The organism is Aeromonas sanarellii, assembly GCF_000820085.1.
GTDB lineage: Bacteria > Pseudomonadota > Gammaproteobacteria > Enterobacterales > Aeromonadaceae > Aeromonas > Aeromonas sanarellii.
Genome location: NZ_CDBN01000023.1, coordinates 1 through 55,044 on the forward strand (window position 1 = coordinate 1; position 55,044 = coordinate 55,044).

The window sequence follows — 55,044 nt, forward strand, 5'->3', positions numbered from 1 at the left end:
CCTGACGGCACCCCGGGCAGCCGGCACCCTGGTGCCCCTCCCCGCGCAGCTCGTCTCACCCGTCGAGCTGCAGGCCCAGGTGCTGCCCCAGGGCCCCCTCTACCCGGGCCAGCCCTTCATCTATCAGTTGAGCCTGTGGCTGCCGGCCAACCTGGAGGCCCCCCATCTCGGCGAGCCCGCCGCCCCCGCCTTCACCATCCGCCGCCTCGGCGACGATCGCTGGGAGTCCCCCGCGAGCCCCGGCATGCCCGGGCGCCTGACCCGCAAGTGGCTGCTGCAGGCCAGGGAGCCTGGACTGCACGCCATCGAATCCCCCCGCCTGGAGGGGCGGCTGCCGGATGCCGCCGCGCCGACGGGGACGGAGGAGCGGCTGTCCGCCAGGGCGACCACCCTCTTCGTCAAGGTGGACAAGGCGCCGCTGGAGCCGGTGGCAAGCAGTCTGGTACTGCGCCAGCAGCTCAGTCCGCCCCGGGCCCGGGTCGGCGAGCCCGTGATCCGCACCCTCACCCTGGTGATGGAGGGAGGGGACGGCAGCCGCCTGTCCCCGCTCCCGGCACCGCCTCTGCCCGCCGGCCTCTCCATGCAGCCGGACGGCGAGCAGCAGCAGGAGCGCTTCGTGGCCGAAGGGGTGCTGCGCTTCGAGCGCCAGTGGCGCCAGGCCCTGACCGCAGGGGCGGCGGGTTCCTATGCGTTGCCGGCGCAGACCCTGCGCTGGTTCAACACCCGGAGCGGGCGCATCGAGGAGGCCCAACTGCCCGCACAGATCCTGGTGTTCGAGGCCGGCGCAGGCGAGGCCGCCGCTCCGCCGCCGGGTACTCAGAGCCTCTACTGGGTGGTGATGGCGATCTTGCTGCGCGCCTGGTGGCGGCGCTGGCCACGCTGGCTCGCCTTCTATCGCCTGCAGCGCGCCCTCGCCGCCCGCGCGCCGGACGCGGCCAGACGGGCCCTGCTGGCCTGGGCGGCGCTGCGCTGGGGTACCCCCTGCCGGCACCTGGCCAGCCTGCCCTGTCACCGGGACCCCGTCATGGACCCCCTGCTTGACGGGCTGGATCGGGCCTGTTTCGGCCCGCCTCAGGCCGTCGGCGACACGCTGCACTGGCAGGCGCTGGCCCGGGAGCTGTGCACCCGGGAGACCTTTGCGATAGCCTATGCTCTTGGCAAGCTGGCCTGGCGACGTTCCTGACGCCTGCCGGGAGCCACTCATGCAAAAGGACATCCCTTCATGGCGTTAGGTTTTTTTAGAAAAAAGAAGGCGGGAACGGGAAAGGATCCCTCGGCCAACCCGGTCTATCAGGAGATGGCAGACAGACAAACCAAATACGAGGCCCTGGTGCACGCCCTGCACGGGGACATCTACCGCTACGCCTACTGGCTGTGCCGGGATCCGCAAATCGCCGAGGATCTGGTGCAGGAGACCTTCCTGCGCGCCTGGAAGGGGATCGACACCCTGCAGGATGACAAGGCCGCCAAGGCGTGGCTCATCACCATCTTGCGGCGGGAGAATGCCCGTCGTTTCGAGCGCAAGCAGTTCGATCTCGTCGATCTCGACGAGCATCCCCAGCGCGATCAGGCCGCCCTGCACAACGAGCAGGAGATGGAGCACGAGTGGCTGAGGCGCCACATCGCCCGCCTGCCCGCCGAGTATCGGGAGCCCCTGCTGCTGCAGATGCTGGGAGGATTCAGTGGCGAGGAGATCGCCGAGCAACTCGGCCTGAACAAGAACACCGTCATGACGCGGCTGTTTCGGGCCCGCAACCAGATCAAAGAGGCCATGGAGTCTGCGCAGCAACAGAGAGGACATACCAATGGATGAGCTTGAATTTCGCCGCCGGGCCATCACCCATCCCTCGGACAGGGATCCCGCCTTTCTGGAGGCCGCAGAGACCTCCCCTGCCAATCGCAAGCACCTGGAGGAGATGAAGCAGCTCGACCGGCAACTGCGCCGCACCCTGGAGGTGGAAGTCCCGGCCGGGCTCGCCGACCGGATCCTGCTCAGGCAGGCGGTGGAGGCCAGCGACGAGGTCGTGATCCCCCTCACCCCTGCGGCCCCGCGCCGCACCTGGCGCCCCGTCGCCATCGCGGCCTCGGTCGCCTTCCTGCTCGGTATGAGCACCCGCTGGATCAGCTGGCCCCCGGCCTCCGAACCCTTCTCGCTGGCCCAGGTCGCCATGGCTCACGTCTACGGCGAGGAGCCCTTCATCCACGATGTGGACGAGAAGGTGAGCCTGCAGACCATCAACGCCAAGATGGAAAAGTATGGCGCCACCCTGACGGACATGCAGGGCATGACGGTGACCTATATCAATCACTGTGCCTTTTATCAGGGGCCGGCCCTGCACATGGTGATCCAGGGCAAGATGGGGCCTGTCACCCTGTTCCTGGTGCCCAAGCACCTGCCACTGGCGATCCAGCCCGATTTTGCCGATGGTCGGCTCAAGGGGGAGATACTGCCGCTCAAGGGGGCCAACATGGTGCTGATCGGCGACATGCAGGAGCCGCTCGCCCCCGTCGCCCGGCAGATCGAGTCCCGCCTGCAGTGGTCCATTTAACAGATCTTAACCCTGGCTGACCGGAACCGGTGCCACGCAAAAACACAGGCAGACGCCCTCAATGTCTGCCTGTTCATCTCAGAATCCCCGCACGTTCCCGCTTCTTGCCTCTCTGACATCACATTTTTGCCATTTATTTTGAATGACACGAACGAAACCCTTTGTTTCTTATTTATCCAATAATGGATAAAACAGACCAATAAAACGGCAAATTCAAACAAATGATTAACACAATGGAAACTTTTATGTATTCTGCTGTCACTGGTCTGATTTCTTACCTCCTACCAGATCCATAGAATCACGCCAGAAATGTATGGGAAGAAGCTGACATAACAACAGATCTTGTCGCCTACAGCGGCCAAAGAGCCGCGATTTCGACAGAAAATCTGCTACAAAGAGAGAACACTATGACGACTGCCTTTTTCAAGAAAAGCCTGATCGCTACGGCCATGACCCTGGCCAGCACCCAGACCTTCGCCGCCGCGTTCCAGCTGAACGAGCACTCGGCCTCCGGTCTGGGCCGTGCCTATGCCGGTGAAGCCGCCATCGCCGACAATGCAGCCGTGCTGTCCCGCAACCCGGCAGCCATGACCACCTTTGACAAGATGGCTCTGTCTGTCTCCGGCACCTATATCAAGCCCGACGTGGACGTGGCAGGCGACATCTATGCCGGTCCGACCAAGCTGGCACCGTCCAGCGAGAGCGACATCGCCCCCGATGCCTTCGTGCCGGCCAGCTACTTCATCCAGCCCCTGAATGATCAGTGGGCCTGGGGCATCGGCCTGTTCTCCAACTACGGCCTCTCCACCGAGTACTCCAAGACCTTCGCGGCCGGTGCCGGTGCCGGTGACACCGAGCTGGTCACCCTGAACATCAACCCCAACATCGCCTATCGCATCAACTCCAACTTCAGCGTCGGCGCCGGTATCAACGCCGTCTATGCCCAGGCCGAGCTGAACCGCTATGCCGGTGCGCTGGCTGCCGCCATCCCGGGTGCCAACTCCGATACCCGCCTGGCGCACCTGAAGGGCGACACCTGGGGCTTTGGCTGGAACGTCGGCACCCTGTACGAGATCAACGAAAACCACCGCCTCGCCCTGACCTACCGCTCCCAGGTGGACTTGAGCTTTGACGGCGACTTCCAGGGCGCCACCTCCGGCAACCGCGTCGTCGACGGCAACCTGAAGCTGGATCTGCCGGCCCAGGCCGAGTTCGCCGGTTACCACCGTCTGAACCAGCAGTTCGCGGTGCACTACTCAGTGAACTGGACCGACTGGAGCGCCTTCCAGGAGCTCAAGGCCACCAGCAGCAACTGTGCCGGCGGTGTCTGCCTGCAAAAGGACGAGAAGTTCAAGGATTCCGCCCGCTACGCCTTGGGCGGCACCTGGTACGTCAACCCGTCCTGGGAAGCCCGCATCGGCTTCGCCTATGACAACAGCCCCATCGAGCCGGAATACCGCAGCCTGAGCATCCCCGACTCCGACCGCGTCTGGTACAGCGCCGGTGCCACCTACCACATCGATCAGGACATGAGCGTCGATCTCGGCATGGCCTACCTGGACGGCAAGGAAGTGGACGTGAACGAAGGCCTGCGCAGCCACGGCGACGCCCTGCGCTGGAAAGGCACCTCCCACGGCAACGCCTTCCTGGCCTCCGCCCAGTTCAACATGAAGTTCTGATTTCATCGCCATCAAAAAGAGCGCCCCAGGGCGCTCTTTTTTTATACCAGGGCCCTGTTTCGGCGCACACATGTAGCAAACAGCTGTTCTCTTTTCGTTTTTTATCAATCTGTTATAGCCATGCCTGCCAGCATTTAATCCCGTTTTGCTCCCCTGGCCCCGCCGCCCGTTGCCTTACTGGTCGTACCATATAAAATCCCGGACCCAACCGAATAACAGAATGAACGTCCAGTTCACTCCGAGGACAAACCATGCATCCGACCATCAAACCCTCTCTCATCGCCCTGCTGCTGTTGTCTGGCCATGCCCAGGGCGCCGGCTTCCAGTTGGCGGAGCAGTCCGCTACCGGCCTGGGGCGTGCCTTCGCAGGCGAAGCCGCCATCGCCGACAATGCCAGCGTGCTCGCCCGCAACGCCGCCGCCATGACCCGCTTCGATCGCACCGCCTTCTCCGGTGGCGTCATCCATATTCAGCCCGACGTCAACATCGAGGGAGTGACCCGGGTCCCCACCGCCACGGGGCCGGTGGCCCTCGACGCCAGCGCCCACGACATCGCGGACAATGCCTGGGTCCCCAACGCCTACCTCATCCTTCCCCTGAATGAACAGTGGTGGCTGGGTCTGGCGGCAACCTCCTACTACGGCCTCGGCATCCAGATGCCGGATAACTACAACGCCGGCCACTTCGGCAATGTTTCCGACATCAAGACGGTGGATCTGGGGGCCTCCCTGGCCTACCGCATCAACGACAGCTGGAGCCTCGGGGCCGGCCTCTCCGCCATCCATGGGGAGGGGGAAGTGGGCGGCACCTTCCCCTCCAACAACAAGATAGCCAAGCACCTCAAGGGGGACGGCTGGGCCCTCGGCTGGCACCTGGGCACCCTGCTTGAGCTGTCACAGGCCACCCGCATCGGTCTCTCCTATCGCCACGACGTGAACCTGACCCTCTCAGGCGACGCCGTCGGCACGGATCTGCAGGGTCGCACCTTCACCGACACCGGCAGCCTGGATCTGCCCCTGCCCGCCACCGCCGAGCTGGCCCTGTTCCATCAGCTGACCCCGTCCCTGGCGCTGCACTCGAGCATCAACTGGACCAACTGGAGCAAGTTCGTGCAGCTCGAATCCGAGCTCGATCACTATGGCACCATGCATATCAAGGACGAGCACTGGGAAGACAGCTGGCGCTACGCCCTTGGCCTGACCTACCAGCTGGCGCCCCAGTGGCAGCTGCGCTCCGGCCTTGCCTATGATCGCAGCCCGGTGCCCGCCGATCGCCGCACCATCTCCATCCCCGACTCGGACCGGATCTGGTACAGCGCCGGGGTGGGTTACCAGATAGATCGCAATCTGTCGCTGGACGTCGGCCTGACCCTGATCGACGGCAAGAAGGTGGACGTGAGCGAGACCCTGCAGCTCAAGCCCGGCATAGCGCAAACCACCTCCACCTTCCAGGGCACTTCGGAAGGGGACGCCTGGCTGGCCGGCCTGCAGCTCAACTACCTCTTCTGACCCCAAATCCTCCGTGCAACACTCTGCCAGTTGTTGACCGTCTCGACCCGCTCGACACTGGCATAGTGATCCGCTTCACCATAGAATCAAGCCTGCACCCATGGTGGAGAGATGCATGTATTCCTATGTAGCAAGGCAGCCCATTCTGGATCGGGAGTTGAGAACCCAAGCCTATGAGCTGCTGTTTCGCGACAGCCTGGACAACGTGTTTCCCCCCGTCTCGGCACAGCAGGCCACCTCCCGACTGGTGGCCGAACAGTTTCTGCAGCAGAACATCGATCACCTGCTGGGGGGCCACCCCTGCTTCATCAACTTTCCCCACTCCCTGCTGCTGGACGGCCTGGCCGAATGCCTTCCCCATGACAAGGTCGTCATCGAGATACTGGAAGACGCCGAGCCCGATGACGCCCTGCTGGCCAAGGTGATCCAGCTCTACGAGATGGGCTATCGGCTGGCGCTGGACGACTTCACCCTGGTCGCGGAGTGGGACAGGTTCCTTCCCTATATCCACATCATCAAGTTCGATCTGCGCAGCACGCCGCTCCCCAGCATTGAGCGGTTCATGGCGAGCCATCGCCACCTGCCCCTCACCTATCTCGCCGAGAAGGTGGAGGATCAGGCCGAGTTTGAGCAGATGAAGCGGCTCGGCGTCACCCTGTTCCAGGGCTTCTTCTTCAGCCTTCCCCAGATAGTGCAGCAGCCTGCCATGCCGCCGGCCCAGCTGGTGGTGATGCAGTTGCTGGAGGTAGTCAACCAGCCCGAGCCGGATCTGGACAGGATAGAGCGGCTGCTCAATCAGGATCTCTCCCTCTCCCTCAAGCTGCTGCGCTACGTCAACCACCTCAAGCGCTTTCCCCAGCCCATCGCCTCCTTTCGCCAGGCCGCCAGCTCCCTGGGCCACGCCCAGCTGAAGCGATTCGTGGCCCTCATCGCAGCCACCAGCGCCGGTCACGACAAGAGTGCCGAGCTCTACCAGATGTCCCTCATCCGGGCCCGGTTCTGCGAGCTGCTGGCACAGACCCATGGCCCCGCCCAGCAGGCACAGCAGGCCTTCATCACCGGGCTCTTCTCCCTCTTGGACGTGCTGATGGGTCAACCGCTGGAGCAACTGCTCGGCACCATCCCCCTGACCGACGACATTCGCGCCGCCCTGCTGGCGCGCACGGGCACTCTGGGCTTCTACCTCGCATTCTGTGAAGAGTACGAGAAGGCCAACTGGCAGCGGATCGCCGCCAGCACTGCCCGCCTCGGCCTCAACGAGGAGAAGGTCAGCCACCTCTATCTGACCGCCACCGCCTGGGTCGATCAGCAGCTCCAGGCCATGGGGGTGGAATAGACCCCTCTCCCTCACCTCTAAATGACAACGTCCCTCATGGAGGGACGTTGTCATTTCATCGTGCAGGACCATAGTGCCCGAGTCCGTTGTCTGGCGTCAGCCCAGCTCGATGGCCATGGCGGTCGCCTCCCCGCCCCCGATGCACAGACTCGCCACCCCCCGCTTGAGCCCGCGCGTGCGCAGGGCGTGAACCAGGGTCACCAGGATGCGGGCGCCGCTGGCCCCGAGGGGATGCCCCAGCGCGCAGGCCCCGCCATTCACATTCAGCTTGTGATGGGGGATACCGCAGCCCGCCATGGCCAGCATGCTTACCATGGCGAAGGCCTCGTTCACCTCGAACAGATCCACTTCCTCCACCGACCAGCCCACCCGGGCCAGCAGCTTTTCGATGGCGCCGACGGGGGCGCTGGTAAACTCAGCCGGCAGGGCGGCATGGCTCTGGTAGCCCACCACCCTGGCAAGCACGGACAACCCCAGGCGCTCGGCGGTCTCGGCCCGCATCAGCACCAGCGCCGCCGCCCCGTCCGAGATGGAGCTGGCGTTGGCCGCCGTGATGGTGCCGGTCTTGCTGAAGGCCGGTTTCAGGGTCGGTATCTTGTCGGGCCTGGCCTTGCCCGGTTGCTCGTCATCGGCCAGCAGCAGAGCATCAGCGGCCATCACGGGCGCCAGCTCTGCCTGGAAGGCGCCACTCTGCTGCGCCGCCAGGGCCCGCTCCAGGGAGGCGATGGCGAAGGCATCCATGTCGGCCCGGGTCAACCCGGCCCGGTCCGCGCAGAGCTGGGCATAGTGCCCCATCAGCTGCCCCTCGTAGGCATCCTGCAAGCCGTCGAGGAACATGTGATCCAGCACGGTCGAATGGCCCATGCGATAACCGCTGCGCGCCTTGTCCAGCAGATAGGGGGCCCGGCTCATGCTCTCCATGCCCCCCGCCACCACCACCTCGGCTTCCCCCAGGCGCAGGCTGCCCGCCGCCAGCATCACCGCCTTCATGCCGGAGCCGCACACCTTGTTCAGGGTGGTGCAGGGAACGCTGTCCGGCAGCCCGGCCTTGAGCGCCGCCTGGCGGGCCGGGGCCTGCCCGACCCCGGCACTCAGCACGTTGCCGAAGTAGACCTCATCGACCCGCTCCCCATCAATGCCCGCCGCCGTCAGCGCAGCGCGGATGGCGCAGTCGCCGAGCTCGGGAGCCGTCAGACCGCTCAGGGCCCCCTGAAAAGCCCCCATAGGGGTACGTTTGGCCGCAACAATCACGATATCCATCGATAGCACTCTCCTTGTTACATTGGGATAACATATGCCGCCGCCGTCACCGGAACAAGACTTGCGGGGAAGTTGACGTTTGGGTAAGGTGCCAGCCTGCATTGACAATCAGATGACAGCCAAAACAACCCTATGACCAAATCCAAGGATGAGAGCCGTACCTTCAGCATCAGCGAACTGGCCCGCGAGTTCGATGTGACCACCCGCAGCATCCGCTTCTACGAGGATCAGGGGTTGCTGAACCCGACCCGCCAGGGGCAGACCCGGATCTACAGCCGTCAGGACAGGGTACGCCTCAAGCTGACCCTGCGCGGCAAGCGGCTGGGCTTCAGCCTGGCGGACATTCGCGAGCTGTTCGATCTCTACGACGCGGACAAGAGCAGCCGCTCCCAGTTGCAGACCATGCTGGGACTGGTGGCCGACAAGCGGGAGACGCTGCAGCAGCAGCTCGAAGACATTCAGATGGTGCTGCTGGAGCTGGAGGCGGCCGAGCAGCGCTGCCGACAGGCCCTGGCCCAGCTGGGCGCCTGAACTCGGGGCGTTCGCCCGGGCTGACGGAGAACACGGGGAAAAGAAGAGGGAGGCACTTGGCCTCCCTCTTCTGTTTATCACGCCTGGCCCGGTATCAGGCCTCCTTGCTCCAGCGATCCGGATCGTAATCCGGGCTGTAGCGATCGACGATGATGGCGCAGGCCGCATCGCCGGTGATGTTCAGCGCGGTCCGGATCATGTCGAACAGGCGATCCAGCGCGAACAGCAGCGGCAGACCCTCGATGGGGATCCCGGCCGCCAGCAGCACGGCGACCACCAGGAAGCTCGGGCCCGGCACGCCGGCCTGACCGATGGCACCCAGGGTGGAGGTGACGATGATCGCCGCCCAGGCTCCCATGGAGAGATCGATGTTGTAGACCTGGGCGAAGAAGATGGCGACCAGGCCGTAATAGATGGCATTGCCGCTCATGTTGATGGTGGCGCCGAGCGGCAGCACGAAGGACGCGGTGGCGTTGGTCACCTTCAGATCGCGCTCGCAGGTCTCCATGTTGACCGGCAGGGTCGCCATGGACGAGGCGGTGGAGAAGGCCACGATCTGCGGCTTCTTCATCGCCGAGAAGTACTTGCGTACCGGCGTGTTGGAGAAGAACGCGATGAGCAGCGGATAGACCACGAAGCCGAAGATCAGGATGGCGGCGACATAGACCACGAACAGCTTGAGCACCAGGGTCAGCACGTCGAAGCCATAGGTGCCGATGGCGTCGGCCATCAGGCCGAATACCCCGATGGGGGCAATCAGCATCACCTTGTTGATCATCCAGACGAAGGCGTCCACCAGGGTGTTGAGCCCGTCCACCAGCGGCTTGGCGCGCTCGCGGGGCTGCTTGGCCAGGGCGATGCCGAGGAACATGCAGAACACCAGGATCTGCAGGATGTTCGCCTCGTTCAGGGCGCTGAACACGTTGGTCGGGATCATGCCGAGCAGGGTGGCGATCGCATCGGGCAGTTCGCCCTTGTCGGCGTAGTCACCGGAGAACATGGCCGCGGTGGAGCCGAAGTCCACGCCGACGCCGGGCTTGAAGATCTGCCCCATCACCAGGGCCAGGAACACCGCCAGGGCTGAGGTAATGAGGAAGAAGGCGAGCGTGGTCACCCCTATCTTGCCCGCGGCGGGGCTCGCGCCCAGGTTGGCGGCACCGGACAGGATGGCGACCGCCACCAGCGGGATCACCAGCATCTTGATCAACTGGATAAACAGGGTGCCGAGCGGCGCAAACACCGTGGCCTGCTCTCCCATGAGCGCCCCCGCCAGCGCACCCAGCACCATGGCAACCACGACCTGGAAGCCGATATTTTTGATTAATCCTTTCGTTAACACAGAATGTTCCTTTATTTAGCAATTACTCACACTTTTGCAGCGTAAATGACCACCCAGAGCGTCAAATCCTCTCCATTGCTCTGGCGGTGCGCTTTATCTCATATTTGCATGCCGTTTAACATCCCGATTCCTGAACGGATCGAATTTTTCATATCTCCGAAAAAACGGGGCCTCATAGGAACCTCATCGGTTTTCACCTATTTCACCATGACAAAGACCAAAACAGTGTGCTACGTTGACCTTGCAAACGTGCATACAGGGAAGAAAAGATGCTGAAAGTTAACGAGTATTTTGACGGAAATGTTAAATCTATCGGTTTCGAGCAAAAAGGCGAGAAGGCCACGGTCGGTGTGATGGAAGCGGGTGAGTACCTGTTCAACACCGCCGCCCCGGAACGCATGACGGTGATCAAGGGCGCCCTCACCATCCAGCTGGCCGACGAGGATGAGTGGCACACCTACCATCAGGGCGAGTCCTTCGACGTGGCCGGTCACTCCTCGTTCAAGCTGGAAGTGAAGATCGCCACCGCCTATCTGTGCGAGTTCCTCGACTGATGGCGTCACGGGCGCCGTGGGATGCCGGATCGGCTCTCATGGCGCTCTTCACCCTGACCCCATTTTCGCACCGCCATCACACCCCGCCCTTTCCCCCCTTTTCAACGACTACAAAAAATTTACAATGTTTAGACGAAATCCATAATTGGAGTACGTCATGATCAGTGTCTTCGACCTGTTTTCCATCGGGATAGGCCCCTCCTCCTCCCATACCGTGGGGCCGATGCGGGCCGCCTTCGCCTTCGTCCACGCCCTCAAGCAGAACGCACTCCTCTCCCGTACCGGGCGCGTCGTCACCGAGTGTTACGGCTCACTGGGTCAGACCGGCAAGGGGCACGGCACCGGCAAGGCCATCATCCTGGGGCTGGCGGGTTTTGAACCCGAGTCCGTGGATATCGAAGCCATTCCCGCCTTCCTCGACCAGGTGGAGCACAGCCAGAGCCTGCACCTCGGGGGGGAACAGCCGAGCCAGTTTCCCCGGGTCGGCGCCATCCTCTTCAACCGGCGCAAGACCCTGCCCGCCCACTCCAACGGCATGACGTTGCGTGCCTTCGACGGCGAGACCCTGATCTTCGAGCAGACCTACTACTCCATCGGCGGCGGCTTCATCATCGAGGAGAGCCACTTCGCCAATGCCCGGGAAGAGGCCGCCCGCTTCGATGCCGCCCACCCCATCCCCTACCCGTTCGAGAGCGGTGCCGAGCTGCTGGCCCAGTGTCAGGAGAGCGGCCTCTCCATCTCGGGGTTGATGCTGGCCAACGAGAAGGTGTTTCGCAGCGAGGCGGAGATAAAGGCGGGCCTGCGCAAGATCTGGCAGGCGATGCAGAGCTGTGTCGAGCGCGGTTGCAGGAGCGAGGGGGTGCTGCCCGGCGGCCTCAAGGTGAAGCGCCGGGCCCCCGCCCTCTATCGCCAGCTCTGTGGCGAGACCAGCTTCAACAAGGATCCCCTGATGGTGATGGAGTGGGTGGACCTGTTTGCCCTGGCCGTCAACGAGGAGAACGCCGCCGGCGGCCGGGTGGTGACGGCCCCCACCAACGGCGCCGCCGGCATCATCCCCGCCGTGCTGCACTACTATGATCGCTTCGTGCGCAAGGTGGATGACGATCTGCTGATGCAGTACTTCCTCACCGCCGCCGCCATCGGCATCCTCTACAAGAAGAACGCCTCCCTGTCGGGGGCGGAGGTGGGCTGCCAGGGCGAGGTGGGCGTCGCCTGCTCCATGGCCGCCGGCGCCCTGGCCGAGCTGCTGGGGGCCAGCCCCGCCATCGTCGAAAATGCCGCCGAGATCGGCATGGAGCACAACTTAGGTTTGACGTGCGATCCCATCGGCGGCCTGGTGCAGGTGCCCTGCATCGAGCGCAACGCCATGGGGGCGGTCAAGGCGATCAATGCCGCCCGGCTCGCCCTGCGCGGCACAGGCGAACACAAGGTGTCCCTGGACAAGGTGATCAGAACCATGTGGGAGACCGGCAACGACATGAAGACCAAATACAAGGAAACCGCCCGTGGCGGCCTCGCCGTCAACATCACCGAATGTTAATGCGCCGTAAACCAGCCACATACGACACTCAACTACCCGGCCTTGCCGGGTATTTTTTTGCAAAACGTTTGCATGGCGCTTAACAAAATGGATAACCATCAAAATAAATTTTATACTCGCGCCGCGAATTCAACAAAAATAGATCTGTTTCAACTTTTTTTAGGCATAGAGCCGTTACACTGTGGTTATCCGGTTCCCTGGCCTTTGTGACGACAGACCCGTCCCATGGATCCCCTTTCTGCGAGCGGGCATGGCGCCCCCTTCTACCCTGAGGTAATTGTTACATGATCAGCGTTTTTGATATTTTCAAAATCGGTGTTGGCCCCTCCTCTTCCCACACTGTCGGCCCCATGAAGGCTGCCAAACAGTTCGTGGATGAACTGCGTGCTGGCGGCAAGATCCGTGACATCACCCGGATCCAGGTCGATGTCTACGGCTCCCTCTCCTGGACCGGCAAGGGCCACCACACGGATACCGCCATCATCATGGGCCTGGCGGGCAACCTGCCGGAAAACGTCGATATCGACGCCATTCCCGAGTTCATCTCCCGGGTCGAGCAGACCGGGCGTCTGCCCATCGGCCTGCACTGCCACACCGTCAGCTTCCCGAAGGGGGCCATGGTGTTCCATGACGAGGCCCTGCCCCTGCACGAGAACGGCATGAAGCTGACCGCCTTCATCGAAGACGAGGCCATCTACAGCAAGACCTACTACTCCATCGGTGGCGGCTTCATCGTCGACGAAGAGAACTTCGGCAAGGGTGACAGCGGCGACATGGCCGTCAGCTACCCGTTCAAGAGCGCGGCCGAACTGCTCGCCCATTGCGGCCAGAGCGGCCTCTCCATCTCCGCCCTGATGATGGAGAACGAGAAGTGCTTCAACACCCCGGAAGAGATCTACAAGAAGCTCGGCAAGATCTGGACCACCATGCGTGAAGGGATCGAGCGCGGCTGCCGTACCGAGGGCGTGCTCTCCGGCCCGCTGCGGGTACCGCGCCGTGCCGCACCGCTCTATCGCCAGCTGACCACCAACGAGAACCTCTCCAACGATCCCATGAACATCGTGGACTGGGTCAACATGTTCGCCCTGGCGGTGAGCGAGGAGAACGCCGCCGGTGGCCGCGTCGTCACCGCGCCGACCAACGGCGCCGCCGGCATCATCCCGGCCGTGCTGGCCTACTATGACAAGTTCATCCAGCCGGTGGGCCGTGACGAGTACACCCGCTTCTATCTGGCCGCCGCCGCCGTCGGCATGCTCTACAAGATGAACGCCTCCATCTCCGGCGCCGAAGTGGGCTGCCAGGGCGAGGTCGGCGTCTCCTGCTCCATGGCCGCCGCCGGTCTGACCGAACTGATGGGCGGCAGCCCGGAGCACGTCTGCGAAGCGGCCGAGATCGGCATGGAGCACAACCTGGGGCTGACCTGCGACCCGGTCGCCGGCCAGGTACAGGTACCCTGCATCGAACGCAACGCCATCGCCGCCATGAAGGCCGTCAACGCCTCCCGCATGGCCCTGCGCCGCACCTCCAAGCCGCGGGTGTCCCTCGACAAGGTGATCGAGACCATGTACATCACCGGCAAGGACATGGACTCCAAGTACCGCGAGACTTCCCGCGGTGGCCTGGCCATCAAGGTGATGCAGGTTGCCTGTGACTAAATCCGGATTGCGATGACATGAAGAGAGCGGGATATATTCCCGCTTTTTTTTGGTCGTTATTTCCCGGGCTTGCTGAGCAAAGCCCTTGATTAAGGCGAGTTTGATAGAGAAGCAAAGAGAAAAAACAGGCGACAAGCGGCCCGATGCGGGTGGCCATGAGGGGTGGGTCAGTGAGGGAGCAAGAGGCGACTATTCCCCGATGCGATCGGCCAGGGTGCCGACGGCCACCACGAAATAGGGGGAGCGGTTCCAGTGACGCAGCACCCGGTAATTGTCGTAGGCGAGGTAGCTGCGCCCGTGAATATCGTCGGGGCGGATGAGGGAGGCCTGCATGTCGGCCTTCGGCAGCGGCGAGCCATCCAGCCGACGCACCCCGAGGGCCTGCCAGGCCGAGAGCGGCTTGCGGGTCTCAAGCCCCAGCAGGGCAGGATCGAGATCGCCGGGCACCCTCACCCGCCGACCCCAGGTCTCGTCCTCGCGCCAGCCGTTCCGGTGCAGATAATTGGCAGCGGATCCAAAGACATCCGCGAGATTTCCCCACAGATCCTTCCTGCCATCCCCGTCCTGATCCACCGCGTATGCGAGGAAGGAGGAGGGCATGAACTGCACCTGCCCCATGGCCCCCGCCCAGGATCCCTTGAAGGCCGCCGGGCTCACATGCCCCTGCTCCAGGATGCGAAGGGCATCGAACAGTTGATCCTTGAAGAAGGCTTCCCGTCGCCCGTCCCAGGCCAGGGTCGCCAGGGAGGAGATCAGCGGGAAATTACCGGTCAATTTGCCGAAATTGGTTTCAATTCCCCACAGGGCGACAATAAAACGGGGTTGCACCCCATATTCACGGCCTATTTTTGTGAGCAGCGGCAAATGCTGGCGATATAAGGCGTTGGCTTGCTTGACTTTCCATTCCGGCACCGCGCGGGGAATATATGTGTCCAGCGTCAATTTGAATTCCGGCTGGTTTTTATCGTGCCGGATCGCTGCCTCGATGAGGCGGACATCGGCAAAGGCGGCCTGCACGGTGGCGGCCGGGATCCCGACTGCCACCGCCTCCTGTTTGAGGCCCTCGACATAGCGTGCGAAGTCGGGGCTGGCCTGCAGTGGCGCGCTCAACAAACCGCCGAGCAATAGCAGCGCCAGCAGACCCCGCATCAGGATGAGGCCTTCAATTGCGCCTTGTGCTGCTCCAGCAGGTTTTCCGGCGGGGGCGGTACCTGCAGGTAGAAGCCCTGACTCTTCAGGGCGGCCATCACCCGCTCGGTCGAGGCCAGCCCCAGGGGCTTGGCCGGGTCCAGTTTGGTCATCAGGACCAGCTCGGGACGCCCGAAGGTACTCATCAGTGCCTCTGGCACCCGGGAAAAGTCCTCTCTTCTTTCAATAAAGAGATAGGTCTCGGCTTTTTTGCGACTTTTATAGACTGCACACAACATGGAACTTGATATAATCCGACGGGTTTATTGCCTCTGGTGGTGGCAAACTATAACATCAGGAATTGAATAACAATAACGTATTGCCGTCTCGGTTCGGGGAAGATTCATGGTTGAACGCGATAACGAATTGAAAGGGACCACCTTCACTATTTCTGTGTTGCATCTCAGCGATGGCAATCCGGCCCGGATCCGACAACTGCTGGAGGCCAAGGTCGCGCAGGCCCCCCAGTTTTTTAATTGTGCCCCCCTCGTCCTCAATGTGGAACGCCTCACCGAGATCCCGGATTTCGAACAGCTCAAGGAGCTGGTCGAGTCGGAGGATTTCGTGCTGGTCGGCATCACAGGGACCCGGGACGAGGCGATGAAGACGGCGGCCAAGGCGGCCGGTCTCGCGGTGCTGGTCTCGGGCAAGAGCCGCAAGGCCGAGCCCGTGGCACCCGCGCCGGCCCCCGAACCTGAGGCAACACCAGTCGCCCCCGTTCAGGCCCCCCTGGAGGCGAGCAAGGTCCACGTCGGACCGGTGCGCTCCGGCCAGCAGATCTATGCCGCCGGCACCTCCCTGGTGGTGCTGGGCTCGGTCAGCCCGGGCGCCGAGGTCATCGCCGACGACAGCATCCATGTTTATGGCGCCCTGCGTGGCCGTGCCATCGCGGGGGCCAAGGGCAATCCCCAGGCCCGCATTTATTGTCAGCAATTGCAGGCCGAGCTGCTCTCCATCGCGGGCACTTTCCAGCTCAGCGATGCATTGCCGGCAGGCCTGATCCAAGAGCCAGTCCATATCCGGCTGGACAACGAACAACTTCGTATAGACCGAATCAAATAGAGTTACAAGGAAGCGAGAATGGCGCGAATCATAGTCGTTACATCGGGCAAAGGTGGCGTTGGCAAGACCACAACCAGCGCGGCCCTGAGTACCGGTTTAGCCCAGCGTGGCCACAAGACAGTGGTCATCGATTTTGACATTGGCCTGAGAAACCTGGATCTCATCATGGGCTGCGAGCGCCGCGTGGTGTATGACTTCGTCAACGTCATCAACGGGGAAGCCAACCTCAACCAGGCCCTCATCAAGGACAAGCGTTGCGAGAACCTCTTCATCCTGCCCGCCTCCCAGACCCGGGACAAGGACGCCCTGACCCGTGACGGGGTCGAGAAGATCCTAGATCAGCTGGCGGAGATGAAGTTCGACTACATCGTCTGCGACTCCCCCGCCGGCATCGAGTCTGGCGCCCTGATGGCGCTCTACTTCGCCGACGAGGCCATCGTCACCACCAACCCGGAAGTCTCTTCCGTGCGCGATTCCGATCGCATCCTCGGCATCCTGGCCTCCAAGTCCCGCCGTGCCGAGCGTGGCGAGGATCCCATCAAGGAGCACCTGCTGCTGACCCGCTACTGCCCGACCCGCGTCAACCGTGGCGACATGCTGAGCGTGCAGGACGTGCAGGAGATCCTGGCCATCAAACTGCTCGGGGTGATCCCGGAGTCCCAGGCAGTGCTGCGCGCCTCCAACTCCGGCGAGCCGGTGATCCTGGACAAGGAGTCCGATGCCGGTCAGGCCTATGAGGACGCCGTCGCGCGCCTGCTGGGTGACACCAAGGATTTTCGTTTTCTGGAAGAAGAGAAGAAGGGCTTCTTTAGCCGACTGTTCGGGAGTTAAACATGTCATTATTGGATTATTTTCGTTCCAACAAGAAACAGAACACCGCACAACTGGCCAAAGAGCGGTTGCAGATCATCGTCGCCCACGAGCGCTCATCCAGAGGGGGGCCGGATTACCTGCCCCAGCTCAAGCAGGACATCCTCGACGTGATCCGCAAATACGTGGAGATAGACCCTGACAAGATCACGGTCCAGCTCGACAAGAAGAGCGACGAGCTGTCGGTGCTGGAGCTCAACATCACCTTCGCCGACGACAAGAAGGGATGAGCTGACGCCCCATGCGCGACCCTTTCCCCCAATGAAGACCGGATCCTTTGCCAGGATCCGGTTTTTATTGGTGCCGGCACATCTCGCCAAGGGTGACGGGGGCGGCTAGAATACCGCGCACCACGAGGGCCTGCCGACGGCGCCCCTCCCCATCATCTGGAACACCGAACTTATGTCTTTGCACGACGAAATGCACAGCGTCGAGGAACTGCTCGACACCGCCCTCGCGCTCTTCATGGAGCTGGCCTCCGACAACCTGCCCGAGCAGGAGATCGCCCGTTTCAACCAGGAGTTCAACGACCGCGGCCTGCTGGCGGAAACCGATCCCGCCGATGACTGGGCGGCGGACGTGGGCTTCGAGGTCAGCGATGCCGACTATATCGAGGTCTGGATCGGCCTTGGCAACGAACAGGAAGAGTACGAACACCTGTTCGCCCGCATGCTGCTCTCCCGCCGCGTCGACGAGAAGTTCTGCCACATCGAATGGCTGCCCCAATAATTCCGGATCCCGATGATCCCGGTCACTATGACTGGGACGCAGAGCCCGAGCCCGTGAGAACGACGGGGTGGCGACGCCTGCTGGGCTGGCTCGGCAAGCTGTTGCTGGCCGCCTTCCTCAGCACCATAGTTTCGGTGGCATTGCTGCGCTTCATCGATCCCCCCATGTGGACCTGGCGCCTCGAACGGGCGCTGTTCCCGCCGGCCAAGGTGGCCGAGGTGAAGCACGACTGGGTGCCGCTTGAGCAGATTTCCCGCGAGCTGCAGCTGGCGGTCATCGCCGCCGAGGATCAGCGCTTTGCCGAGCACAACGGCTTCGACATGGATGCCATCAGCTCCGCCCTCAGGCACAACCAGCAGAGCCGGCGGGTGCGTGGCGCCAGCACCCTCAGCCAGCAGACGGCGAAGAACCTCTTCATGTGGAGCGATCGCAGCTTCCTGCGCAAGGGGATCGAGGCCTGGTTCACCCTGCTGATGGAGCTGGGCTGGGACAAGTCCCGCATCCTCGAGGTTTATCTGAACATCGTGGAGTTCGGACCCGGCATCTATGGCGCCGAGGCCGCCGCCAGGCACTACTTCGGCAAGCCGGCGGCGCGGCTGACCCGCTACGAGGCCTCCCTGCTGGCCGCCGCCCTGCCCAACCCCTGGCGCTACCGGGTCAAGCCCCCCTCGCCCTATGTGCAAAAGCGCTCGGCCTGGATCCGCCGCCAGATGGGCCAGCTCGGCCAGATCACCCTGAACCGGGTCCACGAGGCGGGCTAGGCGGGTCGGCGGCATCGGGCGCAGGGCCAAGATGACCGCCGACGGTTTCCCGGTGCAACGGCAGATAGTGCCACCACCAGGTCTCCCGTCGCCGCGTGATCCGTCGCCTGTAGTGTCGTCGCTTCATGCTGCCTGCACGCCTCGTCATGCCGCCCGCGCGGCGGCTCTGTTAACCTTATCCCCTGATCCCGCCATTTGACAGCGCGGTGTCGCCGACCCAGGCTGGCTGCCACCCCCAATAATTGCTAAAGTGGCGAACCTGGACGTATCTGGAGTGATTTCATGGAACAACGTAGCCCGGATCAGCTGGTCGAGTGGGCCTATGATCAGTTTCTGGAGCAGGCCGCCGACATGCTGGCCCCCGAACAAATCGTCGACATTACCCTCGAGTTCGAGCAGCGTGGCGCCGTCGAGGCGACCCTGCCCAATGCGGACTGGTCGACCGAACTCGGCGAGCCGGTCGACATGGCGCGTTGGGCCGAGGTCTGGGTCGGCTTGCTGGATCACCAGGAGGAGTTCGAGGTGATCTACGCCATCTTCCTGCTGCCCCGGGATCAGAGTGAACACGAGGTGCACGTTCGCTGGCACCGCCAGCAACAGGCATAAGAAAGGCGCCCCTGGCGCCTTTTTCGTTTTTGCGATTCACCGGTTCAAGGCCGTGCCGCGACGGCCTTGGCCAGGCAGCGCCGGCACCAGCAGGCTCCGGCATCGCTCATGGGCAGAGCCGGCAACTGGCTGCACCAGCAGCGTTCGATGGGCTCACCGGCAGAGACGGCGCAAAACGCCGGCTCGCCGCATCCCGGGCAGACATGGGTGCTGATGGTCCCGTCCAGCTCCGCCATGCGCGCCAGCTGGGCCTCGCTGTCCATGGCGGACCACTGGCCTATCTCGGTCAGGGTGCGACCGCAGCCGAGGCAGAGCCCATCCCTGGCCTGGCACTGGCCTATGCAGGGGCTCGGCACCTTATTCGCCGTCCCCGGCCGCATTCGCCCCGGTGAGGCTGATACTGTTGTCTTCGATGACGATCCTGCCCTGCTTGTAGAGCCCGCCGATCGCCTTCTTGAAGGTGCCCTTGCTCATGTTGAACATCTTGTAGATGAGCTCGGGGTCGCTCTTGTCCCCCACCGCCAGACTCCCCCCCTGCTTTTGCAGCCGGGTCAGGATGCGCTCCCCGGCGTCGTCCATGCGGGCCAGCCCGGGTTTTTGCAGGGCCAGATCCAGCTTGCCATCCTCACGCACCTGCTTGACCCAGGCGGTCAGCGGCCGACCCGTCATCACCCGGCCGAACACCTCGTTCCTGAACAGCATGCCGGCGTACTGGCCGTTGACCACGGCCTTGATGCCGAGGGGGGTGTGTTCCCCCGGCAGGGCCGTCACCTCGTCGCCGGCCTTGAAGGGGGGATCGCTGCGCAGGAACCGCTCCAGGCGGCTGGTGCCCACCATGCGCCCCTCGTTGTCCAGCATCAGGTGCACCAGATAGACGTGACCCACCTGCATCGGCTTGTTCTGCTCGCGGCTCGGCACGAACAGATCCTTCTTCATGCCCCAGTCGAGGAAGGCGCCTATCTTGTTGGCGTTGACCACCTTGAGGCCGACGATGTCCCCCACCATGGCGAAGGGCTTGTCAGTGGTGATCACCGGCTCGCAATCGGCGTCCAGATAGAGGAAGACGGACACCTCACCCCCTTCGGCGACGCCTTCCGGCAGCTGGCGCCTGGGCAGCAGCAGCTCGCCATATTCCCCCGCAGCCAGCCAGGCGCCGCGATCCTCGAGCTCAACGACGGTGAGGGTGTTCATCTTGCCAATCTGTAACATGGTGATCTCTTCTTTCAATATCCGGATGGGCCCGTTTTGCCGGCCCGTAAATGGAGGCGCATCGCCGCCGTCGTCCGACGTAAAGAGGACGGGGGCTTATTTCTCATGCAGGCGCGCATGTTACCCCAGAGCGGGGGCTGGACCTAGTCCCCTGCCCTCTGGACGCGGACTATTTTCCCGTCCCCTGGCGCCCAGATTGGCGATATTAGCAGCATTCGGTCGCCCCTTTACTGCAAATAACCCCACTTTTAGGTAGACTTCGCGGCCGTCAAATCCGGAGGAAGCGTCGATGAACCCAGCCACTCGTACCCGTCATCTCAATCAGTGGATCCAGGCCCACAGCCGGCAGGACATGAGTTATCCGGCCCTGCACGGCTTTCTCTGCGCCCGCCTGACGGGGCCGACCGTCCCCGACTGGCGGGATCCGCTGGCCGGTCTGCTGCCCCATGAGGCCGAGCTGGACGAGAAGAGTGCCGAGGCGCTGCACCAGCTGATCGCCGAGCTGGAGGCCCAGGCCGACGCGGCACAGCTCGCCCTGCCCAGCCAGTGTCGCCTCGCCACCGACAACCCGGAGCAGGTGTTTGACAAGAGCCATCCTCTGGGCCAGTGGAGCTACGGCTTCAGCCAGGGGGTCGCCTGCTGGCCCACCCCGACGGACCTGAACGATCCGGCCACCCGCCAGCGCTTCAGCCTGGTCGCCGAGCTCTGCCTGTTTCGCGACAAGCCCATGGCCATGATGCTGCACCAGGCTGCGGCCAGCGAGCTGCCCTTCCTCGATTTTTGCAAGCGCCAGCGCCAGCAGATGAAGACGGCCCTGAACCTCCTGCTCGGCCTTGAACACTACGAGGCCAGGCCCGAGGAGCCAGAGCTCCCCGAGAACGACCAGACCCGCCAGTGGCAGCAGTGGTTCGAGCAGGCGGCCCAGAGCCGCGACCCCCTCGCCCGCCTGGCCTGGTTTGATCGCATCGTGGCCGATGCCACCCCCCTGTTCGGCGAGACGTTCTGGCAAGCCCACGCAGGCCATGGCTGGCAGGCCCCCGAGGCCCGGCCCCTGATCGCGGCCAGGGCGGGGCGGGCCGACTGCCTGCTGCGCCTGGGACAGCTGGCGCAGGCCAGGGACGAATACCTTGCCCTGCTCGCGCTCTGCCTCGCCGACGAGCCGGGTTGCCGCCATCCTCTCTCCAGCCTCTATGCCCGGCAAGGGGAGTGGGACGCCCTCAAGGCACTGCTGGTGCGCTTCGACGAGGCCTCCTGCTGGCTGCTCTACAACAGGGCGCTGATGAGCTTTGTCTGCGAGGGGCCAGAGGCGGCCCGTCCGCATCTGGCCGCCGCCCTTGGCGCAAACCCCCATGTGCCCGCCTGCCTGCTGGGCCAGCGCAAGCTCCCCAGGCAGGATCCCCCGCACTGGCAGCCGGGCAGCCGGGACGAGGCCGCACTCTATGCCTTGCAGAGCCGTGAGGCCTGGCTTGCTCATAATGCCTTGATCTGGCTGCGTAAAGGGGTCAGCAAACAGGTCAGTTGAGACCCTATTTGTCCCCTTGATGATGCAACACGTGCGCAAACGCACATTTTTCTGGTGCCTGGTCGGACAAATGCCCCTGTGTTACGTATCATCAAGGTCAAAGTATCAAGAGAAACTGCACTCGATGCAGCCGCCACAGCAGGATGTCATATGTCGAAGATCATAGAGCTGCTCGCGCATTACCCTCCCTATCAGCTGGTGCACGCCGCTGAGATGGTGCGCGATACCTTTGAACAGTTTTATCAGCAGCGTTACCAGCTGACGGTACCCCAGTGGCGCCTGATGATGGTGCTCGGTCCCCACTACCCCATCAGCCAGAAGGAGCTGGTGGAGGCGAGCGGCATGGACAAGGTGCGGATCTCCCGCGAGATCCACCGCCTGGTGGAGAAGGGCATACTGTTCACCGAGAACAGCGTGCAGGACAAGCGCATCAGCCTGGTCTCCTTCACCCCGGCGGGGCTCACCCTGTTCCAGCAGCTCAAGACCGAGGCGGGCAGCTGGCAGCATACCCTCACCGACTATCTGCCGGAGGAGGCGCGCCAGAGCATCCGCTTCCACCTGCAGAGCGTCAGCGACGCCATCGAGCAGCTCCACCTGCTGGACAAGGAGCAACAGTCATGAAGCTGACCCAGTTTGCCACCATGGACGTCAACATGCTGCTGAGCCTGGTCAACATGCAGCTGCGTGATCACTACGATGATCTGGACGATCTCTGCCAGTCCCAGGATCTCGACAAGGCGGCCCTGGTGGCCCGCCTCGCCACCGGTGATTTCCACTATCTGCCCGCACAGAGGCAGTTCAGATAGGGATCCGGATCACAACCCGGCCCATGCCGCTGGCGACGGCGACAAAAACTGCTATGGTGATGGCTACCCGGTCAGTGGCCAGTGGCAAGGCGTACGGATACATCTTGCTGTCACAGACCGAGGTTAGCCTCTCGTTCAGCCCAGCAGCCAAGGATGACCCATGATGCGCCTGACCCGTTCCACCAGCCTGATCACCCTCAGCGCCCTGCTGATGATCAGCCTCTTCTCCCCCCAGTTGCCTGACAGTGCCGAACAGTGGCTCACCACCCTGCTGCTGGGGTCCCTGGTGGCGGTCTGCCTGATGGTCGGCAGCGGCTGCCGCCACTTCCTGCGGGAGTGACTCGCCTGCGATACCTCGCAAAAAAACAACGCAGCCCAAGGGCTGCGTTGTTTTTTTCACATCCTTGGGGTGACCCCGAGGGACATCAGTAGGCCAGGGTCTCCAGCTGCTCCTTGGCCTGCTCGATCCCCTTGGCTTGCGCCTCCGGCCCCATGCCCATGCCCTCGGCATAGATGAAGTCCACGTCCTTGATGCCGATGAAGCCCAGCACGGTGCGCATGTAGGGGGTCACCAGGTCGGTGGCGTTGCCCACGTGCATGCCGCCACGGGGGCTGACCACCAGGGCGCGGGTGTTCTCCACCAGGCCCACCGGGCCGGTCTCGGTGTAGCGGAAGGTCACGCCGGCACGGGCCACCAGATCGATCCAGTTCTTCAGCTGGGTCGGGATGTTGAAGTTGTACATGGGGGCCGCAATGATCACCAGGTCGCTCGCCTTGAGCTCGGCGACCAGCTCGTCGGACTGGGCCAGCACCGCTTGCTGACGCTCGTTCAGGTTTTCGCCGCCACGCAGGCCCATGGCCAGCTCGCCGTCCAGCACCGGCAGGTTCAGGGTCGCCAGATCGCGCACCTTGATGGTGTCACCCTGGCGATCGGCCAGGTAGCCGTCGATCAGCGCGTTGGATTGGGAATATTGGCCCAGGATGCTGGACTTGAGTACGAGGATATTGGCCATGGTGAAACTCCATTTGATTGTCAATTGAACAGCCAGGCTGTCGATGGAGGTCACTATAAAGATTGAGATTCAAGCCTGATAGCGAAAATAGATGCTCAAGTTATTCAAAAAATTTGATGTTTCGACTCCCTCAGGCCAACAGAGGTACTCAGCGAACTCCCTGCCCTTGGCAGAACAAACGATTGCCGTTATGATCCGCCGCACTTTTTTTAAGTGACCCGGATCCCATGACCTCCTCCCGCAGGCACTCCCCCTTTGCCGGCGCCGTCTGGATGATGGTGGCAGGCCTCTGCTTCGCCGCCGTCAACAGCCTGAGCCAGTATGTCAGCTTCCAGCTCGGCCTCCCCTCGACCCAGGTCGCCTTCCATCAGTACCTGATCGCCCTGGTCTGCCTGCTGCCCTGGCTCATTCGTCACGGCCTGCGTCAGTCCCTGATGACGAACCAGCTGCGGTTGCACCTGCTGCGGGTCGCCTTGGCCGTGGTCGGCATCCAGTTCTGGCTCTGGGCGCTGGCGGTGCCCGTCCCCATCTGGCAGGGAATCGCGCTGCTGATGACCTCGCCCCTGTTTGCCACGCTCGGCTCCGCCCTGCTGCTCAAGGAGCAGGTGAGCCGGGCCCGGATCCTGGCGACCCTGGCAGGCTTCGCCGGCGCCATGCTGATCCTGGCCCCCTGGACCGACGACTTCAGCTGGGCCTCCTTGCTGCCGGTGGCGGCCGCCCTCTTCTGGGCCGGTTACTCCCTGCTGGTGCGTTATCAGGCGGCGAGCGAGTCGTCCCACACCATAGTCGTCTACCTGCTTATCTTCAGTACCCCGTTCAACGCCATGCTGGCGCTCCCCGACTGGCAGTGGCCAAGCGAGATCCAGTGGCTGCTGGTGGCCGCCTCCGGCGTGCTGTCGGCCCTGGCCCAGATGTCCATCGCCCGCGCCTACAGCGTGGCCGAGGCCTCCTTCGTGCAACCCTTCGACTTTGCCAAGCTGCCCATGAACGTGCTGGCCGGCTGGCTGGTGTTTGGTTGGGCGCCCCCCGGCCGATTGTGGCTGGGGGCCGCCATCATCATCGGGGCCATCACGCTGCTGACCCATCTGGAGCAGCGCGCCCACAGATCCGTTTCCTGAGGCACGCCATGCGTGCCTCTTTTTTTGCTCACCCGGGTCAGCCCCTCTGACCCTCGACCTCAGGAGAGATCACATGTTTGGAACCGCCACCCGCCCCGGCGCCACCCGTGCCCTGCTGCTCGGCTCAGGCGAACTCGGCAAGGAAGTCGCCATCGAGCTGCAGCGCCTCGGCATCGAGGTGATCGCCGCCGACCGCTATCCCAACGCCCCCGCCATGCAGGTGGCGCACCAAGCCCACGTGCTGGACATGCTCGATGGCGCGGCCCTGCGCGCCCTGGTGACCGAGGTCAAGCCCGACCTCATCATCCCCGAAATTGAAGCCATCGCCACCGACACCCTGGCCGCCCTGGAGCAGGAAGGGGTCAAGGTAGTGCCCAATGCCCGCGCCACCCAACTCACCATGAACCGGGAGGGGATCCGCCGCCTCGCCGCCGAGACCCTGGGGCTGCCCACCTCCAGCTACCGCTTCGCCCAGAGCCAGGAGGAGTTCGTCGCGGCCGTCGAGGCGATCGGCCTGCCCTGCGTGGTGAAGCCGGTGATGAGCTCCTCCGGCAAGGGCCAGAGCCTGCTGCGCGATCTCGCCAAACTGGAGGCGGCCTGGACCTATGCCCAGGAGGGGGGCCGCGCCGGTCGCGGCAAGGTGATCGTCGAAGGCTTCGTCCCCTTCGAGTACGAGATCACCCTGCTCACGGTGCGCGCCGTGGACGGCATCCACTTCTGCGACCCCATAGGCCACCGTCAGGAAGACGGGGACTACCGCGAATCCTGGCAACCCCAGGCGATGAGCGAGCTGGCGCTGGCTCGCGCCAAGGAGGTGGCGGCCAAGGTGGTCGAGGCCCTCGGCGGCTACGGTCTGTTCGGAGTGGAGTTGTTCGTCAAGGGGGACGAGGTGTGGTTCAGCGAGGTTTCCCCCCGCCCCCACGACACCGGCATGGTGACCCTGATCTCCCAGGATCTCTCCGAGTTCGCCCTGCACGTGCGCGCCATTCTGGGGCTGCCCATCGGCACCATCACCACGTTCGGGCCAAGCGCCTCCGCCGTGGTGCTGCGGGAGGGCCACAGCCAGGACATCCGCTATCAGGGGATTGGCGAGGCGCTGGCCCTGGTGCCGGGTGCCCAGTTGCGCCTCTTCGGCAAGCCCGAGATCGCCGGTCGTCGCCGACTCGGGGTGGCGCTGGCCCGTGGCCAGGATTGCACTGAGGCGGTCGAACAGGCCAAGACGGTCGCCGTCCGGGTCGAGGTGCTCTTCTGACCTCATTTTTTACCACGCAAAAACAAACGTTTGCCGGCATGACCCGGCGCAAGGGGCAGGCGACTGCCCCTTTTCCATCGGGGCATCTCGCTTATAATCCCCCCTTCACCTATGTCAGGAGTACAAGATGTTAGCTGCCGTGATCTTCGATATGGACGGTGTTCTGATCGACTCGGAACCCTTTTGGCAACGAGCCCAGATGGCCGTGTTTTCCGAGCTGGGCCATCCCCACACGGAAGAGGACTGCAACTCCACCATAGGGGTGCGCATCGATCAGCTGGTGGCCCACTGGTATCGTCTGCGCCCCTGGAGCGGGCCGAGCCAGGAAGAAGTCGTGCAACGCATCCTCGATCAGGTGATCACCCTCATCCTGCAGGAGGGTCAGGCCAAGGCTGGTGTGCTGGAAGCCCTCGACCTCATCGATGCGCAAGGGCTGAAAGTGGGTCTGGCTACTTCCTCCCCCTTCGCCATGGTGGAGGCGGTGCTCGGCAAGCTCGGCATCCGGGATCGCTTCCTGGCGGTGCACTCCGCCGAGGTGGAGCGCTTTGGCAAGCCTCACCCGGATGTCTACATCCACGCCGCCGAGAAGCTGGGGGTGGAGCCCGTGCACTGTCTCGCCATCGAGGACAGCTTCACCGGCCTGCTCGCCGCCAAGGCCGCCTCCATGACGGCGCTGATCGTGCCGGACCCTGCGCTGGTCGGCGACCCCCGTCTGGCCATCGCCAACCATCGGCTCGCCTGCCTGAGCGAACTGGATGCCGACATGCTGGCTCGCTGGGTCAAGTAAACAACAGGCAGACGCGGATCGTTCCAATGAATCCGCCCTGGTCGGCGACCCCCGGCTGGCCATCGCTAACCATCAGCTCGCCTGCCTGAGCGAACTGGATGCCGACATGCTGGCTCGCTGGGTCAAGTAAACAACAGGCAGGCGCGGATCGTTCCAATGAATCCACCCTGGTCGGCGACCCCCGGCTGGCCATCGCCAACCATCAGCTCGCCTGCCTGAGCGAGCTGGATGCCGAGATGCTGGCTCGCTGGATCAAGTGATCCCGCAGGGGCGTTTGCAGTGCCCTCCACGGGCGCCCCTTGATCCCGGTCATAAACGTGCGCTTGCTCGCGGTTGCGCCGCCTCTTGGCGACTAGAATCAGGGGAACAGAGGCGGCCAGTTGGCCCCGGGAGGTCATCATGATCGAGTACACCAGCAAGCGCATCGTCTGCCCCCACTGTGGTCATCACACCCGAGTCGAGCTGGATGCCAGCCAGGGGGATCAGGAGTTCTACGAGGATTGCATGGCCTGCTGCAATCCCATCCACCTGCGGCTGCACCGGGACGAGGCCCGCGACTGCCTGCAACTGTTCGTGGATGCGGACGACGAGCAGGTCTTCTAGGCTTTCGAGAGCTTGGCCCGGGATGGCCGACAGAGCGGTGGCATCTGGGCCGTGACGGCTCCCCCCATGCGAACGTCAAGGCGCCGCGCTGAGCGGCGCTGTCGACGGGTCGCCTTTCAGGGCTACACCAGCCAGCAATACAGCAGCACGCCACCGCCTATCCAGAGCGCGACAAACACCGCCGCGGCCACCCGGCTCACGGGCCGCTGGGCGGCCCTGGCGGCGGTGGCCCTGTGCTCCTTCATCACCTTTGGCGGGATCAGCCGCACGGCCAGCATGATCCCGAGCGGCACCAGGACGAGGTCATCCAGGTAGCCGAGCACGGGGATGAAGTCCGGGATGAGGTCGATGGGCGAGAGGGCATAGGCGGCGACAAACAACGCAAGCGCCTTCGCATACCAGGGGGTCCTGGGATCCCGGGCCGCGAGCCACACCGCATGAACATCGCACTCGATGGCTTTAGCCCACTGCCTGGCTTTCGAGATGAGCCTTGTCGTCATGATCTCCGTCCCTCTGCCCCCCGTGTAACGGGAGCTCCCCTTCGAGACAGGGCGCCTCCCCTGCCCCATGTCACGCGATACCCGGTACCGCCTTTGACCCATCGCCCCGAGAGACGACAGGGGCCTGCCTGTCGCAGGCCCCTGTGGCCGCGGCGTCCGCATGGGGGCATCAGTCAGGGCGGCGCGCCGCCAGCACCCGCTCCACCGTGTCGACGATGGCCTGGGTCTGGGGATCGATCTCGATATTGGTCTGCCAGCCTGCCTTGACCCAGCCGAGGTTGGTGCGGGCCAGGGTCTCGGGGATAAGGTTGACGCAGAACTCGCTGCCTCGCACCTCCCCTACGGTGAGGCTGATGCCGTCGATGCCGATGTAGCCCTTGGTCAGCACGTATTTCATCAGTTCGGGGGCGAGGCGATACCACACCTGGCGGTTGTTCGGGGTGTCGATGACCGAGGTCACCTGCGCCGTGCCCATGATGTGGCCGGACATGGCATGACCGCCGATCTCGTCCCCAAAGCGGGCGGCCCGCTCCACGTTGATCTTGTCCCCCACCGCCAGTTGCCCGAGGTTGGTGAGGCGCAGGGTCTCCTGCATCAGATCGAAGCTGACCAGATCCCCCTCCACCCGGGTGACCGTCAGGCAGCAGCCGTTGTGGGCCACGGAGGCGCCGAGCGCCAGCCCCTCGCCCCAGGCCGGGCTCGGCATGCGGATCACGTGGGTGCGAAAGTTGGGCAGCGCCTCGATGGCCACCAGTTCGGCGGTCCCCTGTACTATGCCGGTAAACATGTGTCTCTCCACGCTGTGACAAAATTGTCGGCAGGTTACCCCCGCCCCCCCTGCAAGACAAGCATGCCGGCTGACAAGGAGAAGCGCGATCGCTATAGTGACCCCATTCAATCCAGGCTTAACGAGGAAACAAAAATGCAGGTATATCAGTGCTGTGAAGCCATTCGAATCGCCTACAACCAGATTGGCTCCGGTGAGCAGGGTTATGTGCCCCAGGCCATCGCCGCCAGCATACGGGCGCTCAACGCCGTGGCGTCCGACGAGCGGGTGCCGGCAGATCTGCGCGAGCAGGCAGCCTATGCCGCGGCCAACCTGCTGATCAGCGATCACGAGGACGCCTGATCCCGGGCACAAGTCGACCGCCGACCTTCCCCGTTGGCGGATTTTCAGGCTAGAATGACACCCCCGCATTTTGTCTCCTCAGGACGAGGAGGCAAAAGCCCATCTCTCTTACCCGCTCTTTCTCTATTATCTGATCCACTCGGAGGTGTCAGTGCAACGTTATTGGTCCGAGGCGAAGCAGCTCCTTCGTCTAGCCAGCCCCATACTGGTGGCCCAGGTGGCCCAGATCGCCATGAACTTCGTCGATACCGTGATGGCGGGACAGGTGAGCGCCGTGGATCTCGCCGCCGTGTCGGTGGCCTCCAGCTTCTGGCTGCCGGTCATCCTGCTGGTGCAGGGCATCATCATGGCGCTCACCCCCATCGTCTCCCAGCTCAACGGCGCCCGCAAACAAGACGAGGTGCGCCCCGCCGTGCACCAGGGCTTCTGGCTGGCGCTGATGGTGACCCCCATCGCCATGGTGGCGCTCTACTTCAGCCCCCTGGCGCTGCAGTTTATGGACGTGGATCCCGTCATGGCGGAGAAGACCGCCGGCTACCTGCACGCCATCCTGTGGGGGCTACCCGCCTTCGTGCTGTTCCAGGTGCTGCGCAACTTCAGCGAGGGGCTCTCCCACACCATGCCGACCATGGTGATCGGCTTCGTGGGGCTCGCGGTCAATATCCCGGCGAACTACATCTTCATCCACGGCCACTTCGGCATGCCCAAGCTCGGCGGGGTCGGCTGCGGCGTGGCCACCGCCATCGTGCTCTGGGCCATGCTGCTGGCGATGATCCTCTATGTGAAGTTCTCCTCCCACTTCCAGAAGATCAACCTCTTCGCCCAGCTGGCACACCCCAACGGCAGCCGGATCTGGCGCCTGTTTCGCCTGGGGTTCCCCATCGCCATGGCCATCTTCTGCGAGGTGACCCTGTTTACCGTGGTGGCCCTGATGCTGGCCCCGTTCGGTGCCGAAACGGTGGCGAGCCACCAGATAGCGCTGAACTTCTCCAGCCTGGTGTTTATGCTCCCGCTGTCCATCGGTGTCGGCGTGACCATCCGGGTCGGTCACAACATAGGGGAAGGGCAACCGGATCAGGCCAGGGTCGCCGCCCGCACCGGCCTGATGCTGGGCATGGGGGTCGCCGCCGCGACCGCCGCCCTCACCGTGCTGCTGCGCGAGCCCATCGCCGGGATCTACACCGATGATCTCCAGGTGATAGGCCTGGCCGCCACCCTGCTGTTCTTCGCCGCCATCTACCAGATCTCCGACTCGGTGCAGGTGGTAGCGGCGGCGGCCCTTCGCGGCTACAAGGACACTCAGGCCATCTTCTACGTCACCATCGTCGCCTACTGGGGCATGGGGCTGCCCACCGGCATGATCCTGGGACTGACCGACTGGGTGGTGCCGCGCATGGGGCCCCAGGGCTTCTGGGTCGGCTTCATCGTCGGCCTCACCTCTGCCGCCCTGATGCTGGGAGCGCGGCTGCGCGTCATCTATGGCCGCTTCGCCAGCCCCGCGGCCTGCACCGCCCTCTCCCGGGCGCAGTAGGGCGCAGCCAGGAGCACAGGGAGCCGCGCGTTTTTTGGCGGCTCGCCTGTAAAATCAACAGGCTGCGCAAGAACTGGGCAAACAGTCTCCTTTGTGCATGTCCCTTGTTGACAGCCTTGGGGGCCATGGGTAGTATGCCGACCACGCCAGCAGTGCTGGCGGGAATAAAGCGGGCTTTCGGTCCGGTTTATGAAGTGGGTTTATAGCTCAGTTGGTTAGAGCACTACCTTGACATGGTAGGGGTCGTTGGTTCGAATCCAATTAAACCCACCACTTTTCGTGATGCGTCCTTAGCTCAGCTGGTTAGAGCACCACCTTGACATGGTGGGGGTCGGTGGTTCGAATCCACTAGGACGCACCATCACGAAACCCTGTTATGCGTCCTTAGCTCAGCTGGTTAGAGCATCACCTTGACATGGTGGGGGTCGGTGGTTCGAATCCACTAGGACGCACCATAACAGTTTGAATAAATTGCAGATATGAATTTGATGTGGGTTTATAGCTCAGTTGGTTAGAGCACTACCTTGACATGGTAGGGGTCGTTGGTTCGAATCCAATTAAACCCACCACTCCCCTGCAATCACACAAAGTCGCCTTGCGCACCCTGCGTCCTTAGCTCAGCTGGTTAGAGCATCACCTTGACATGGTGGGGGTCGGTGGTTCGAATCCACTAGGACGCACCAGATTGAAAAAGCCCGCTCCTAGAGCGGGCTTTTTGCATTTCTCCCCTTTCCTGCCCGTATCTGAACGACTGAATCCGCCGTGCGTTCAATCATGCCCGGCAGGCAGGCCCCCCGTCCGAAGGCGATCTCGTCAGAAGAGATCGAGCTGCTGGCCGCAGATCCGCTCGAACGATTCGCCGATAAAGGGCAGGATGGCGTCGGCGATGGGCCTCAGTTGCTTGTCGATATAGTGCTCGTAGTCGATGGCGCTGCGCCTGTATTCCAGCGGCTCTGGCCCGTTCAAGGTCACCAGGTAGGCGATGGTGCCCCTGTGCTGGTAGCGCTGGGGCTGACCGCGGCGCAGGTTCTCCTCGTCGGCCAGACGCGCCGCCCGCACATGGGGCGGCACGTTCTTCTGGTACTCCTCGAGCTTCTGGCGCAGCCGCTTGCGATAGACCAGCAGATCGTCGTGCAAGCCGGCCCGGGTCTCGTCCACCATGGTGCGCACATAGCCGCTGGGATCCTGGTCGTGGAAGACCAGCTCATAGAGCCGGGTCTGGAAGGCCTTGGCAAGGGGCGTCCAGTCGGTGCGCACCGTCTCCAGCCCCTTGAACACCAGGTGCTCAGCTTCCCCTTCACCCACCAGCCCCGCATAGCGCTTCTTGCTCCCCTTCTCCAGCCCGCGGATGGTGGGCATCAGGAAGCGGCGGTAGTGGGTCTCGTACTGGATCTCCAGATGGCTCGGCAAGTCGAACTCCCCCCTGATCCGCGCCGCCCAGTTGTCGTTGATCAGCTTCGCCAGCCGCTGGCCAATCTCGTCCGCCTGCTCGGGGCTGGCATCCCGCCCCAGGTGCACGAAGGTGGAGTCGGTGTCGCCATAGATCACCTCGAACCCCTCCCCCTCTATCCACTCCCGGGTCTGCTGCATGATGCCGTGACCCCGCAGGGTGATGGAGGAGGCAAGCCTCGGGTCGTAGAAGCGGCAGCCCCCCGAGCCCAGCACCCCGTAGAAGGAGTTCATGATGATCTTGATGGCCTGGGAGAGCGCCTTGTTGCCGGCCGCCTTGGCCCTGTCCCGCGCCGCCCACAGGGTGGCGATGAGATCCGGCAGGAAGTGCCGCTCGCGGGAGAACAGGGCGCCGCGAAAGCCAGGAATGGCGTGCGCGGGGTGTTGCAACCCCTCCACCAGCCCCATGGGATCGATGCAGAAGGTGCGGATGATGCTGGGATAGAGGCTCTTGAAGTCGAGCACCAGCACGTGGCGATAGAGGCCGGGTTTGGAGTCCATCACATAGCCGCCGGGGCTTGCCAGCCCGCCGTCGGCCGGCAAATTGGGGGCCACGTAGCCGCCGCGGTGAAGCCGTGGCAGATAGAGGTTGGTAAAGGCCGCCACCGAGCCCCCCACCCTGTCGAGCTCCAACCCGGTGAGGGAGGCCCGCTCGATGGCGAAGGGGATGAGGTGGCAGAAGTCAAAGATCTCCCACACCAGCTTGCAGTCTTCCAGGTTGTAGCGGGCCAGCGCCTCCTTGTCGGAGTGAAACAGCTCGGTGATCTTCTCCCCCCGGTTCGCCACGTCCTCGATGTCCTTGCCGCGGCCGAGCAGCTCGCTTGCCACCGCATCCAGGCTGTAGCTCGGGAACTGCCAGGTGGCGCTTTTGAGGGTATCGATGCCGTCCAGCACCATGCGCCCGGGGATGATGACGCTGCCGCTCTGGGGGTCGTTTCGGGACGAGCGCCAGAAGCAGAGCTCCCTCCCGCGCCCGAGCCGCAGCCGCCGCTTGCCGAGCTCGGCGCGGCGCAGCAGCAGGCGAAAGTCGAAGTTGACCACGTTCCAGCCGATGACGAGATCGGGATCGTGCAGCTGGAACCAGCGCTCCAGGGCGCCGAACAGGGCGCTCTCGTCCGCCACCCACTCGACCCGGGTGCCCCAGCTATCGGCATCCGCCTCCGGGGTGCCAATCATGATGACCCGCGCATCCTCACGGCTATAGAGCCCCACCGAGAAGAGGGCCCCGTCCATGGCGCACTCCACGTCGAGGGACACCCAGGAGAGGGTCGGCGTCACGGCCTGGGGCGCGCAGCGCGCCTCGTTCACCTCCCAGTAGCCCTGACTGCCCCCCCTGCGCCTCGCCTTGCCATCGAAGCGTACCCCTGCGGTGATGAAGCGCTCCATCAAAAAGCGCTCCGGCAGCCGGATATCCGCCTCGAAGTGCTCCAGGCCGCGGATGAGCAGCAGCTCGATGGCGCGGTGGAAGGCGCTCAGGGTCGCGAAGTAGCAGCCCACCACCCGACTGCCCTCGAAGGTGTGCATGGGCAGGCGGCGAAACCGCCCCCGCACCCCGGCGCCCTTGAAGAGCTCGGCCGCCTCCTCCAGGTGGCGCTCCGGCAGGAAGAAGACCGGCTCCTGTCCCGGCACCACCAGCCGCACCGGCCCCTGGGCGCTCCAGAGCCACATCACTATCTCGGTACGCCCCTGCACATCCCGGCCGTGACGGGTCAGGATGAAACCGTCGAGCGGCGGGGTGGCGGGCGGAGCGGGCTGGATCTCGGTCATGCAGGCTATGGGGTTCAAGGCTGGGATGAGACTATTGTACGTTCATACAGTAGCGACCCGCAATCCTGACTGCCCGGGACTATGATATGCCGTATAATCCGCTCAAGATCAGCCTCTCTCCCAGGAGTCTCCATGCGCGTCATTCTGCTTGCCCCCCTGTTTGCCCTGAGCCTCGCCGGCTGCAGCTCCTCGTCGGACGGCGGAGCAGGGGCCGGCCCTGGTGGCCCTTACGGCGGTGTCTATGGCGCCTCTTACTGGTGGTATGACGACTATTACGGCTATTGGAACGACTACTATCCCTGGTGCTGTGACAACCAGGGGGAGTTCGACGAGCTGATCAAGAAGTGGTGGAATGGGCTCGATCCGGCGCGCCAGCAGGAGATCAAGGAGAAGTATCAGGATTGGCAGGAGGACCATGGCCAGCCAGACCTGGCCACCCTGCGGGGGGATCTGGCGACCCGCTGGCATGCCATGACGCCGGAACAGCAACAGGCGCTGCGCGACAACCGGCAGAACAGACCCAGCATCAGCAACCCGGACAAGTCCCCGCGCTCGCCGCTGGACGACAGAGGCGGCACTCTTCCCAGGGCCGAGAATGGCCTGCTAGCCCCCTCGACTCTGCCCAAGGCCGACAACGGCTTGCTGACGCCTTCCGCTCAGCCCAAGGGGGATGCCAGACCGCACCTCCCCCGCACCCTGGCCACGCCGGTACGCCCCGCCGTCAGACCGGCGATAAGACCCGGCTTCACCCCCATGCGCAGCGTCGGGGGAGGTCGCCGCCGCTAGGCGGCCGCTAGCCTAACCCCATTCCCTCTTCCCGCACAAGGAGCACGACATGACACATGAGTGGCAACGCATCGCCTCCCGCCTCACCGACGTAGGCGGCATCCCCGTGGCCCGGGCCCTCCCGGTCAAGGAGCGGCGCACCATAGGACCCTGGTGCTTCCTCGATCACATAGGGCCGACCCGCTTCGCCCCCGGCGCTCCCGGGCTGGACGTGGGGCCCCACCCTCACATCGCCCTGCAGACCTTCACCTGGATGCTGGAGGGGGAGATACTGCACCGGGACAGCCTGGGCAGCGAGCAGGTGATCCGCCCGGGCCAGGTCAATCTGATGACCGCCGGGCACGGCATCGCCCACACCGAGGAGTCCCTCCCGCACCAGCCCGATCTGCACGCGGCCCAGCTCTGGATAGCCCTGCCCGAGGTGGATCAGCACACCCCGCCCCGCTTCGATCACTACCCCAGGCTCCCCCGCTGGCAACAGGGGGAGATCACACTCACCCTGCTCATCGGCGAGCACGACGGGCAGCGCGCCCCCACCCTGCACTTCTCCCCCATCCTGGGGCTGGATCTGCACGCCCCCGCAGGGGGGCAGATCACCCTCTCCCTGGATCCCGCCTTCGAGCACGGCCTCTTCCCCCTGCAGGGGGAGACAGTCGTCGCCAACGATCCCCTCGCCCCCGAGCAGCTGCTCTATCTGCCGCCGGGAAACCGCACCCTGGAGCTGACCCTGAGGCCCGGCGCCCGTCTGCTGCTCATCGGTGGAGAGCCCCTGGCCCAGCCGCTGCAGATCTGGTGGAACTTCGTGAGCTTCGACAGGCAGACCATTCGCACCGCCGCCGCCGACTGGGAGCGGGGCGATCCCCGCTTTGGCGAGGTGCGGGGCTATGCCGGCCCCCGCCTCAAGGCGCCGCCCCTGGCCGGGCTCTGACAGGCCGCACGAGCGACACAGCAAAAAGAGCGCCTGATGGCGCTCTTTTTGACGACGTGACGACAGGGGCTCAGAACCCCTCCTCCTGCTCCGCCTGCAGTCTGGCGCGGCGGGCCATGGCCTCCGCCTGGGCGCTCTCGATCTCGTGCAGCACCCCGTCCAGATCGATGGCCTCCCGGCTCTCCTCGAACAGGCCGGTGAGCTCGGTCTCGGGGCCCAGCTTGCCATCTTCGAACAGGGCCCACATCTCTCTGGCGTAGCGGGTCTTCAGCAGCTCGGGGGCATACATGCCGTAGTAGTTGCGCATGTTGTTGACGTCCCGCTCCAGCATGGCCTTCGCCTGGTTGTTGGCGGCGGCGTCCACCACCTGGGGCAGATCGATGATGACGGGGCCCTGCTCGTCCACCAGTACGTTGAACTCCGAGAGATCCCCGTGGATGAGGCCGGCGCAGAGCATGCGCACCACGTAGCGGATCACCTTGCCATGGTCGATGAGCGCCTGTTCCCGGGAGAGCGCCACGTCGTTGAGGCGGGGTGCCACGTTGCCGTCGGCATCGGTGACCAGCTCCATCAGGAGCACACCGTCCAGGCACACATAGGGTCTGGGCACCCGCACGCCGGCGGCAGCCAGCTTGAACAGGGCGTCCACCTCGGTGTTCTGCCACACCTCCTCGTGCTGCTGGCGGCCGTACTTGGAGCCCTTCTCCATGGCGCGGACGTTGCGGCTGTTGCGTACCCGGCGCCCCTCCTGGTAGACCACCGCCTGCTTGAAGCTGCGCTTGGAGGCCTCCTTGTAGACTTTGGCGCAGCGCACCTCGTCGCCGCAGCGTACCACGTAGACGTCGGCCTCTTTGCCGCTCATCAGCCGGCTGATGACCTCGTCCACCAGGCCGTCATCAACCAGGGGCTGGATTCGATTTGGAATTTTCATGACCGCCCTTTCACCCTATTCATGCCTTAGTTGCCTCTGTGTGTCCCCTGACCGCCATGGTCATCACCGAAACCGGAGCATGCGGTGCCTGCGTCATCAGGTCAATAAAAACGGCCCTCAGGCGGGCCGTGTCGCTCAAGGTTCCGGGGGCAGACCCTGGCGGATGCGCCGGATCCCCTCCTCGTAGAGGCCCTCCTCTCCCTGGTTCTCTTCCTGGGTCTCGAAGATCTTGAGAAACCACATGTACTGCTCGGGGAAGCGGGCGAGCTGCTGCTCCACGGTGCGGTTCATGGCGTTGACATCCGCCAGCAGATCCGCGGTGGGATAAGGGTCGAACGGCGGCTCTATCTCCAGCCGGTAGCAGCCCTCGTCCTCGTCATAACAGGCCAGGATGGGCACCGCCCTGGCGCCGGTGAGTTTCACCAGCTTGGGCAGGGCCGGCAGGGTCGCCTTGGGATGCCCGAAGAAGGGCACGAACACGCTCGCCTCGCGGCCATGATCCTGATCCGGCAGGTAGAAGAAGCTGTCGCCAGCGCGCAGGGCCTTGATGGCGGGCTTGATGCCGACGCTGCGCTCATAGACCCGGCCTCCCTTGCTGCGCTCACGGTTGATGTACCAGTCGAACACCAGATCCTTGGGGCTCTTCATCATGGTGCACAGGGGCACCCCCTCGTTGGTGATGAAGCGGCCTATGGTGTCCACCGCCCAGGTGTGGGGCACCACGAAGATCATGGGGCGACCGGCGGCCCGCTCCGCGGCCACGTGCTCCCAGCCCCGCACCTTGATGCGCCCCTTGAGGAAGGCCTGGCTTCGCCAGGTCAGCTCCCCAAAGCCCATGAAGGTCTTGAGACCGACCCGGATGGATTTCAGCAGCAGGGCCTCACGGCCCGCCTCATCGAGCGCAGGGAAGCAGATCCTGAGGTTGGTATCGGCGATGTAGGCCTGCTTCCTGGAGAGCCGCAGCAGCGTGGGCGCCAGGACGTCGGCCAGTTTGTCCCGGGCTCTGGCCGGGATCCAGGCCAGCAGGGAGAGCAGGGCAATCGCCAGCCAGCTGCCCCACAGGCGGGGGTGCAGCAGGCGAAGATGAAAGGAGGTGTCAAACACCGGATCTTGTGCGGACATGGTCGCCATCGAATCATCAAAACAGACCGTCATTTTAGTGATCCTGACAGTTTTTTCTACCCTGCCCTGCGCCGGGGTCTGACGCCAAGTCACTGATCAGACTAGTTAGAAACTAAAAGTGGTCCGCTTGGGACCACCTTTGACCTGCACTCAGGGATGGGGCGACAACCCCCGGCGAATGCGCCGGATCCCCTCTTCGTAGAGGCCATCCGGACCCACCTGATCCTCACGGGTGTCGAAGATCTTGAGGAACCACATGTACTGGCCCGGGTGGCGGCGAAGCTGGCGTTCCACGCTGTCGTTCATGCGGCAGGTGTCCGCCAGCAGATCCTCCCCGGGATAGTCGGCGTAGGGGGCCTCGATCTCCAGCCGGTAGCCGTGCGCCTGCTCGTCATAGCAAGCCAGCACCGGCAGCGCCCTGGCACCGGTCAGCTTCACCAGCCGTGGCAGGGCCGGCAGGGTCGCCTTGGGGTGGCTGAAGAAGGGGGCAAACAGGCTCGCCTCGCGGCCGTGATCCTGATCCGGCAGGTAGAAGAAGCTCAGGCCGGATTTCACCGCCTTGATCACCGGCTTGATGCCGGCGCTGCGCTCATAGACGCGGCAGCCGTGCCGGGTCCGCGCCCGGTTGATGTGCCAGTCGAACACGGGGTTGCGGGCGCTCTTCATCATGGTGCACATGGGTAGGCCCCGCTGGGCGAAGTAGTAGCCCGCCGCGTCGATGGGCCAGCTGTGGGGCACCACCAGGATCACCGGCCGGCCGGCGGCCTGCTCGGCCTCGATATGTTCCCAGCCGCTGACCCGGATCCGCCCCATCACGTGGGCAGGGCTGCGCCAGGTGAACTCGCCAAACCCCAGCAGGCTCTTGAGGCCCACCCGGATGGAAGTCATCAGAATGGCGTCGCGCTCGGCCTCGCTCTTGCCCTTGAAGCAGATGGCGAGGTTGGTACGGGCGATGTAGACCTGCTTCTTCGAGATCCTGAGCACCAACGGCGTCAGGGCCTCGGCTAGCCGGTCGCGCCAGCGCGGCGGCACGAAGGCGAGCACGCCGATGGCGCCGAGGGCGAGCCAGCTCAACCAGTAGCGGGGATGGAGCAGGCGGGTCTGGAATCTGGCGTCAAAAACGGGGTCGTGAGAAGACATGGAAATAGGGCAAAGGGTGGCGGTGGGATAATGGCACGCATCCTGACAGGTATTACCAGTTAACGCCAACTGAATGTCGCCTGTATGAGCAACTATTTAAGCCGGATCACGGATTGACAAGGAGATCATTTGCCTCATCTGGCGACGCTCATGCAAACGGACCCCGCAGGGCGGGGTCCGTTGCTCGCTACACCCTCTCAGCGATGCAGGGGGGCTCCCAGCGCGCCGCCCTGGCCCAGGGGCAGGAAGTACATCAGGTAGCGCAGCGCCACGTACCCCACCACCAGGGTCGCCACCCCCAGCTCCAGATAGGCCAGCTGATGGAGCTGCTCGGCATAGCGGGCCGCTTGCGGCCACTGCGACAGCAGGTGACTCACCTTGAACAGGGCGGTGGCGCCGATCACCAGGGGGAAGGTGAAAGCGGCATAACCGGGCGAGAATGGCAGGCGCAGCAGCTTGATGAAGGCCAGGTAGATGATGCCGGTCATCAGCACGGCGATCCCAAGCAGCACGGCCACCAGCAGCAGCGACGGATCCGGGCTCACGGTCAGGTAACCGGCCAGCGACAGGCTGGCGGGAGCCGCCAGGATGGCGATGGTCGGCTTGGCGGCGTCCGGCACCTCGTGACTGAAGATGAGACGATAGATCATCAGCGGCAGCATCAGGGCGTAGCAGCCCATGCCGAACCAGAGCAGGCCGTTGGCCAGGGTGGCGAAGGGGCCGCCCGGGTAGGCGACGTCGGCGACGATGATCCCCACCGGCGGCACGAACCAGCTCGGCACCATGTGGTGGATTTCAAACTCCCTGGCCCTGTGCCAGACGAAGGTGGCGAGAAACACCAGGTGGATGACCACCGCAAACAGCCAGAGTCCCTGTCCCAGGGTCGGGGCCAGCAGGCCGACCGCCTTGGAGACCACCATGGTGCCCATGGCGTAGGTGGGCACCACGCTGCCCACCACGGGGTGGGCGAGATCCTGCCACAGCAGGCGCGGGTGGAGCAGGAACTTGAAGGTGAGGACGAGCAGCAGCACGGCGGCGATGGCGGCCCCCAGCAATTGCAGGCGGCCATCAAACCGACCGGCATTTTCCCAGGCCCAGCCGAGGCTGGCGATCCCGAGCGCCAGCCCGGCCATGGGGGTCGGGGCCTGGCCCAGGGAACGGCGGGTGCGTGCGATCATGGCGTATACCCTCTTCATTGGTGACGATGGGCATAGGATAAAGGGGGGCTATCGTTTACGATATCTAAATGATTTGAACCAAGCGTTTAGGAAAATCAAACGACATGAAGCTCACCCTGCAACAACTCAAGGTGTTCGCCACCATAGCCCGCCACGGCAACCTGGGGCAGGCGGCCGGCGAGCTCTGCCTCAGCAAGGGGGCCGTCTCCCAGGCGCTGCAGGAGCTGGAGCGCCAGCTCGGCACGCCGCTGTTCGACCGGGTGCACCCCAGGCTCCAGCTCAACAGCGAGGGGCGCCTGCTGCAACCGGCCGCCGATGAGATGCTGACCAGGATGCAGGAGATAGAGCAACTGTTCAGCCCGGATGCCGAGCCCAGCGGCCAGCTGCGCCTTGGAGCCAGCCAGACCATAGGCAACTACCTGCTGCCCGATCTGCTGGCGGGAGGAGCCAGGGATCAGGGCGCCGCCCCCAGGGTCACCATCGCCAACACCCATCTGCTGTGCCACGCCCTGGCCCACTTCGAGCTGGATCTGGCCCTCATCGAGGGGGAGAACCACCACCCTGAGCTGGTGAGCGAGCCCTGGCTGGAAGACGAGATGCTGATCATCGCCCCGCCCCACCATCCCCTGGCGGGCCAGCCGGAGCTGCCCCTTCGCCGGTTCGCCGGCGAGACCTGGGTGCTGCGCGAACCCCAGTCAGGGAGCCGCGAGCAGTTCGAGCAGCAGATCCAGCCCCAGCTGCCGCACTGGCGTGCGGGGATCGAGCTCAACACCTTGGAGGCGGTGATGCTGGCGGTGGAGAAGGGGCTCGGCATCTCCTTCATCTCCCGCCTCGCCGTCGCCGATCGGCTGGCACAGGGGCGCCTGGTGGCCCTCACCCCGAGCAGCCGCTTCCCCCGCCGGCTCTCCCTCGCCTGGCACAAACAGAAGTTCCACTCCGCGGCCCTGCGCCGTTTCCTGACCTTCTGCCGCGCCCAGACCCTGCCCTGAGCCCGGGCCGAGAAGGCAAGAGAGGGCGCCTGGGCGCCTTGGGATGACGGCCGCTTAACGGCCTCACCCTGCCCCCTTGAGCCCCCCTTCGACCCAGCCCAGCACGCGGCGCGTCAGGGCGTGGGGCAGCCAGGGGGAGTCCAGCAGGCGGTGACGCAGGCAGTCGGCGAAGTGATCCGCCTCGTGCTGCATGCCGCCCCCCTCCACCGGCAGGTAGATGTCCGCCGGCCAGGCGACCGGCGCCCCGCCCCCCTGCCAGCGAATATGCTGGGGGTTCCACCACTTGCCCTCGATGACGAGGGACCAGTCCTCCCCCTCCAACCAGGCATCCCGGTCGAGATCATCGGTGATGGAGGCGCCGAGCTCGGCCGAGAAGGGGTAGTGGAAGGTGAAGCTGGCGGCCAGATCCACCTCCCCGCTGGCCCGCGCCAGGGTCACCTCGGGCACGCCGCAGGCCAGCCCAAGCCGATCGCAGAGGGCGGCATAGAGCCAGAGCGGATAGACCCCCACGTCCCAGGCGGCGCCACCATCTAGGGCGGGATCGAACAGCTTGCCGACCGGGGGCTGGGCCGAGCCGAACGCCGCCCTCAGACTGCGGGGCGCCGGCAGCAGCGGCAGGCGTTGCAGCAGGGCGCGCATGGCGGGGAAGCACATCACCTTCATGGCCTCGAGCAGCAGCAGGCCGCGCTCATGGGCGAGCGCCACCAGGGCGTCCCAATCCGCCACCCGGGTCACCGCCGGTTTTTCCACCAGCACGTGCTTGCCCGCCAGCAGCATCTGCCTGATCAGGGCGGCGTGCTCCGGGTGGATCACCGCCACATAGACGGCCTCCACCTCGGGGCTCTCGGCCAGGGCCTGATAGCTGCCATAGGCCAGTGGCAGCCCCAGCTCGCGGGCGAACGCGTCGGCCCGCCCCTGATCCCGGGCGGCGATCGCCACCACCCGCCCGCCCCTGGCGTGCTGGTTGACATCGCGGCAGAAACGCCGGGCGATGGCGCCCGCCCCGGCAATCCCCCAGCGCAGGGGCCCCTTTCCCTCTTCTTGCATCTCGTCTCCTCACTGCCCTGTGGCAACGCGCATCCTGCCCCGAACCTCAGGCTGCTGCCGGACTGGTCTGCAGGCTGCGCAACCAGCGGATCTCTTCACCCCAGATCGACTCGTCTATGGTCTCGAGGATCAGCGGGATGCCGTCGAAACGCGCGTCATTCATGATGTGGTGGAACACCGCCTCCCCCAGGTTCCCCTCCCGCAGGCTGTGGTGGCGATCGACCCGACTACCGAAGGTACACTTGGCGCCGTTGATATGCATCCCCTTCAGGTACTCAAAGCCCACGATGCGCTCAAACTCGGCGAACACGGCGGCGCAGGACTCCGGGGTGCGCAGATCGTAGCCGGCGGCGAAGGCGTGGCAGGTATCGAAGCAGACGCCGACCCGGCTCTTATCCTCCACCCCCTCGATCAGGGTGGCCAGGTGCTCGAACGACCAGCCGAGGTTGGTGCCCTGGCCTGCGGTATTCTCGATCACCGCCGTCACTCCCTGGCTGCGCTCCAGCGCCCAGTTGATGGACTCGCTCACCAGTTTCAGGCTGGCGGCCTCCGGGATCTGCTTCAAATGGCTGCCGGGGTGGAAGTTGAGGTAGCAGAGCCCGAGCTGCTCGCAGCGCTTCATCTCGTCCAGGAAGGCATCCCGGGACTTGGCGAGGCCGTCGGGATCCGGGTGACCCAGGTTGATGAGGTAGCTGTCGTGGGGCAGGATCTGCTCCGGGAGAAAGCCTGCCTTGTCGCAGGCCGCCTTGAAGGCGCGGATGCTGGCATCCGACAGGGGCGCCGCCTGCCACTGGCGCTGGTTCTTGGTGAACAGGGCGAAGGCGTTGGCCCCGATAGCCTGGGCGCGGGCTATGGTGTTCTCCACCCCGCCGGCCGCACTGACGTGGGCTCCGATAAATTTCATCTCATCTCCTCTGCGCGTTGCCATGGACCTCCCCGGGCGCTTCTGGCTCGGGACAAGGCACATGGTGATGGGGCGCCATTATGCCCAAGCCGCGCCACTGCGCCAAACCGGGATTGTCGATGGGGGCCATGGAAAAGGCGCCCGAAGGCGCCTTGGTGATGACAGATGTCGGGGCTCGCTCTCAATAGGCCAGGCCGGCACCATAGGGGTAGAGCGGGTTCGCGGAGTCCTTCGCCACGTCCGGGTACTGGTTTTGCACCGCCTGCCAGCTGGAGGGCAGCTCGAAGGGCAGCTTGCCGCGGGCCTTCTGCTTGCCGCTGATGACGTCGAACAGGGACTGATCCAGAGCACCGAAGTTGGCCAGCAGCACCCGGGCCGCCGGCGCCACCTCGGTCAGGATGGCGGGCCTGTCCAGATAGACGGAGAGCACCAGGGGCACACCGGCCTGCTCGATGGCCTGGATGGCGGCAAAGTCGTCGGCCCCGTGGTAGATCCCCTCGTGGGCCGTCTCCTGCACCACCTGGTCATTGCTGGCAAAGCCGAGCTGGCCATAGTGGATGCTGCCAAACGGGAAGCGGGGATCCTGCTCGCCCGGGGCGTTGACCCGCACGATGGCGAGCTCCGCCTGGGCCAGGTCCGTCACCACGGTATAACCGTTGGCCGCGGCCACCTCGGCATTGACGTTGTGCAGGTAGACCCGCTTGCCGTCCGCCTTGAGTGGCAGCAGGGCCCCCTCGTTCTTCAGCAGCACGTGGGACGCCGCCTGGGCAGCCTGGGCGGCCTGCTGGAACTCGGCCTTGCCCACCAGGGTCACCGCCGCCTCGGCATCCACATAGGGATTTTCGAACAGCCCCAGGGCGAACTTCTGCTCCAGGATGCGCTCGGCCGAGGTGGTGAGCGCCGCCTCGGTCACCAGACCGCTCTGCACCGCCGCCAGCAGGGGGGCGGGATCCTCCACCCCGCCAAACTGATCCACCCCGGCGGCGATGGCCTTGGCGTAACGCTCGGCCTTGGTGAGCTTCTCCACGCCCCAGGACATGCCAAAGGGCACTGTCCAGGGGCTGACGCCCGCCGTCACCTCATCCTGGGTCAGCCCCTGCTCGCAGCGGCTGTCGCAGTCGTTGACTATGCCCCAGTCGCTCAGCACCACGCCGTCGAACTTGAAGTGGCCCCGCAGCAAGTCGGTGAGGATCTGGCGGTTGAAGCCAAAACCCACCTCCTCGATGGCCTGGCCCTCATGGGTCAGCCCCTCGGGCAGGGCGTAATAGGGCATCACGGCCCCGACTTTGGCCTCGAAGGCCCCCTCGAACGGCACCAGGTGATAGGCAAACTGGCCACCGGGGTAGACCTGCTCCTTGCCCCAGGGGTTGTGGGCGTCCAGCCCGTCCTTCTGGGGACCGGCCCCGGCGAAGTGCTTGACCACGGTGACCACGCTCTCCTTGCCAATGCCGTCACTCCCCTGCTGGAAGCCCTGGATATAGGCCTTGACCAGGGACTTGGCGAGCTGGTTGTCTTCGCCGAAGGTGCCGTTGATGCGCCCCCAGCGCGGCTCGGTCGCGAGATCCGCCTGGGGCGAGAGCGCCTCGTGAATGCCGACGGCGCGGTACTCCTGGCGGGCGATGTCGCCGAAGCGCTGCACCAGGGCGGCATCGCCGATGGCGGCCAGCCCCAGGGTCTCCGGCCACTGGGAGAAGGCCCCGGCGCCGACGCTGGTGGCGTTGGGATCATGGGTGAAGTGGTTGCGCGGATCCGTGCTCACCGTCATGGGGATGCCGAGCCCCACCCCCTCCAGCAGGGCCTGCAGCCGGTTGTTGTCTTCGGCGATGGCCGCCGGATCCCCCGCCATCCGGGTGATGAAGGTATTCACCCCATCGGTACGCAGCATCTTGTCCATGGCGGCGAGGTCGACCCGGCCGTCGGCATCCAGCACCAGGGTGCCGTGCATCATCAGGCCCGCCTTCTGGGCCAGGGTGAGCCGACCCGTCAGGTCCCGCGCCCGCTCGGCGGCGCCGAGGCGCCAGTCCTCGTAGGGGGTCAGGGTGCCATTGCCGTCCAGATCCTTGAACTGCAGGCCGTCCTGCTCGATCAGGGCGACGGTGCGATGGCCCAGGACGGGCTGTTCCGGTTTGGGGGTGGAGTCGTTGTCGTTGCACCCTGCCAGCAGCAGGGCCCCTATGGCGAGGGCGACACGGGTTCGGGAGAGCGAGTGGTGTTTCATTATTGTTATCTTCCTTGTGTGTGTAGGAGTGACCACTCTATGCAAATGCGGCCCCCCTCACTTGCCCGTCGGGTGCAGGAAGTTGCCGGTTGGGAGCAGGGGTGAAAAGTGTGAAAAGGGTTGCAGGGTTACCCTTGGTTACAAATCCGAAACATAAAAGCGGCGCTGGCTCACGGCAATCCAGCGCCGCTGACGGATGATGGAAGGCCACCGCCGACAAGGATTTTTGCCGTGAAAACCGTCTCCAACCGGATTGCCCTGCACTGCCTCACCCACTGGCAGAGACAGGGACGAGATCCGGCCCAGCTCCTGCAAGGTGCCGGGATTGCCAGAGAAGAGCTGCTGCTCCCCCAGGGGCGGATCGACGCCCAGCGCCACTTCCGGCTGCTGGCCCGGGCCGCCCCCCATATGAACTGCGACCACTGGGGGGCGCCCCCCACGCTCACCGGCCTGTTCGCCGACTTTCTGCCGCTCGCAAGCCTGTGCTGCAACGCCGCCACCCTGCGCCAGGCGCTGCACTTCTTCCTCTCCTTTCGCCCCCTCATCGGCGAGAGCGACCGGATAGTGCTGCGGGAGGAAGATGGTCAGGCGAGGCTGAGTTACCACTCGGAATCCGATCACCCGGACGTCATCGCCATGAGCAGCCTGGCGAATCTGGGCAATCTCTATGCCCTGCTCCAGTTCTATCACCCGGGGCAGGGCCAACTGGTGCTGCCCACCCTCGTCAGGCCTGCACTCTGGCGCGACCTGACGACCTGGCTGGGCGCCCGCCTGCTGCGGGGCCAGGGGTTCGAGCTGCGCTTCCCCTCGGCCCTGCTCGATCTCGCCCACGGGGGCTGCAACCTCCCCCTGCAGCCCCTGCTGCTGGGGGAGATAAACCGGCAGATGGCCCTGCTGCGCCCGCGCACCCGCTACCGGGATCGCGTGCTCGATCTCATCCGTCAAACGCTCTGGCAGGAAGGCCTGGAGGAGCGAGCGCCTCTCGCTGTGGTCTGCGACAGCCTCGGGCTGACCCGCTGGACCCTCAACCGCCACCTGCGGGAGGAGGGCTGCCACTTCTCCGGGCTGCTGGATCAGGTGCGGCGGGAGGAGGCGTGCCGCCTGCTGCAGGATCCCGCCCTGCCGCTGCAGGCGGTGGGAGACAGGCTCGGCTTTGCCAGCCAGAGCAGTTTCACCCGCTTCTTTCGTGCGGCCTTCGCCCTCTCCCCCCGGGAGTTTCGCTCAAGGCGCGGCCGCCTCTGACTCCCCGGCCAGGGAGCGGGCGAGCAGCTCGCCCAGCCAGTGGATGAAGAGCTGGACCCTGGGCGCCAGCTGGCGGCGGTGGGCATAGAGGGCGTGGATGGGGAGCGGCGGCGCCTGCCAGGAGGGCAGTATGCTCACCAGCTCGCCGCGCGCGAGCAGCTCCTCCACCCCCACCCTCGGCATCTGGATGATGCCGAGCCCCGCCAGCGCCGCCGCCAGATAGGTCTCGCTGTCGTTGACCGTCAGGGCTCCCGCCATGGGCAGCAGGGCCCGGCTGCCGTCCTCCCGCAGGTATTCGAAGCCGGGCTCGGGGCGCCCCTGCCCGCCGCCGCTCCCCGTGCCAACCCCGGGGCCATAGTGCACCAGCCGGTGATGGGCCAGATCGGCGAGGTGCTGCGGTACCCCGTGGCGGGCCAGGTAGGCGGCGCTGGCGCAGTTGATCTGGCGGTAGTGGCCAAGGGGCCTTGCCACCAGGCTGGAGGGTTCCAGGCTGCCGACCCGCACCACGCAGTCAAACCCCTCGCGCACCAGGTCCACCCGCCTGTCCGTGCTGCTCAGCATCAGCTGCAAGGCGGGGTGCCTGGCCAGAAAGTCCGGCAGCGCGGGGATCACCAGGTGGCGCGCCATCCGGCTCGGCATGTCGAACCGCAACTGGCCCGAGATCTGGCCCTCCTGGCGAAACAGGCCGTCAAACTCCTCCATGTCCGCCAGCAGCTCCCGGCAGCGGGCATAGCAGATCTGGCCGTCCGTGGTGAGTTGCACCCGCCTCGTGGTGCGCTGCAACAGCCGGGTACCCATGCGCTCCTCCAGCCGGCGGATGGCGGCGGAGAGGGTCGCCTTGGGGATGCCGGACAGCTCGGCGCAGCGGCTGAAGCTCTCCAGTTCGGCGACCCGCACGAAGGCCCTCATCGCATCTAGGTGATCCATGGCCTGATTGTCTCTCTAAACGGAACAGTGATTTCATTATCACGCTATTTATCGGGTTTGAAACGAACAATACAGTGATCCGGTCGGCTCGCACCGAGCCCTCGTCATTCACCCGGACAGGAGTCACACCATGACCAGACCCATCGCCCTCATCACGGGAGCCAGCCGCGGCCTCGGCAAGCACGGCGCCCTGGCCCTCGCGGCCAAAGGCGTCGATCTCATCCTCACCTACCGCAGCCAGGCCGGGGAGGCCGCCGCCGTGGTGGCCAGGGCCCGCGCCCTCGGGGTACAGGCCCATGCCCTGGCGCTGGACGTGGGGGAGAGCACCACCTTCGCCACCTTCGCAGACGAGGTAAAGCAGCTGCTCGCCCGGGAGTGGCAGCGCACCCATTTCAACTTCCTGGTCAACAACGCCGGGATCGGCATCCGCGCCAGCTTCGAGCAGACCACGGAGCAGCAGTTCGACACCCTGCTCAACATCCACCTCAAGGGCACCTTCTTCCTGACCCAGGCGCTGCTGCCGCTGATCGCGGATGGCGGCCGCATCCTCAACCTCTCCACCGGCCTCACCCGCTTCGCCATGCCGGGCTATGCCGCCTACGCCGCCATGAAGGGGGGTGTGGAGGTGCTGACCCACTACCTGGCCAAGGAGCTGGGTCCCCGCGGCATCGCCGTCAACGTGCTGGCCCCCGGCGCCATCGAGACCGACTTTGGCGGCGGCGTGGTGCGCGACGACAAGGGGGTCAACGCCTTCCTCGCGAGCCAGACGGCCCTCGGCCGGGTGGGCCAGCCCGACGACATCGGCGGCGTCATGGCCGCCCTGCTCTCCGATGACAGCCGCTGGATCACCGCCCAGCGCATCGAGGCCTCGGGGGGCATGTTTATCTAGGCCGCGCTTCGCGCCAGCCCCCTCAAAACAGCAGGCCCCCTCGGATGAGGGGGCCTGCTGGCATTCAGGGCGGGCATTCTCTGCGCACTGCCGCGCTCACTCGCGCCTTACAGGGTCTTGCCGCCGGAGGCGATCACCTGGCGGTACCAGTGGAAGCTCTCCTTCTTGATGCGGCGCAGGGATCCGCCCTGCTCGTCGCGCTCCACATAGACGAAGCCGTAGCGTTTCTGGTAGCCGTTGAGCCAGCTCAGGATGTCGGTGAAGGACCAGGCGCAGTAGCCAAGCAGCTCGACCCCGTCCTGCATCGCCTCCTGGCACGCCTTGATATGGCTGCGCAGGTAATCGATGCGGTAGTCGTCCCTCACCTTGTCTCCCGCCTCCAGCTTGTCGAACTCGCCGAGGCCGTTCTCGGTGATCATCAGCGGCAGGCCGTAGCGAGACGAGAGGCGACGCAGGGCGATGCGCATCCCGGTGGGATCGATGGCCCAGTCCCAGTTGCTGGTCTCGAGGTGCGGATTGGGGGCCGTCTTGTAGAGGCCGGGCACGCCGCTGGAGGGCGTAGTGCCCTTCTTGCCCGTGGTGTTGATGCGCTGCATGGTCTGACCGCCGAGGGGATTGTCGGTGAAGGTCAGGGTGTAGTAGTAGTTGACGCCTATGTAGTCCGGCGTCCCCTCCTTCAGCAGGGCCAGATCCCCCGGCAGGATCTCGGGGGCCTCGCCGGTTTCCCTCAGGTAGGCGAGCGCCGCCTGGGGGTAGCGGCCGAAGCAGTAGGCGTCCAGCCACCAGAGGTTGGTGAACTCCTCGGCGTTCTCGAACGCCAGCATGTCTTTGGGATCGCACGACGCCGGATAGGCGGGCGAGTAGGCGAAGCTCGGGCCGATCAGCCCCCCCGGCACATGCTCGCGGAACGCCTTGATGACCCGGGCGTTGGCGAGAAACGCGATGTGGTTGGCGGCAAAGAAGCGCTTCCTGTCCTGCACCGCGGGCGGGTGGGTGCCGAGCTGGTAGGCGTTGGTCAGGTTGTAGTTCTGCTCGTTGAGCGACACCCAGTACTTCACCTTGGCGCCGAAGCGCTGGTAGAGGGTCACGCAGTAGCGCTCGAAGTCGTCGATGATGCGCCTGTCTTCCCAGCCACCGTACTCATCCTGCAACGCCTGGGGCAGGTCCCAGTGATAGAGGGTCAGCACCGGCTCGATGCCGTGGGCCAGCAGGGTATCGACGAGTTTCTCGTAGAAGGCCAGCCCCGCCTCGTTCACCTCGCCGCGGCCGGTCGGATAGATGCGCGGCCAGCTCACCGAGAAGCGGTAGGCCTTGAGCCCCATCTCCGCCATCAGCGCCACGTCCTCCTCCATACGGTGGTAGTGATCCACCGCCACGTCGCCGTTGCTGCCCTCAAAGGTCTTGCCCGGCAGCTTGGTGAACAGATCCCACACCGAGGGGCCCTTGCCATCGGCATTCCAGGCCCCTTCCACCTGGTAGGCGGCGGAGGCGGCGCCCCACAGAAAATCGGTGGGGAAGTCGTTGAACTTGTGATGATGCATCTGGTGTTGCTCCTTCTGCGCGAATGGCCCTGCCCCCCTGCGGGGAGCCCGAAATCAATTGGCATCAGCATCCAACACTTCTAAAATTCCGTCCAATGACAAATATGACCACTCAAGATTCCCAATAGGAATGAAAGGGGAAACCATGGAGCTAAGGGATCTGAAAGCCTTCGTCACCCTGGGGGAGGTATTGCACTTCGGTCAGGCGGCGGCGCGCCAGCACATCACCCAGTCGGCCCTGAGCAAGCAGATCCGGCGCCTAGAGGCGGAATTTGGCGGCGATCTGTTCGAGCGCAGCGCAAGCCACACCCGGCTCACCGCCCTGGGCCGCGCCCTCTACGGAGACGCCTGTGCCCTGGTGGCCCAGAGCGAGCAGCTCGCCCGCAGCGCCCGCGACGTGCTGGCGGGCAACGGCGGCACCCTGCGCATCGGCTTCGGGGTCGCCACCAAGCTGTTGGTGCCCGCCGCCATCGCCCGGTTTCGGGCCAGCCGCCCCGGGGTCGGCATCGAGCTCTACGATCTCTCCACCCACCACCAGTTGCTGGCGCTGGCCGAGGGGCGGCTGGATCTCGGCTTCTGCCGCCTGCCCGCCCCCAAAGGCTGGCACTGCCTGCCTGTGGTGCGCGCCCATTTTGTCGCCGTGCTGCCTGCGAGTTACGCCGGGGTCAGCGGCCTCAAAGATCTGGTGGACAGGCCGCTCGCCATCCTGCGCCGGGACAAGGCCCCCTCCTTTTACGATCAGTTCGTCCACTACCTGGCCCAGAGCGGGCTGAGGTTTCAGGAGATCCAGTACGTAAACGACTTCGCCGCCGGCATCGCCACCGCGGCGGCAGGCATCGCCTGGACCCTGGTCCCCTCCTCCACCACCATAGAGCACCCCGACGTGCTGACCCTGCCCCTGGAGGAGCCCGAGGCGAGCTGGATCATCGGGCTCATTCGCCCGCCAGGCAACGACAACCCCCTCATCACCCCCTTCTGGCAGACGGTGGCGGCGCTGGCGGATCCCGCCCTCGGCGATCCGCCCGGGCAGCAGATCAGGGTGTCACCCGACGACCCTACCCCCGACGGGAAAGGTATCATCTGAGAACCACATTAAGGGTAGCTTTGGGCGGACACCCCCCTTAAAATCGTGCCATTGCCTCTGGCGCCCACGACAAGGATCCGTTTCTTCCATGCCATCCCACTGGTTGCTGAGGTTTGACCTTCATCGCCTCATCCTGGCCCTGGCCGTGCTCGGCGTGCTGGCCACCTTCGGCAACAGCTTCTACGCCATCCATCAGGCCCAGCGGCAGTTGCTGATCGACAGCACCCTGGAGGCGAACCGGGTCTATGCCGCCAAGCTGGCCGCCTCCACCGACGCCATGCTGCGCTCGGCCCAGGGGCAGCTCGCCTATGGCGCCAGCCGGCTGGCGCCCATGCTGCTGGCCAATGACGTCGAGGGGCTCGATGAGCTGATGAGCCAGCTGCGCCAGCAGACCAACACCTTCAACTCGGTGGCCGTCGTGAACACCGAGGCCACCGTGGTCGCCGTCTCCCCCGAGACCCTGAAAGTCAAGGGGGTCAAGCTTAGTTCCCGCAGCGCCCGTCAGAGTCTCGCCAGTCGGAAGCCACTCATCTCGGACCCGCTCATCGCCCTCTCGGGCAACTACCTTATCAGCCTCTCCTATCCGATCTTTGCGGCCGACGGGCGCTACCTCGGCTTCGTGGCAGGCAGCATCTATCTGGAGTCCGCCAGCGTGCTCTCCAGCCTGCTGGGCCAGCACTACTATCAGGACGGCTCCTACCTCTATGTGGTAGACCGGCAGAGAACGCTGATCTACCACCCCAATCCCAAGCGCATCGGCCAGAAGGTCGGCGACAACCGGGTGGTGGACGAGGTATTGCAAGGGCGGCAAGGCGCACAGGCCGTGCTCAATTCCGGAGGAAACGAGATGCTGGCGGGCTTCGCCCCGGTGGCAGACGCCGGCTGGGGCGTGGTGGCCCAGCGCCCCCGCAGCGCCACCCTGGCCGGGCTGGATCAACAGATGTTCGAGATCCTCAAGGGGATGATCCCGGTCACCCTCTTCATCCTCTTCGTCATCTGGCTCTCGGCCACCGCCATTGCCAGGCCGCTGCGACAACTGGCCAACCGGGCCAGGCTGATGGATCAGCAGGGGGCGGCCTCCAACATCTCCGGCATCCGCGCCTGGTACTACGAGGCGGCCCAGCTGAAGCTGGCCATCCTCAAGGGGCTGGGGCTGCTCAACACCAAGATAGACAAGCTGCACACCGACAGTCACACCGACCCCATGACCGGGCTCTTCAACCGGCGGGCCATGCAGCAGATGCTGGACGACTACCAGGCCCAGTCACGCCCCCTGGCCGTGATCGCCCTCGACATCGATCACTTCAAGGCCATCAACGACGGCTTCGGCCACGACGTGGGGGATGCCGTCATCATCGCCCTGGCGACCCTGATGCAGCAGGATCTGCGCCCCGACGCCGCCCTGTGCCGCAGCGGCGGCGAGGAGTTCCTGTTGCTGCAGCCCGGGGTCTCCCTGGCGCAGGCCCAGCGGATCGCCGAGCGGCTGCGGGCCAGGGTGGCCAGCCACGAGATGGAGACGGGCGGGCATATCACCATCTCCCTCGGGGTCGCCCACTGGCCGGCGGATACCACGGATCTTGCCGCCGTGCTCAAGCAGGCGGACAAGGCGCTCTACGAGGCCAAGCGCAGGGGCAGAAACTGCGTGGTGGTGGCAGAGGCGGATTGACATGCGGCCCCATGAGGGGCCGCGTTGTATCAGAAGCTGTAACCCATCTTCAGGTAGATGCCGGCGTTATCATCCTTGCCCATGGCGTATTCGAGGTTGGCCACTATGCCCGCCTCCGGCTTGAGCAGGTACTGCACCCCCGCCCCCCAGGCGGGATAGACGTTGTCGCGGTCGCCACAGTCGAGGGCCTCGCCGTTGACGCCGTCCCCATAGAGGCAGGCCACCCCGGCAAAGGCGGTCAGGGTCCAGCGTTCCGTCAGCTGGTAGCGCTCCTCCACCTCCACCGCCGACATGTGCTGTCCCAGGTATTCCCCCGGGGTGTAGCCACGCAGGTAGATGGGGGAGTAGGAGCCCGTCGGCGCCTGGTGAGAGAACTGGTTGCGATTGCGCCAGGCGAGCACATGGCCATCGCCGTGGCTCCAGTAGCCGCGATAATCCACCCGGTAGATATCGAAGTCCTCCTCTCCCCCCAGTCCCTCCCGGTAGGCCAGGTTGTTGACGTTGAGGTACCAGCCCCTGGTCGCGCGAAAGTCGCTGTCCCGGGAGTCGTGCTGCACCACCAGCCCCAGGCCCCCCGAGGTGAAGCCCTCCAGCCCCAGCTCCTCCAGGATCTGGTCGGACTGTGGATCCTGCCCCTGCATCTCGTAGTTGGAGTAGGCCGCCATGCCGCCGACGAACCAGTCCCCCTCCACCCGATGGAGGTAGCGCAGGAAGGCGGAGCGGAAGTGGTCGTTGGTCTCGAGGGGGCGGCCGCTGCCGAGGTAGTCCTCGTAGTCGTTGTTGATGTCCCCCGAGATGATGCCGCCGACGAGGCGGTGGTGGTCCGCCCCGAACGACGTCTTGGCGAAGGCGCTCGCGATCAGGGACTCCGAGGTGGTGTACTTGGCCGAGACGGTGAAGAGCGAGGGGCGCGATCCCTCGTCGAACTGGTGCAGGTAGCCCACCATCAGCCCCGCCGCCGTGTCCAGCTTGGGGCTGGAGCTCAGCAGCGGCACGAACAGCCAGGGCGAGCGCCCGGCCTCCCCCTTGCCGTTCGCCCCGGCCTTCTCCTTGTCCTCCCCGCCCTCCTGGCTCGCCTCCTCGACGGGCGCCGCGTTCACGATCGGGCTGGCCAGGATCAGGGCGAGGCTGGCCAGCAGCGCTGTGCTTGAATTCAACATCTGTGGGATCCGTATCGGGTTGAGTGCACCGCCGCTCGGGATTGACCGACGCGGGCGCGCCACTTCAGGTAACCGTCCCGGCCTGGTCGAGGGGGAGCGGGAAAGGGGCAGAAGCATAGGAGCAAGCGCAGGCCCCGGCTACCTAAAGGTGGTCAGCCATACAATCGCCATACAGCTTGGCCACACATTGGCCCGGATGAATACCACCCAAGCCAAGACCCCTGTCATGGACAGGGGTCTTGGGAGGGTCAGAGGTTGACGGCCAGGCTCGCGGCCTGTGGCTGGCTTGGGGTCACCAGCACGGGCACCGACTTGGAGGTGGGGGTGAAGGAGCCCTCCCCTATGCTGTCGATGGCCACCAGGGGGTTGGTCTCCGGGTAGTAGGCGGCGATGTTGCCCTTCGGGATCTCGTAGAAGATGACGCTAAAGCCGCGCACCACCCGCTCGCGCCCGTCGTTGCAGATGGCCGCCATGTCCACTAGCTGCTCCTCGGCGAGCCCCAGCCTCCTGGCGTCCTCCTCATTCATGAAGACCACGTTGCGTCGCCCCTTGATGCCGCGATAGCGGTCATCCATGCCATATATGGTGGTGTTGTACTGATCGTGGGAGCGCAGGCTCTGGAGCAGCAGCACGGGCTGATCCTGCATCTGCTCCGCGTGGCTGGTGCACTCGGGCAGGATGGAGTCCGGCAAACGGCTCGCCCTGAATTCGGCGCGCCCGCTCGGGGTGTTCCAGCGCAGCAGGGCGGCGCTGTTCTCCAGGTGGAAGCCGCAGGGCTCCTCGATGCGGCGGTTGAAGTCGCCAAAGCCCGCGATGGTCTCCTCGATGAGATCCCGCAGCAGCCCGTAGTCATCCCGCAGCGCCAGCCACTCCACCCGCTCGCTGCCGAGCGTCGCCTCGGCCATGCGCGCGACTATGTCGATTTCGGAGAGGCAGAGTGGCGAGACCGGCTCGTTCATGCCGGTGGAGGCGTGCACCATGCTGAAGGTGTCCTCCACGGTGATCTTCTGCACCCCGGTGCGCTGCAGGTCGAGCTCGGTGCGGCCGAGACAGGGCAGGATCAGGGCATCCTTGGAGACCATGAGGTGGCTGCGGTTGAGCTTGGTGCTGATCTGCACATTGAGCTCGCAGCGGCGCATCGCCTCATAGGTGAAGTCGGTGTCCGGCGCCGCGGCCGCCAGGTTGCCCCCGAGGCAGATGAGTACCTTGCTCCTGCCGCCGTGCAGGGCCTTGAGGGCCTCATGGACGTTGTGGCCCGGCGTGCGCTTGAGGCCCACCGGGAAGCGGCGCTCCAGGCGATCGAGGAAGGCGGCGTTGGGTTTCTCGTTGATCCCCATGGTGCGGTTGCCCTGCACGTTGCTGTGGCCGCGCACCGGGCAGAGCCCGGCCCCCGGCTTGCCGATCTGGCCGCACATCAGGTGCAGGTTGACGATTTCGCG

The 55,044-nt window shown here is 64.7% G+C and carries 54 protein-coding genes, 5 tRNA genes and 2 pseudogenes (1 of these 61 only partly in view); 40 read left to right on the forward strand and 21 right to left on the reverse strand.

From position 1 onward, the window contains the following. The 6 genes from BN1132_RS05215 to BN1132_RS05240 form a co-directional block, all read left to right on the forward strand. Window positions 1–1,183, forward strand: a 1,183-nt coding sequence (locus BN1132_RS05215) for a BatD family protein (RefSeq protein ID WP_042075652.1), incomplete at its 5' end; no start/stop codon positions are given. A 39-nt stretch (window positions 1,184–1,222) separates the two neighbouring features. Then, window positions 1,223–1,813 (forward strand): sigma-70 family RNA polymerase sigma factor, encoded by a 591-nt coding sequence (locus BN1132_RS05220; RefSeq protein ID WP_084202601.1) that lies wholly within the window; start codon window positions 1,223–1,225, stop codon window positions 1,811–1,813. Further along, window positions 1,806–2,549: a DUF3379 domain-containing protein gene (locus BN1132_RS05225; protein WP_042075656.1), complete on the forward strand. Its 744-nt coding sequence runs from the start codon at window positions 1,806–1,808 to the stop codon at window positions 2,547–2,549. Before BN1132_RS05220 ends, BN1132_RS05225 begins: the two co-directional genes overlap by 8 nt. 407 nt (window positions 2,550–2,956) lie before the next feature. After that, window positions 2,957–4,228 (forward strand): outer membrane protein transport protein, encoded by a 1,272-nt coding sequence (locus BN1132_RS05230; RefSeq protein WP_042075658.1) that lies wholly within the window; start codon window positions 2,957–2,959, stop codon window positions 4,226–4,228. Between the two features lie 251 nt (window positions 4,229–4,479). Further along, window positions 4,480–5,736: an outer membrane protein transport protein gene (locus BN1132_RS05235; protein ID WP_042075661.1), complete on the forward strand. Its 1,257-nt coding sequence runs from the start codon at window positions 4,480–4,482 to the stop codon at window positions 5,734–5,736. Between the two features lie 115 nt (window positions 5,737–5,851). Then, window positions 5,852–7,072 (forward strand): EAL and HDOD domain-containing protein, encoded by a 1,221-nt coding sequence (locus BN1132_RS05240; protein WP_042075663.1) that lies wholly within the window; start codon window positions 5,852–5,854, stop codon window positions 7,070–7,072. 96 nt (window positions 7,073–7,168) lie between these two features. Here BN1132_RS05240 and BN1132_RS05245 read toward each other — a convergent pair whose 3' ends face one another. Further along, window positions 7,169–8,332 (reverse strand): thiolase family protein, encoded by a 1,164-nt coding sequence (locus BN1132_RS05245; RefSeq protein WP_042075665.1) that lies wholly within the window; start codon window positions 8,330–8,332, stop codon window positions 7,169–7,171. Window positions 8,333–8,464: 132 nt separating this feature from the next. Between BN1132_RS05245 and BN1132_RS05250 the strand changes: the two genes are divergently transcribed. Further along, entirely contained in the window at window positions 8,465–8,863 is a 399-nt protein-coding gene (locus tag BN1132_RS05250) for a MerR family transcriptional regulator (protein WP_042075666.1), read from the forward strand. 94 nt (window positions 8,864–8,957) lie between these two features. Here BN1132_RS05250 and BN1132_RS05255 read toward each other — a convergent pair whose 3' ends face one another. Next, window positions 8,958–10,202 (reverse strand): dicarboxylate/amino acid:cation symporter, encoded by a 1,245-nt coding sequence (locus tag BN1132_RS05255; RefSeq protein WP_042075668.1) that lies wholly within the window; start codon window positions 10,200–10,202, stop codon window positions 8,958–8,960. A 269-nt stretch (window positions 10,203–10,471) separates the two neighbouring features. On the opposite strand from BN1132_RS05255, the gene ppnP reads away from it, so the two are divergent. From ppnP to BN1132_RS05270, 3 genes are all read left to right on the forward strand, one after another. Continuing rightward, on the forward strand, window positions 10,472–10,756 hold the full coding sequence (ppnP, locus tag BN1132_RS05260) for a pyrimidine/purine nucleoside phosphorylase (RefSeq protein WP_042075670.1): 285 nt from the start codon (window positions 10,472–10,474) through the stop codon (window positions 10,754–10,756). Between the two features lie 157 nt (window positions 10,757–10,913). Continuing rightward, on the forward strand, window positions 10,914–12,296 hold the full coding sequence (locus tag BN1132_RS05265) for an L-serine ammonia-lyase (RefSeq protein ID WP_042075672.1): 1,383 nt from the start codon (window positions 10,914–10,916) through the stop codon (window positions 12,294–12,296). Between the two features lie 284 nt (window positions 12,297–12,580). Then, window positions 12,581–13,951, forward strand: coding sequence for an L-serine ammonia-lyase (locus BN1132_RS05270; RefSeq protein WP_042075674.1), 1,371 nt, complete (start codon window positions 12,581–12,583; stop codon window positions 13,949–13,951). 189 nt (window positions 13,952–14,140) lie between these two features. On the opposite strand, the gene BN1132_RS05275 is transcribed toward BN1132_RS05270, so the two are convergent. Then, window positions 14,141–15,100 carry a lytic murein transglycosylase gene (locus BN1132_RS05275; protein ID WP_042075677.1) on the reverse strand — a complete coding sequence of 320 codons (960 nt, stop codon included), beginning with the start codon at window positions 15,098–15,100 and terminating at the stop codon, window positions 14,141–14,143. Further along, window positions 15,100–15,378 (reverse strand): YcgL domain-containing protein, encoded by a 279-nt coding sequence (locus BN1132_RS05280; protein ID WP_042075678.1) that lies wholly within the window; start codon window positions 15,376–15,378, stop codon window positions 15,100–15,102. The genes BN1132_RS05275 and BN1132_RS05280 overlap by 1 nt, the downstream gene beginning before the upstream one ends. A 106-nt stretch (window positions 15,379–15,484) precedes the next feature. Between BN1132_RS05280 and minC the strand changes: the two genes are divergently transcribed. The 6 genes from minC (at window position 15,485) to BN1132_RS05310 (ending at window position 19,167) form a co-directional block, all read left to right on the forward strand. Beyond that, on the forward strand, window positions 15,485–16,201 hold the full coding sequence (gene minC, locus BN1132_RS05285) for a septum site-determining protein MinC (protein ID WP_042075680.1): 717 nt from the start codon (window positions 15,485–15,487) through the stop codon (window positions 16,199–16,201). 18 nt (window positions 16,202–16,219) lie between these two features. Beyond that, the gene (gene minD, locus BN1132_RS05290; protein ID WP_042075682.1) at window positions 16,220–17,032 is read left to right on the forward strand and encodes a septum site-determining protein MinD; all 813 of its coding nucleotides are present in this window, start codon (window positions 16,220–16,222) and stop codon (window positions 17,030–17,032) included. A 2-nt stretch (window positions 17,033–17,034) separates the two neighbouring features. Then, the gene (gene minE / locus BN1132_RS05295; protein ID WP_042075683.1) at window positions 17,035–17,301 is read left to right on the forward strand and encodes a cell division topological specificity factor MinE; all 267 of its coding nucleotides are present in this window, start codon (window positions 17,035–17,037) and stop codon (window positions 17,299–17,301) included. 172 nt (window positions 17,302–17,473) lie between these two features. After that, window positions 17,474–17,800, forward strand: coding sequence for an HI1450 family dsDNA-mimic protein (locus BN1132_RS05300; protein ID WP_042075684.1), 327 nt, complete (start codon window positions 17,474–17,476; stop codon window positions 17,798–17,800). Next, window positions 17,785–18,561 (forward strand): monofunctional biosynthetic peptidoglycan transglycosylase, encoded by a 777-nt coding sequence (gene mtgA, locus BN1132_RS05305; RefSeq protein WP_042075686.1) that lies wholly within the window; start codon window positions 17,785–17,787, stop codon window positions 18,559–18,561. Before BN1132_RS05300 ends, mtgA begins: the two co-directional genes overlap by 16 nt. A 282-nt stretch (window positions 18,562–18,843) precedes the next feature. Beyond that, a complete protein-coding gene (locus BN1132_RS05310; protein ID WP_042075688.1) occupies window positions 18,844–19,167 on the forward strand; it encodes an HI1450 family dsDNA-mimic protein in 324 nt (107 codons plus the stop codon). A gap of 44 nt (window positions 19,168–19,211) precedes the next feature. Here the strand turns inward: BN1132_RS05310 and BN1132_RS05315 are convergent, their stop codons facing one another. After that, window positions 19,212–19,523, reverse strand: a complete 312-nt coding sequence (locus tag BN1132_RS05315) for a DUF1289 domain-containing protein (protein WP_042075689.1) — start codon at window positions 19,521–19,523, stop codon at window positions 19,212–19,214. A gap of 1 nt (window position 19,524) precedes the next feature. Further along, complete coding sequence (locus tag BN1132_RS05320) at window positions 19,525–20,394, reverse strand: CvfB family protein (RefSeq protein ID WP_042075691.1); 870 nt, start codon at window positions 20,392–20,394, stop codon at window positions 19,525–19,527. Between the two features lie 271 nt (window positions 20,395–20,665). On the opposite strand from BN1132_RS05320, the gene BN1132_RS05325 reads away from it, so the two are divergent. The 4 genes from BN1132_RS05325 to BN1132_RS05340 all read left to right on the forward strand — a co-directional run bounded on the left by BN1132_RS05325 (window position 20,666) and on the right by BN1132_RS05340 (window position 23,044). Further along, window positions 20,666–21,898 carry a UPF0149 family protein gene (locus BN1132_RS05325; protein ID WP_042075693.1) on the forward strand — a complete coding sequence of 411 codons (1,233 nt, stop codon included), beginning with the start codon at window positions 20,666–20,668 and terminating at the stop codon, window positions 21,896–21,898. A gap of 150 nt (window positions 21,899–22,048) precedes the next feature. After that, complete coding sequence (locus tag BN1132_RS05330) at window positions 22,049–22,519, forward strand: MarR family winged helix-turn-helix transcriptional regulator (protein ID WP_042075694.1); 471 nt, start codon at window positions 22,049–22,051, stop codon at window positions 22,517–22,519. Continuing rightward, window positions 22,516–22,704: a DUF4250 domain-containing protein gene (locus BN1132_RS05335; protein ID WP_042075696.1), complete on the forward strand. Its 189-nt coding sequence runs from the start codon at window positions 22,516–22,518 to the stop codon at window positions 22,702–22,704. Before BN1132_RS05330 ends, BN1132_RS05335 begins: the two co-directional genes overlap by 4 nt. Window positions 22,705–22,864: 160 nt before the next feature. Next, on the forward strand, window positions 22,865–23,044 hold the full coding sequence (locus BN1132_RS05340; protein ID WP_042075698.1) for a hypothetical protein: 180 nt from the start codon (window positions 22,865–22,867) through the stop codon (window positions 23,042–23,044). An 85-nt stretch (window positions 23,045–23,129) separates the two neighbouring features. On the opposite strand, the gene BN1132_RS05345 is transcribed toward BN1132_RS05340, so the two are convergent. Then, entirely contained in the window at window positions 23,130–23,717 is a 588-nt protein-coding gene (locus tag BN1132_RS05345; protein ID WP_042075699.1) for an FMN-dependent NADH-azoreductase, read from the reverse strand. 227 nt (window positions 23,718–23,944) lie between these two features. On the opposite strand from BN1132_RS05345, the gene BN1132_RS05350 reads away from it, so the two are divergent. From BN1132_RS05350 to BN1132_RS05370, 6 genes and pseudogenes are all read left to right on the forward strand, one after another. Then, entirely contained in the window at window positions 23,945–24,835 is an 891-nt protein-coding gene (locus BN1132_RS05350) for a DMT family transporter (protein ID WP_042075701.1), read from the forward strand. Between the two features lie 73 nt (window positions 24,836–24,908). Beyond that, window positions 24,909–26,087 carry a formate-dependent phosphoribosylglycinamide formyltransferase gene (gene purT / locus BN1132_RS05355; protein WP_042075704.1) on the forward strand — a complete coding sequence of 393 codons (1,179 nt, stop codon included), beginning with the start codon at window positions 24,909–24,911 and terminating at the stop codon, window positions 26,085–26,087. A 127-nt stretch (window positions 26,088–26,214) separates the two neighbouring features. After that, on the forward strand, window positions 26,215–26,874 hold the full coding sequence (gene hxpB / locus BN1132_RS05360) for a hexitol phosphatase HxpB (RefSeq protein ID WP_042075705.1): 660 nt from the start codon (window positions 26,215–26,217) through the stop codon (window positions 26,872–26,874). Between the two features lie 28 nt (window positions 26,875–26,902). Continuing rightward, window positions 26,903–27,004, forward strand: a pseudogene (locus BN1132_RS20505) (hexitol phosphatase HxpB); the annotation flags it as partial. Continuing rightward, on the forward strand, window positions 26,973–27,134 hold the full coding sequence (locus BN1132_RS20500; protein WP_157005332.1) for a hypothetical protein: 162 nt from the start codon (window positions 26,973–26,975) through the stop codon (window positions 27,132–27,134). The pseudogene BN1132_RS20505 and the gene BN1132_RS20500, both read left to right, overlap by 32 nt. Before the next feature lie 139 nt (window positions 27,135–27,273). Beyond that, complete coding sequence (locus BN1132_RS05370; RefSeq protein ID WP_042075710.1) at window positions 27,274–27,477, forward strand: CPXCG motif-containing cysteine-rich protein; 204 nt, start codon at window positions 27,274–27,276, stop codon at window positions 27,475–27,477. A gap of 161 nt (window positions 27,478–27,638) precedes the next feature. Here the strand turns inward: BN1132_RS05370 and BN1132_RS05375 are convergent. Both BN1132_RS05375 and BN1132_RS05380 read right to left on the reverse strand, forming a co-directional pair. After that, a pseudogene (locus BN1132_RS05375) lies at window positions 27,639–27,971 on the reverse strand (YkvA family protein); the annotation flags it as partial. 175 nt (window positions 27,972–28,146) lie between these two features. After that, window positions 28,147–28,764, reverse strand: a complete 618-nt coding sequence (locus BN1132_RS05380; protein ID WP_042075712.1) for a riboflavin synthase — start codon at window positions 28,762–28,764, stop codon at window positions 28,147–28,149. A 135-nt stretch (window positions 28,765–28,899) separates the two neighbouring features. Here BN1132_RS05380 and BN1132_RS05385 point away from each other — a divergent pair, with 135 nt between their 5' ends. The 7 genes from BN1132_RS05385 to BN1132_RS05415 all read left to right on the forward strand — a co-directional run bounded on the left by BN1132_RS05385 (window position 28,900) and on the right by BN1132_RS05415 (window position 31,320). Further along, window positions 28,900–29,106, forward strand: coding sequence for a YaeP family protein (locus BN1132_RS05385; RefSeq protein WP_010674629.1), 207 nt, complete (start codon window positions 28,900–28,902; stop codon window positions 29,104–29,106). 151 nt (window positions 29,107–29,257) lie between these two features. After that, a complete protein-coding gene (locus BN1132_RS05390) occupies window positions 29,258–30,637 on the forward strand; it encodes an MATE family efflux transporter (protein WP_042075755.1) in 1,380 nt (459 codons plus the stop codon). 196 nt (window positions 30,638–30,833) lie between these two features. Then, window positions 30,834–30,910: transfer RNA gene (locus BN1132_RS05395), tRNA-Val, on the forward strand. 11 nt (window positions 30,911–30,921) lie between these two features. Then, window positions 30,922–30,998 (forward strand) — tRNA-Val (locus BN1132_RS05400). A gap of 17 nt (window positions 30,999–31,015) precedes the next feature. Beyond that, window positions 31,016–31,092: transfer RNA gene (locus tag BN1132_RS05405), tRNA-Val, on the forward strand. 37 nt (window positions 31,093–31,129) lie between these two features. Continuing rightward, window positions 31,130–31,206, forward strand: a tRNA-Val gene (locus BN1132_RS05410). A 37-nt stretch (window positions 31,207–31,243) separates the two neighbouring features. Next, window positions 31,244–31,320 (forward strand) — tRNA-Val (locus BN1132_RS05415). A 130-nt stretch (window positions 31,321–31,450) separates the two neighbouring features. Here the strand turns inward: BN1132_RS05415 and BN1132_RS05420 are convergent. Next, entirely contained in the window at window positions 31,451–33,853 is a 2,403-nt protein-coding gene (locus BN1132_RS05420; RefSeq protein ID WP_042075713.1) for a DNA polymerase II, read from the reverse strand. A 132-nt stretch (window positions 33,854–33,985) separates the two neighbouring features. Here BN1132_RS05420 and BN1132_RS19170 point away from each other — a divergent pair, with 132 nt between their 5' ends. After that, window positions 33,986–34,639, forward strand: a complete 654-nt coding sequence (locus tag BN1132_RS19170; protein WP_052447001.1) for a hypothetical protein — start codon at window positions 33,986–33,988, stop codon at window positions 34,637–34,639. A 49-nt stretch (window positions 34,640–34,688) separates the two neighbouring features. Further along, window positions 34,689–35,567 carry a pirin family protein gene (locus BN1132_RS05430; protein WP_042075714.1) on the forward strand — a complete coding sequence of 293 codons (879 nt, stop codon included), beginning with the start codon at window positions 34,689–34,691 and terminating at the stop codon, window positions 35,565–35,567. Between the two features lie 70 nt (window positions 35,568–35,637). Here BN1132_RS05430 and BN1132_RS05435 read toward each other — a convergent pair whose 3' ends face one another. The 4 genes from BN1132_RS05435 to BN1132_RS05450 form a co-directional block, all read right to left on the reverse strand. Next, window positions 35,638–36,498, reverse strand: a complete 861-nt coding sequence (locus tag BN1132_RS05435; protein ID WP_042075716.1) for a PA4780 family RIO1-like protein kinase — start codon at window positions 36,496–36,498, stop codon at window positions 35,638–35,640. 135 nt (window positions 36,499–36,633) lie between these two features. Continuing rightward, window positions 36,634–37,629 carry an LpxL/LpxP family acyltransferase gene (locus BN1132_RS05440; protein WP_042075760.1) on the reverse strand — a complete coding sequence of 332 codons (996 nt, stop codon included), beginning with the start codon at window positions 37,627–37,629 and terminating at the stop codon, window positions 36,634–36,636. A gap of 141 nt (window positions 37,630–37,770) precedes the next feature. Beyond that, on the reverse strand, window positions 37,771–38,760 hold the full coding sequence (locus BN1132_RS05445) for a lipid A biosynthesis (KDO)2-(lauroyl)-lipid IVA acyltransferase (RefSeq protein ID WP_042075719.1): 990 nt from the start codon (window positions 38,758–38,760) through the stop codon (window positions 37,771–37,773). 197 nt (window positions 38,761–38,957) lie between these two features. Next, the gene (locus tag BN1132_RS05450; protein WP_042075721.1) at window positions 38,958–39,938 is read right to left on the reverse strand and encodes a TDT family transporter; all 981 of its coding nucleotides are present in this window, start codon (window positions 39,936–39,938) and stop codon (window positions 38,958–38,960) included. Window positions 39,939–40,042: 104 nt separating this feature from the next. On the opposite strand from BN1132_RS05450, the gene BN1132_RS05455 reads away from it, so the two are divergent. Beyond that, window positions 40,043–40,927, forward strand: a complete 885-nt coding sequence (locus BN1132_RS05455; RefSeq protein WP_042075723.1) for a LysR substrate-binding domain-containing protein — start codon at window positions 40,043–40,045, stop codon at window positions 40,925–40,927. 63 nt (window positions 40,928–40,990) lie between these two features. Here the strand turns inward: BN1132_RS05455 and BN1132_RS05460 are convergent, their stop codons facing one another. From BN1132_RS05460 to BN1132_RS05470, 3 genes are all read right to left on the reverse strand, one after another. Then, entirely contained in the window at window positions 40,991–41,974 is a 984-nt protein-coding gene (locus BN1132_RS05460; protein ID WP_042075726.1) for a Gfo/Idh/MocA family protein, read from the reverse strand. Window positions 41,975–42,020: 46 nt separating this feature from the next. Further along, a complete protein-coding gene (nfo, locus tag BN1132_RS05465; protein WP_042075728.1) occupies window positions 42,021–42,878 on the reverse strand; it encodes a deoxyribonuclease IV in 858 nt (285 codons plus the stop codon). A gap of 181 nt (window positions 42,879–43,059) precedes the next feature. Next, the gene (locus tag BN1132_RS05470) at window positions 43,060–45,096 is read right to left on the reverse strand and encodes a glycoside hydrolase family 3 protein (RefSeq protein WP_042075731.1); all 2,037 of its coding nucleotides are present in this window, start codon (window positions 45,094–45,096) and stop codon (window positions 43,060–43,062) included. A 231-nt stretch (window positions 45,097–45,327) separates the two neighbouring features. Between BN1132_RS05470 and BN1132_RS05475 the strand changes: the two genes are divergently transcribed. Beyond that, window positions 45,328–46,338, forward strand: coding sequence for a helix-turn-helix domain-containing protein (locus BN1132_RS05475; RefSeq protein WP_042075733.1), 1,011 nt, complete (start codon window positions 45,328–45,330; stop codon window positions 46,336–46,338). Here the strand turns inward: BN1132_RS05475 and BN1132_RS05480 are convergent. Next, complete coding sequence (locus tag BN1132_RS05480) at window positions 46,318–47,265, reverse strand: LysR family transcriptional regulator (RefSeq protein WP_042075735.1); 948 nt, start codon at window positions 47,263–47,265, stop codon at window positions 46,318–46,320. The genes BN1132_RS05475 and BN1132_RS05480 overlap by 21 nt on opposite strands. 130 nt (window positions 47,266–47,395) lie before the next feature. Between BN1132_RS05480 and BN1132_RS05485 the strand changes: the two genes are divergently transcribed. Beyond that, window positions 47,396–48,154, forward strand: coding sequence for an SDR family NAD(P)-dependent oxidoreductase (locus BN1132_RS05485; protein ID WP_042075738.1), 759 nt, complete (start codon window positions 47,396–47,398; stop codon window positions 48,152–48,154). A 107-nt stretch (window positions 48,155–48,261) separates the two neighbouring features. On the opposite strand, the gene BN1132_RS05490 is transcribed toward BN1132_RS05485, so the two are convergent. Then, window positions 48,262–49,695 (reverse strand): glycoside hydrolase family 1 protein, encoded by a 1,434-nt coding sequence (locus tag BN1132_RS05490; RefSeq protein WP_042075740.1) that lies wholly within the window; start codon window positions 49,693–49,695, stop codon window positions 48,262–48,264. 145 nt (window positions 49,696–49,840) lie between these two features. Here BN1132_RS05490 and BN1132_RS05495 point away from each other — a divergent pair, with 145 nt between their 5' ends. Continuing rightward, window positions 49,841–50,779, forward strand: coding sequence for a LysR family transcriptional regulator (locus BN1132_RS05495; protein ID WP_042075742.1), 939 nt, complete (start codon window positions 49,841–49,843; stop codon window positions 50,777–50,779). Between the two features lie 88 nt (window positions 50,780–50,867). Continuing rightward, on the forward strand, window positions 50,868–52,445 hold the full coding sequence (locus BN1132_RS05500; RefSeq protein ID WP_042075745.1) for a sensor domain-containing diguanylate cyclase: 1,578 nt from the start codon (window positions 50,868–50,870) through the stop codon (window positions 52,443–52,445). Window positions 52,446–52,474: 29 nt separating this feature from the next. Here BN1132_RS05500 and BN1132_RS05505 read toward each other — a convergent pair whose 3' ends face one another. Further along, window positions 52,475–53,605, reverse strand: a complete 1,131-nt coding sequence (locus BN1132_RS05505) for a BamA/TamA family outer membrane protein (protein WP_244462912.1) — start codon at window positions 53,603–53,605, stop codon at window positions 52,475–52,477. A 248-nt stretch (window positions 53,606–53,853) separates the two neighbouring features. After that, on the reverse strand, window positions 53,854–55,044 hold the 3' portion of the coding sequence (locus BN1132_RS05510) for an FdhF/YdeP family oxidoreductase (protein WP_042075746.1). It continues 1,107 nt past the right edge of the window; only the last 1,191 of its 2,298 coding nucleotides appear in the window; its start codon lies beyond the right edge, outside the window; its stop codon occupies window positions 53,854–53,856.

Excerpts from the sequence above, each read along its gene's own strand:
- BN1132_RS05275 (WP_042075677.1), bottom strand. The coding sequence starts at position 15,100 with ATGCGGGGTCTGCTGGCGCTGCTATTGCTCGGCGGTTTGTTGAGCGCG.
- BN1132_RS05230 (WP_042075658.1), top strand. The coding sequence starts at position 2,957 with ATGACGACTGCCTTTTTCAAGAAAAGCCTGATCGCTACGGCCATGACC.
- BN1132_RS05480 (WP_042075735.1), bottom strand. The coding sequence starts at position 47,265 with ATGGATCACCTAGATGCGATGAGGGCCTTCGTGCGGGTCGCCGAACTG.
- BN1132_RS05420 (WP_042075713.1), bottom strand. The coding sequence starts at position 33,853 with ATGACCGAGATCCAGCCCGCTCCGCCCGCCACCCCGCCGCTCGACGGT.
- BN1132_RS05505 (WP_244462912.1), bottom strand. The coding sequence starts at position 53,605 with ATGTTGAATTCAAGCACAGCGCTGCTGGCCAGCCTCGCCCTGATCCTG.
- BN1132_RS05310 (WP_042075688.1), top strand. The coding sequence starts at position 18,844 with ATGGAACAACGTAGCCCGGATCAGCTGGTCGAGTGGGCCTATGATCAG.
- minD (WP_042075682.1), top strand. The coding sequence starts at position 16,220 with ATGGCGCGAATCATAGTCGTTACATCGGGCAAAGGTGGCGTTGGCAAG.
- BN1132_RS05385 (WP_010674629.1), top strand. The coding sequence starts at position 28,900 with ATGCAGGTATATCAGTGCTGTGAAGCCATTCGAATCGCCTACAACCAG.
- BN1132_RS05240 (WP_042075663.1), top strand. The coding sequence starts at position 5,852 with ATGTATTCCTATGTAGCAAGGCAGCCCATTCTGGATCGGGAGTTGAGA.
- BN1132_RS05450 (WP_042075721.1), bottom strand. The coding sequence starts at position 39,938 with ATGATCGCACGCACCCGCCGTTCCCTGGGCCAGGCCCCGACCCCCATG.
- ppnP (WP_042075670.1), top strand. The coding sequence starts at position 10,472 with ATGCTGAAAGTTAACGAGTATTTTGACGGAAATGTTAAATCTATCGGT.
- BN1132_RS05370 (WP_042075710.1), top strand. The coding sequence starts at position 27,274 with ATGATCGAGTACACCAGCAAGCGCATCGTCTGCCCCCACTGTGGTCAT.
- BN1132_RS05300 (WP_042075684.1), top strand. The coding sequence starts at position 17,474 with ATGTCTTTGCACGACGAAATGCACAGCGTCGAGGAACTGCTCGACACC.
- BN1132_RS05435 (WP_042075716.1), bottom strand. The coding sequence starts at position 36,498 with ATGAAAATTCCAAATCGAATCCAGCCCCTGGTTGATGACGGCCTGGTG.
- BN1132_RS05455 (WP_042075723.1), top strand. The coding sequence starts at position 40,043 with ATGAAGCTCACCCTGCAACAACTCAAGGTGTTCGCCACCATAGCCCGC.
- BN1132_RS05380 (WP_042075712.1), bottom strand. The coding sequence starts at position 28,764 with ATGTTTACCGGCATAGTACAGGGGACCGCCGAACTGGTGGCCATCGAG.
- BN1132_RS05350 (WP_042075701.1), top strand. The coding sequence starts at position 23,945 with ATGACCTCCTCCCGCAGGCACTCCCCCTTTGCCGGCGCCGTCTGGATG.
- BN1132_RS20500 (WP_157005332.1), top strand. The coding sequence starts at position 26,973 with ATGCCGACATGCTGGCTCGCTGGGTCAAGTAAACAACAGGCAGGCGCG.
- BN1132_RS05460 (WP_042075726.1), bottom strand. The coding sequence starts at position 41,974 with ATGCAAGAAGAGGGAAAGGGGCCCCTGCGCTGGGGGATTGCCGGGGCG.
- BN1132_RS05490 (WP_042075740.1), bottom strand. The coding sequence starts at position 49,695 with ATGCATCATCACAAGTTCAACGACTTCCCCACCGATTTTCTGTGGGGC.
- BN1132_RS05495 (WP_042075742.1), top strand. The coding sequence starts at position 49,841 with ATGGAGCTAAGGGATCTGAAAGCCTTCGTCACCCTGGGGGAGGTATTG.
- BN1132_RS05470 (WP_042075731.1), bottom strand. The coding sequence starts at position 45,096 with ATGAAACACCACTCGCTCTCCCGAACCCGTGTCGCCCTCGCCATAGGG.
- mtgA (WP_042075686.1), top strand. The coding sequence starts at position 17,785 with ATGGCTGCCCCAATAATTCCGGATCCCGATGATCCCGGTCACTATGAC.
- BN1132_RS05340 (WP_042075698.1), top strand. The coding sequence starts at position 22,865 with ATGATGCGCCTGACCCGTTCCACCAGCCTGATCACCCTCAGCGCCCTG.
- BN1132_RS05500 (WP_042075745.1), top strand. The coding sequence starts at position 50,868 with ATGCCATCCCACTGGTTGCTGAGGTTTGACCTTCATCGCCTCATCCTG.
- BN1132_RS19170 (WP_052447001.1), top strand. The coding sequence starts at position 33,986 with ATGCGCGTCATTCTGCTTGCCCCCCTGTTTGCCCTGAGCCTCGCCGGC.
- minC (WP_042075680.1), top strand. The coding sequence starts at position 15,485 with ATGGTTGAACGCGATAACGAATTGAAAGGGACCACCTTCACTATTTCT.
- BN1132_RS05235 (WP_042075661.1), top strand. The coding sequence starts at position 4,480 with ATGCATCCGACCATCAAACCCTCTCTCATCGCCCTGCTGCTGTTGTCT.
- BN1132_RS05270 (WP_042075674.1), top strand. The coding sequence starts at position 12,581 with ATGATCAGCGTTTTTGATATTTTCAAAATCGGTGTTGGCCCCTCCTCT.
- BN1132_RS05335 (WP_042075696.1), top strand. The coding sequence starts at position 22,516 with ATGAAGCTGACCCAGTTTGCCACCATGGACGTCAACATGCTGCTGAGC.
- BN1132_RS05430 (WP_042075714.1), top strand. The coding sequence starts at position 34,689 with ATGACACATGAGTGGCAACGCATCGCCTCCCGCCTCACCGACGTAGGC.
- BN1132_RS05280 (WP_042075678.1), bottom strand. The coding sequence starts at position 15,378 with ATGTTGTGTGCAGTCTATAAAAGTCGCAAAAAAGCCGAGACCTATCTC.
- nfo (WP_042075728.1), bottom strand. The coding sequence starts at position 42,878 with ATGAAATTTATCGGAGCCCACGTCAGTGCGGCCGGCGGGGTGGAGAAC.
- BN1132_RS05330 (WP_042075694.1), top strand. The coding sequence starts at position 22,049 with ATGTCGAAGATCATAGAGCTGCTCGCGCATTACCCTCCCTATCAGCTG.
- BN1132_RS05485 (WP_042075738.1), top strand. The coding sequence starts at position 47,396 with ATGACCAGACCCATCGCCCTCATCACGGGAGCCAGCCGCGGCCTCGGC.
- BN1132_RS05250 (WP_042075666.1), top strand. The coding sequence starts at position 8,465 with ATGACCAAATCCAAGGATGAGAGCCGTACCTTCAGCATCAGCGAACTG.
- hxpB (WP_042075705.1), top strand. The coding sequence starts at position 26,215 with ATGTTAGCTGCCGTGATCTTCGATATGGACGGTGTTCTGATCGACTCG.
- BN1132_RS05245 (WP_042075665.1), bottom strand. The coding sequence starts at position 8,332 with ATGGATATCGTGATTGTTGCGGCCAAACGTACCCCTATGGGGGCTTTT.
- BN1132_RS05345 (WP_042075699.1), bottom strand. The coding sequence starts at position 23,717 with ATGGCCAATATCCTCGTACTCAAGTCCAGCATCCTGGGCCAATATTCC.
- BN1132_RS05325 (WP_042075693.1), top strand. The coding sequence starts at position 20,666 with ATGAACCCAGCCACTCGTACCCGTCATCTCAATCAGTGGATCCAGGCC.
- BN1132_RS05445 (WP_042075719.1), bottom strand. The coding sequence starts at position 38,760 with ATGTCTTCTCACGACCCCGTTTTTGACGCCAGATTCCAGACCCGCCTG.
- BN1132_RS05265 (WP_042075672.1), top strand. The coding sequence starts at position 10,914 with ATGATCAGTGTCTTCGACCTGTTTTCCATCGGGATAGGCCCCTCCTCC.
- purT (WP_042075704.1), top strand. The coding sequence starts at position 24,909 with ATGTTTGGAACCGCCACCCGCCCCGGCGCCACCCGTGCCCTGCTGCTC.
- BN1132_RS05220 (WP_084202601.1), top strand. The coding sequence starts at position 1,223 with ATGGCGTTAGGTTTTTTTAGAAAAAAGAAGGCGGGAACGGGAAAGGAT.
- minE (WP_042075683.1), top strand. The coding sequence starts at position 17,035 with ATGTCATTATTGGATTATTTTCGTTCCAACAAGAAACAGAACACCGCA.
- BN1132_RS05225 (WP_042075656.1), top strand. The coding sequence starts at position 1,806 with ATGGATGAGCTTGAATTTCGCCGCCGGGCCATCACCCATCCCTCGGAC.
- BN1132_RS05440 (WP_042075760.1), bottom strand. The coding sequence starts at position 37,629 with ATGGCGACCATGTCCGCACAAGATCCGGTGTTTGACACCTCCTTTCAT.